Here is a 57,671-nt window from a genome sequence, read left to right as displayed (position 1 = left end):
TGACGAGGTTAAGAAATATCTAGTAAAACTTTCTAACCAGATCTTGGTACAAGAGAACGACTACGTTCGTGCTGGTATGCCACTTTCTGATGGTTCTATAACTCCTAAGGATATTCTTGCAATCAAAGGTCCTAGTGCTGTTCAACAGTACCTAGTAAATGAGGTACAAGAAGTATATAGATTACAAGGGGTTAAGATCAATGATAAGCACTTTGAAGTTGTTGTACGACAAATGCTTAGAAAAGTGAAGATTGTTGATCCAGGTGATGGAGTATTCCTAGAGAACCAATTGGTTCACAAAGAAGATTTTATCAAGGAGAACGACAACTTGTATGGAATGAAAGTAGTGGAAAATGCAGGAGATTCTGCAACTCTTAAAGAAGGGCAAGTAATCACGCCACGTCAATTGCGTGACGAGAACTCCATCTTGAAGAGAGAAGATAAAGCATTAGTAGAAGCACGTGATGTAGAGCCAGCAACGGCAGAGCCAGTACTGCAAGGTATTACTCGTGCATCGCTTCAAACTAAATCCTTTATCAGTGCAGCGTCCTTCCAGGAGACTACAAAAGTATTGAACGAGGCTGCAGTGAGCGGTAAGGTGGATACTCTAGAAGGTCTTAAGGAGAATGTAATTGTTGGTCACAGAATTCCAGCAGGAACAGGAATGCGTAATTACGACGATATCATCGTAGGCTCAAAAGAAGAGTTCGAAAAATTGTTACAGCGTCGTGATGAACCACAAGTGAACTATAACTAATGGCTGATAATAAAGATCATAAAATCAACATTGAAATAGATCCTGAAGTGGCTGAAGGTCAATATAGCAACCTTGCTATTATCAATCATTCGGTATCAGAATTTGTAGTAGATTTTGTGAACATCATGCCTGGGAATCCTAAATCAAAGGTGAAGTCACGGGTGATACTAACTCCACAACATGCTAAGAGACTGGCACAGGCTCTAGCAGATAATGTGAGAAAGTTTGAATCCATGCATGGCGATATCAAAGATTATGATAAGCCGCCGATACCTCTAAATTTTGGACCTACCGGTCAAGCCTAATAAGAAAAAAACCCGATGAATTTCATCGGGTTTTTTGTTTATGGTAATGAAGTCGTTGGTCAAGTTCGCTTTCGCGAAAGCGAGATTCCTAAATGTCTTAACCTGCATTATTCTTGAACATCTGTGAATAATAGCGCTGGTTCAAGCTATAAATCTATGTAGGAAAAACCATAAAGTATTGTTTATAACTTTTTAAAATGTTATTCGTCGATATATTGTAGTGAATACCTTAAAGATTTGCTAAAAATTATTTCGAAATTGTACCTTTACTAGTTCATTGAGCCTCAACGAGGTGAACTAATTGTATACGAATGGAAATCCCTACTCTTCCTACGGTTATTAGCCGTTACATTTCTAACATCGTTCTTTCCTTATCCTTCTTAATTGCGATAATAACACCTTCCACGGTTTTAAGTCAAGCGAGACCTACATTTAACCTGTCGCAAGGCCCTACTTTGCTACCCAATGGAGCAGCAGCCGAACAGATTGGAGCTAGGTATATTTATCAAAACGTAGAAGTTTCTCAAGATGGGTTTGTCGTAGACGCCATCGTTACCATTATTGATAAGGTTAATGTACAGGAGCCTACCGCAGATTCATTTATTGTTGATTCTGTAATTGGGCTTGACAACAGGTTTGAACCTACCATCAACACGGGTCCTGGTATTGGATACGTAGAATGGCAAGTTGAGTTTGTTATAGATGGTACGGTCGTAGACGCAAATGATGTAGGGATACTTGCGAGACTAGATTCGTTTACTGTAGAGGCCATTGACGTGGATGGTTTTGAATTCTTTGAGGCCATTGTCACAGATTCTTATACATTAGAAGGTGGAACTAATCCAGCTACGGAATTGGTAGTGTCACAGAATGGAGAGTTTACAAGATTTCAAAGCGATGTCGATTTTGCTGCGGGTATTAGTGAAAGTAATACAGAATTCGTCGTTCGTATCAATTATAATAACATCAGTTCTATCAGATTTCGTAATGGTAGTTCTAACGATAGTAATGATAGACAGAATTCTGTAAGCTTCTTAGGAGAGGTCACATTTAATGTGGCAAATACGACTCAAGTAAACAACCCACCTACGGTTCTCGATAATTTAGGTAATGTCATTTTCTCTAACGAGAGTTTTCAGGCCAACTTACTTGATGCTGCCTCAGATCCTGAAAACAATATTGATCCAACAACGGTTGTTCTGTTTGATCCCAACGACACTTCAAATAGAGGAAGTTTAAATAACCCGTTGATTATTCCAGGTGTTGGGACATATACGGTTGACGGGTCTGGTAACCTAACATTCATTCCAGCCCAAGATTATTTAGGTGATGCCTCCATATTATTTTCGGTTCAGGATGACTTAGGGGTCAACTCTGATCGAGCAACATTGGAAATCAACGTCGTTGATCAGTGTGACGCTGTAGCTTCAGGTAATCCAGATAATGATGGTGATGGGATATCAGATATATGTGATTTAGATGATGATAATGATGGTATTCTCGATACCATGGAATGTGAGGACCAACCACAATCAGTTACATTAAACCTTTCTCAAGCAAACGCTAATTTCAATCAAAACGGCGCTGGAAGTGATGGTGTTGGCGCTTTTACAACATATACAAATGCTACGACATTCAATGGTCAAAATGTGGACTTAAGATTGACTGTTTTACGCAACTCAAGCCCTGCAAATTTAACGGTGGATATTTCTGGATTTTCGTTTACTGATACAGCTACAAACATTACCTATTATTACCCAATCATTCTGGACGGAGCAAATGCAGATGGATTTGCAGAATTTGAAATAGAGTTTTTCCTATCGGGAACCAACACACTTATTGAGGTGCCAGTAGAAATTACATTTCTAGATATTGATAATTTAGGCGTTGGAGAAGGAATAGAATTTTCTCGAGAGGATATTTCTTCCTATACCCTTTCAGGCACACCTGCAACTTCCATTACTTTAAATAACTCCACTTCATCATACTTTTCTGATCCTGGATCGTTTGTAAGATTTTTAGGAAATGCAGACGGTTCTCCAGATGACGAAAATCTATGGGTTGCGGTTGACCTACTACAATCATCAAATATTGACTTTACAGTCAAGAAAAGAGGTGGTATCACGGGTTATGTATTTGATAATGTAAGCTTTGCTAATCCAGGCCCAACAGTATTGGTAAATGGAGCGATTTGCGATCTGGATACAGACGGTGATGGTCTTCCAGACTACTTGGATCTAGATAGTGATAATGATGGAATTTATGACGCAGTAGAAAATGGAACATCTGACTTTGACGTCAATAATGACGGTCAGATTGATGGACCGGTAGGTGCTAATGGTGTTCCGAATGCTGCCGAAATAGGTGGTGGAGAATCTGGAATTGTAAAGGATCCGGTGAATTCAGATGGAGTAGGTCAACCAGATTACCAGGTACTCGACTCTGATGGCGACGGTTGTAGTGATTCAAATGAAGCTTATGATCAAATAAATGCAGAAGGTAATGATGCGGGTCAATTCGGTACAGGAAACCCTGCACCTACTGATGCTGATGGTACGGTGACGGCCGCCAGTTACATTACTCCAGCTGATCGAAATAACAACTCCATTGCTGACTTCCAAGAATCAGGTCCAGACTTGGACAATGATGGTATTGCAGACGCTTGTTTGCCACCAGTAGATACAGATGGAGATTTAGTCTTTGACAATCTAGATATTGATGATGATAATGATGGGATCATAGATACCCGTGAAGACTTGAATCTGGATGGTGACAACAATCCAGCAACAAACCCTACTGATACTGACGGTGATGGTGTTCCAGACTATCTGGATCTAGATTCAGATAACGATGGTATTACAGACAATGTAGAGGCACAGACCACTTTGGGCTATGTGGCTCCTCAGGATAGTAACAATGACGGTATACCAGATGTGACCGCAAATGGATTGCCGGTTTCCTATGACAATGCTGGCCAGGAGCTAGGTATTCTACCGGTAAATACAGACCAGACAGATAATCCAGATTATCGTGATACAGATTCCGATAATGACGGTGAATCCGATAATATAGAAGCCTTTGACCTTAATGGTGACGGCGTTGTAGGCGCAGCTTTAACGGGTCTAGACGATGATGGTGATGGTTTTGATAACGCATATGATACTCGTAATGATGGTTATGCAGACCCTAATGGTACCATAGATGATCCTAGATTACTACCAGACTCTGACAACGATTTGAATCAAGGAGGTAATGTAGACTATCGTGACGCTTTTAACCCATTGGACTTTGACGGTGATGGAGTTGATAATATAGAAGATAGAGACGACGACAACGATGGTATTGATGACGTTTTAGAAGGTTACCAGTTTATTGCAGATAATGATCCTACCATCTGCACGGGCTCTAGCTATTCGTTTACCAACAGTGCGTTGATTGCTGGTACTGCTGGTCAAGTAGGCGCTCGATACAGGTTTACCAACGTAGCACCTGGATTGGATGCTATTGTAACAATTACAGCAAAATCAGCAGGGACTACACTTGTCAATATAAACGGACAGGCAGAAGGTGATGCAAGCGCATTTCAACCAGTAATTCGATACGATGCTAACGCAACTGGTGATCGACAAATAACATTCAATGTTCGATTTGTTAATGCTGGCGGCTTGACCAGTGCTGTAGTTCCTAGTGTTGGCGGTTTCTTTCAAGACGTAGATGGCGAAAGCTTCGATCGTGAGTTTTACCGTGTCAACAACATTGTAGGATTCACTATCGGTAACCCTTCAAACATCCTGGCTTCAGATCTTGGGTCTGGAGTGACACAATTTATTGCAGACGGTACAGGATCTGTCGTGGCAAGCCCCACAAATGCGATTTCAAAAGACAATGCGCATCGCGTTTTCTTTCAAAAACAAGACATCAACCAGCTCAATTTTACCGTCGGTATTAAAAAGAATACCAGTACCGCAATTACACGTTACTATTCGTTGTTGTTTGACGAGTGTGAGTTGGCAAACTACAATGACCCATCACACCAGTTTACAGATGCAAACGCACCAGATACAGACGGCGACGGCATCCCTGATTACAAAGACCTTGATTCAGATGGTGACGGCTGTAACGACAGTATAGAGGCAGGATTTATTGACGCTTTCGCGAAAGCAGATGAAGATGGACGCCTGGGTAACACCAGTCCAGTCACGGTAGATGTCAATGGCCTGGTAACATCTGGCGAAAACAGTCAAGGCTACACAGAACCAGTAGATTCTGATGCAAATGGCAATTACGACTTTTTGGAAAACTCCATAAGCGTAGCTTGTAACGACCGCGACTTGGACGGCATCACAGACAGTATTGACCTGGACGACGACAACGACGGTATATTGGACACTGTGGAGAATGGCGGTGTCGATCCCTTTGGTGATGCTGACGGTGATGGCATCCCCAACTTCAGCGATGTAGGAGCGACCAATGATGCCAATGGCGATGGCGTCGTTGACAGCTTTGATACGGATGGTGACGGTATCATCAACCAGTTCGACCAGGACTCAGATGGCGATGGTATCCCGGACAACGTGGAGGGCCAGCCTACTGTGGGCTATACGGCACCGGACGGTGTGGATGCCAACAACGACGGTTTGGACGATGCCTACCCGGCAGGCGGAATCACACCAGAGAACACGGATGGTTCGGACCAGCCGGACTACCTTGACACGGACAGCGACAACGATGGCATCACAGATGTAGTCGAGGCCTCGGACTTCAACAATGATGGAGTGGCAGATACCGCTTTCGCGAATGTGGATAGCGACCAGGACGGCCTGGACGACAACTTCGATGGCGATACCACGGGCTATGGAGACCCCAACGGTACCCCAACGACCACAAATCCAGCAGGCGAGCTGAACAACACCGACGGTGCCGACGAGCCCGACTACCGCGACACAGACGATGACAACGATGGCGTTGATACCGATGCTGAAGTCATTGACAACAACAACCCTGAAGATGCCGACCTGGACGGCACGCCGGACTATCTGGACGTGGACGATCTGGATGGTGATGGGGTACCGGACAGCGCCGACCTGGATGACGACAACGACGGTATCCTGGACAGCGTGGAGGACGCTAACCTTGATGGTGACGACAACCCATATACGGACCCTACGGACAGTGACGGTGATGGCATCCCGAACTTCCAGGATCAGGACGCCGATGGCGATGGGATCCCGGACAACGTGGAGGGCCAGACCACTTCGGGCTATACGGCGCCTGACGGCGTTGACGCTGACGGCAACGGGCTTGACGATGCGTATGAGAACACACCTGGATCCGGCGAGGGCATCAGCCCGGAGAACACGGATGGCGCGGACCAGCCGGACTACCTTGACACGGACAGTGACAACGACGGCGTACCGGATGCGACGGAAGGCTTCGACGTGAACAGTGACGGAGTGGCGGACACCCTACCGGCAGGCAGCGACCAGGACGGTGACGGGATCGACGACAACTTCGATACGGACCCGAACGCGGCCTACACGGACCCTAGCGGTAATGTAGTGGACGCGGCACCTGGCGTTGAGCTGAACAACACGGACGGCGCGGACGAGCCGGACTACCGTGATACGGACGATGATGGCGACAACGTACCTACCCTTGCGGAGGACGTGGATGCCGATGGAGACCCTACCAATGACGATACGGACGGCGATGGTACACCGGACTACCTGGACACCGATGATGATGGTGATGGCGTGGACACGGCCCTGGAGGACTACGATGGGGACACGGACCCTACCAACCAGGACACCGATGGAGACGGTACACCGGACTACCTGGATACCGATGACGACGGCGATGGGGTGGATACCCAATATGAGAACCCGAACCCGGACGGTGATGGGAACCCGGCTACGGGAGCTACCCAGGACACCGACACCGATACCGTTCCCGACTATCTGGACACGGACGATGACGGCGATGGTGTGGATACCGTATTCGAGAACCCGAACCCGGACGGTGACGGCAACCCCAACACGGGCGCTACCCAGGACACCGATGGAACGGAAGGACCGGACTATCTGGACACGGACGATGACGGCGATGGACTGGCCACGGCAGATGAGAACGCTGACCCCAATGGGGACAACGATCCGTCGGATGCACTGGATAGCGATTTGGACGGCACGCCGGACTATCTTGACGTGGATGATCTGGATGGTGATGGGGTACCGGACAGCGCCGACCTGGATGACGACAACGACGGTATCCTGGACAGCGTGGAGGACGCTAACCTTGATGGTGACGACAACCCATATACGGACCCTACGGACAGTGACGGTGATGGCATCCCGAACTTCCAGGATCAGGACGCCGATGGCGATGGGATCCCGGACAACGTGGAGGGCCAGACCACTTCGGGCTATACGGCGCCTGACGGCGTTGACGCTGACGGCAACGGGCTTGACGATGCGTATGAGAACACACCTGGATCCGGCGAGGGCATCAGCCCGGAGAACACGGATGGCGCGGACCAGCCGGACTACCTTGACACGGACAGTGACAACGACGGCGTACCGGATGCGACGGAAGGCTTCGACGTGAACAGTGACGGAGTGGCGGACACCCTACCGGCAGGCAGCGACCAGGACGGTGACGGGATCGATGACAACTTCGATACGGACCCGAACGCGGCCTACACGGACCCTAGCGGTAATGTAGTGGACGCGGCACCTGGCGTCGAGCTGAACAACACGGACGGCGCGGACGAGCCGGACTACCGTGATACGGACGATGATGGCGACAACGTACCTACCCTTGCGGAGGACGTGGATGCCGATGGAGACCCCACCAATGACGATACGGACGGCGATGGTACACCGGACTACCTGGACACCGATGATGACGGCGATGGCGTGGACACGGCCCTGGAGGACTACGATGGGGACACGGACCCTACCAACCAGGACACCGATGGAGACGGTACACCGGACTACCTGGATACCGATGACGACGGCGATGGGGTGGATACCCAATATGAGAACCCGAACCCGGACGGTGATGGGAACCCGGCTACGGGAGCTACCCAGGACACCGACACCGATACCGTTCCCGACTATCTGGACACGGACGATGACGGCGATGGTGTGGATACCGTATTCGAGAACCCGAACCCGGACGGTGACGGCAACCCCAACACGGGCGCTACCCAGGACACCGATGGAACGGAAGGACCGGACTATCTGGACACGGACGATGACGGCGATGGACTGGCCACGGCAGATGAGAACGCTGACCCCAATGGGGACAACGATCCGTCGGATGCACTGGATAGCGATTTGGACGGCACGCCGGACTATCTTGACGTGGATGATCTGGATGGTGATGGGGTACCGGACAGCGCCGACCTGGATGACGACAACGACGGTATCCTGGACAGCGTGGAGGACGCTAACCTTGATGGTGACGACAACCCATATACGGACCCTACGGACAGTGACGGTGATGGCATCCCGAACTTCCAGGATCAGGACGCCGATGGCGATGGGATCCCGGACAACGTGGAGGGCCAGACCACTTCGGGCTATACGGCGCCTGACGGCGTTGACGCTGACGGCAACGGGCTTGACGATGCGTATGAGAACACACCTGGATCCGGCGAGGGCATCAGCCCGGAGAACACGGATGGCGCGGACCAGCCGGACTACCTTGACACGGACAGTGACAACGACGGCGTACCGGATGCCACGGAAGGCTTCGACGTGAACAGTGACGGAGTGGCGGACACCCTACCGGCAGGCAGCGACCAGGACGGTGACGGGATCGATGACAACTTCGATACGGACCCGAACGCGGCCTACACGGACCCTAGCGGTAATGTAGTGGACGCGGCACCTGGCGTCGAGCTGAACAACACGGACGGCGCGGACGAGCCGGACTACCGTGATACGGACGATGATGGCGACAACGTACCTACCCTTGCGGAGGACGTGGATGCCGATGGAGACCCTACCAATGACGATACGGACGGCGATGGTACACCGGACTACCTGGACACCGATGATGATGGTGATGGCGTGGACACGGCCCTGGAGGACTACGATGGGGACACGGACCCTACCAACCAGGACACCGATGGAGACGGTACACCGGACTACCTGGATACCGATGACGACGGCGATGGGGTGGATACCCAATATGAGAACCCGAACCCGGACGGTGATGGGAACCCGGCTACGGGAGCTACCCAGGACACCGACACCGATACCGTTCCCGACTATCTGGACACGGACGATGACGGCGATGGTGTGGATACCGTATTCGAGAACCCGAACCCGGACGGTGACGGCAACCCCAACACGGGCGCTACCCAGGACACCGATGGAACGGAAGGACCGGACTATCTGGACACGGACGATGACGGCGATGGACTGGCCACGGCAGATGAGAACGCTGACCCCAATGGGGACAACGATCCGTCGGATGCACTGGATAGCGATTTGGACGGCACGCCGGACTATCTTGACGTGGACGATCTGGATGGTGATGGGGTACCGGACAGCGCCGACCTGGATGACGACAACGACGGTATCCTGGACAGCGTGGAGGACGCTAACCTTGATGGTGACGACAACCCATATACGGACCCTACGGACAGTGACGGTGATGGCATCCCGAACTTCCAGGATCAGGACGCCGATGGCGATGGGATCCCGGACAACGTGGAGGGCCAGACCACTTCGGGCTATACGGCGCCTGACGGCGTTGACGCTGACGGCAACGGGCTTGACGATGCGTATGAGAACACACCTGGATCCGGCGAGGGCATCAGCCCGGAGAACACGGATGGCGCGGACCAGCCGGACTACCTTGACACGGACAGTGACAACGACGGCGTACCGGATGCGACGGAAGGCTTCGACGTGAACAGTGACGGAGTGGCGGACACCCTACCGGCAGGCAGCGACCAGGACGGTGACGGGATCGATGACAACTTCGATACGGACCCGAACGCGGCCTACACGGACCCTAGCGGTAATGTAGTGGACGCGGCACCTGGCGTCGAGCTGAACAACACGGACGGCGCGGACGAGCCGGACTACCGTGATACGGACGATGATGGCGACAACGTACCTACCCTTGCGGAGGACGTGGATGCCGATGGAGACCCTACCAATGACGATACGGACGGCGATGGTACACCGGACTACCTGGACACCGATGATGACGGCGATGGCGTGGACACGGCCCTGGAGGACTACGATGGGGACACGGACCCTACCAACCAGGACACCGATGGAGACGGTACACCGGACTACCTGGACACCGATGACGACGGCGATGGGGTGGATACCCAATATGAGAACCCGAACCCGGACGGTGATGGGAACCCGGCTACGGGAGCTACCCAGGACACCGACACCGATACCGTTCCCGACTATCTGGACACGGACGATGACGGCGATGGTGTGGATACCGTATTCGAGAACCCGAACCCGGACGGTGACGGCAACCCCAACACGGGCGCTACCCAGGACACCGATGGAACGGAAGGACCGGACTATCTGGACACGGACGATGACGGCGATGGACTGGCCACGGCAGATGAGAACGCTGACCCCAATGGGGACAACGATCCGTCGGATGCACTGGATAGCGATTTGGACGGCACGCCGGACTATCTTGACGTGGATGATCTGGATGGTGATGGGGTACCGGACAGCGCCGACCTGGATGACGACAACGACGGTATCCTGGACAGCGTGGAGGACGCTAACCTTGATGGTGACGACAACCCATATACGGACCCTACGGACAGTGACGGTGATGGCATCCCGAACTTCCAGGATCAGGACGCCGATGGCGATGGGATCCCGGACAACGTGGAGGGCCAGACCACTTCGGGCTATACGGCGCCTGACGGCGTTGACGCTGACGGCAACGGGCTTGACGATGCGTATGAGAACACACCTGGATCCGGCGAGGGCATCAGCCCGGAGAACACGGATGGCGCGGACCAGCCGGACTACCTTGACACGGACAGTGACAACGACGGCGTACCGGATGCGACGGAAGGCTTCGACGTGAACAGTGACGGAGTGGCGGACACCCTACCGGCAGGCAGCGACCAGGACGGTGACGGGATCGATGACAACTTCGATACGGACCCGAACGCGGCCTACACGGACCCTAGCGGTAATGTAGTGGACGCGGCACCTGGCGTCGAGCTGAACAACACGGACGGTGCGGACGAGCCCGACTACCGCGACACGGACGATGACAACGATGGCGTTGATACCGATGCTGAAGTCATTGACAACAACAATCCTGAAGATGCCGACCTTGACGGCACACCGGACTATCTTGACGTGGACGATCTGGATGGTGATGGGGTACCGGACAGCGCCGACCTGGATGACGACAACGACGGTATCCTGGACAGCGTGGAGGACGCGAACCTTGATGGTGACGACAACCCATATACGGACCCAACGGACAGTGACGGTGATGGCATCCCGAACTTCCGGGATCAGGACTCCGATGGCGATGGTATCCCGGACAACGTGGAGGGCCAGCCTACTGTGGGCTATACGGCACCGGACGGTGTGGATGCCAACAACGACGGTTTGGACGATGCCTACCCGGCAGGCGGAATCACACCAGAGAACACGGATGGTTCGGACCAGCCGGACTACCTTGACACGGACAGCGACAACGATGGCATCACAGATGTAGTCGAGGCCTCGGACTTCAACAATGATGGAGTGGCAGATACCGCTTTCGCGAATGTGGATAGCGACCAGGACGGCCTGGACGACAACTTCGATGGCGATACCACGGGCTATGGAGACCCCAACGGTACCCCAACGACCACAAATCCAGCAGGCGAGCTGAACAACACCGACGGTGCCGACGAGCCCGACTACCGCGACACAGACGATGACAACGATGGCGTTGATACCGATGCTGAAGTCATTGACAACAACAACCCTGAAGATGCCGACCTGGACGGCACGCCGGACTATCTGGACGTGGACGATCTGGATGGTGATGGGGTACCGGACAGCGCCGACCTGGATGACGACAACGACGGTATCCTGGACAGCGTGGAGGACGCTAACCTTGATGGTGACGACAACCCATATACGGACCCTACGGACAGTGACGGTGATGGCATCCCGAACTTCCAGGATCAGGACGCCGATGGCGATGGGATCCCGGACAACGTGGAGGGCCAGACCACTTCGGGCTATACGGCGCCTGACGGCGTTGACGCTGACGGCAACGGGCTTGACGATGCGTATGAGAACACACCTGGATCCGGCGAGGGCATCAGCCCGGAGAACACGGATGGCGCGGACCAGCCGGACTACCTTGACACGGACAGTGACAACGACGGCGTACCGGATGCGACGGAAGGCTTCGACGTGAACAGTGACGGAGTGGCGGACACCCTACCGGCAGGCAGCGACCAGGACGGTGACGGGATCGACGACAACTTCGATACGGACCCGAACGCGGCCTACACGGACCCTAGCGGTAATGTAGTGGACGCGGCACCTGGCGTTGAGCTGAACAACACGGACGGCGCGGACGAGCCGGACTACCGTGATACGGACGATGATGGCGACAACGTACCTACCCTTGCGGAGGACGTGGATGCCGATGGAGACCCTACCAATGACGATACGGACGGCGATGGTACACCGGACTACCTGGACACCGATGATGACGGCGATGGCGTGGACACGGCCCTGGAGGACTACGATGGGGACACGGACCCTACCAACCAGGACACCGATGGAGACGGTACGCCGGACTACCTGGACACCGATGATGACGGCGATGGAGTGGATACCCAATATGAGAACCCGAACCCGGACGGTGATGGGAACCCGGCTACGGGAGCTACCCAGGACACCGACACCGATACCGTTCCCGACTATCTGGACACGGACGATGACGGCGATGGTGTGGATACCGTATTCGAGAACCCGAACCCGGACGGTGACGGCAACCCCAACACGGGCGCTACCCAGGACACCGATGGAACGGAAGGACCGGACTATCTGGACACGGACGATGACGGCGATGGACTGGCCACGGCAGATGAGAACGCTGACCCCAATGGGGACAACGATCCGTCGGATGCACTGGATAGCGATTTGGACGGCACGCCGGACTATCTGGACGTGGACGATCTGGATGGTGATGGGGTACCGGACAGCGCCGACCTGGATGACGACAACGACGGTATCCTGGACAGCGTGGAGGACGCTAACCTTGATGGTGACGACAACCCATATACGGACCCTACGGACAGTGACGGTGATGGCATCCCGAACTTCCAGGATCAGGACGCCGATGGCGATGGGATCCCGGACAACGTGGAGGGCCAGACCACTTCGGGCTATACGGCGCCTGACGGCGTTGACGCTGACGGCAACGGGCTTGACGATGCGTATGAGAACACACCTGGATCCGGCGAGGGCATCAGCCCGGAGAACACGGATGGCGCGGACCAGCCGGACTACCTTGACACGGACAGTGACAACGACGGCATCACAGATGTAGTCGAGGCCTCGGACTTCAACAATGATGGAGTGGCAGATACCGCTTTCGCGAATGTGGATAGCGACCAGGACGGCCTGGACGACAACTTCGATGGCGATACCACGGGCTATGGAGACCCCAATGGTACCCCAACGACAACAAATCCAGCAGGCGAGCTGAACAACACGGACGGCGCGGACGAGCCGGACTATAGGGATACGGACGATGACAACGATGGTGTTGATACCGATGCTGAAGTCATTGACAACAATGACCCTGAAGATGCCGATCTAGACGGTATACCCGATTATCTTGATAATGATGACAATGATGGGGACGGTATTCCAGATACTGTAGATGTGGATGATGACAACGATGGTCTATCTGATATTGTGGAAACTGGTGGTGATGACCCTTTCGCGGACAGCGATAACAATGGGATTCCTGATTTTAATGATGTCAGTATTCTGAATGACAGGAATAATGATGGGATTGTTGATAGATTTGATGCGGATCGAGATGGTATCATAAATCAATATGATATTGATGCAGATGGTGACGGTCTTACAGATGTTTACGAATCAGGTAACTCATCGCTAGACACTAATGGAGATGGTCGAATTGATGATCAAGACACAGGCTTTACAGATGTTGATAACAATGGCCAATCTGATAACACAGAGGCAACAGTTGCTACAGATTCTGAAGGTGATTCTGTTGCTGATTATCTTGATATAGATTCAGATAACGATGGTATTTTAGATAACATTGAGATTCAAGATTTCAATAATCCAAATTCAAGAACTCGAAATGACTCTGATGGTGACGGACTTGATGATGCTTATGATCCCGATAATGGAGGTACCTCAATTCTAGTACCTCAAAACTCTGATGCTGATCCATTCCCTAATTATTTGGATTTAGATTCAGATGATGATGGGATCATTGACAATATAGAATGGCAAACAACGGCTGATTATTTACTACCTGCAGCAGACACTGATGGTAATGGGTTGGCAGATAATTATGAAACAAATCCTGGTAGTGGAGTTCCCATAAATCAGCCGAATAATGCTGATAGTACCGATCTTCCTGATTATCTGGATACAGATTCCGACAATGATGGACTTACGGATAACGATGAAGTTTATAATTTACCGCCAGCAAACTCAGACTCGGACAATGATGGTTTGGATGATGCATACGATAGTGATGATGTAAGCGGTTTGAGTGGTCCTGATGCGGCTTCCAATTTAAACATGAATGGCCCTGCTATGAGCGGCGTTCAGGACTTTCCTAATGTACAAAACCCGTTAACCGCAGAAGTGGATTTCCGTGACAGTACGGATCCGAACAACCCAGTAGATACTGACTTGGATGGAGTTTTAGATAATGTTGACATAGACGATGATAATGATGGTATTCTAGATTCAGTTGAATCTCTAGGATTTGTTCCAACTAACAATGCTACAGATGATTGTGGTAGACCGTCTTCATCTTTTACCTCTCCTGTCTATGCTGGAGGTAATCCAGATGGTTCAATTGGTGCACTGTATAGGTTTGAAAATGTTGCTAATTATCCTTCAATTGGTGTGGTCGATGCAATTATCGAAATCACTGATATTACGGGTGGAGCTACTTTAATTACCATCGACAATGATGCTACAGGGGACGTTAATGCATGGCAACCAGAATTTAATGTTCCTGGCCCCACAGGCAGCTCATCGCAAATGGAATTTGAGGTGAGATTCGTGTTGGATGGAACAAACACACAGTTTAATGTTGGTAGATTTGGTGGTACCATCTATGATATAGATGGAGCAAATGCTCGTGAGTCAGTCATCTTAAGTCAACCTGGACTGTATGCTGTTGATAACGAGACATTATTATCTATAAATTCCGATGCCTCTTCTGGAGAGGTCACATTTACTGGTCCAGATGATACATATGTAGGTGTTGACCTTTCTCCTAGATTGGCGACCTACTTCAATTACTATAACTCTTCAGAGTTTTCAATAAGATTTTCAGCACAATTATTAAGTGCTACAGCAAATACTAATTTGGGTTCTGTTCTATTTGATGTTTGTTCTATCAATGGGTTATTCGAGGGTAATACCACATCTAACAACGCTAGTCAAACCGGCCCAGACGGTGTTAGCGAACCATCAGGACCTGGAACATTTGCTGTCTATACAGTAAATGATGGAATAGATAGCGATGGAGATAATATACCAGATGAATTGGACATTGATTCAGATAACGATGGTATTCCTGATAATTTAGAATCTCAACCTACCATCGGTTATGTACCACCAGGAAATTCTGATACAGATTCTGATGGGTTGCTAGATGCTTATGAAGGAGCTGGTAATGAAGGTATTATACCTATCGATACCGATGGTGATGGCACATTGGATTATTTAGACCTAGACACCGATAACGATGGTTTTAATGATGATTTAGAGTCGGGCATCCCTTTAGCAACAAATAATAATGATTCTGATGGAGATGGATTATTGGATCAATATGACTCAATCAATAATACAGGTGTAGCTTATACTGCTAATGATCAATACTCGGGAGGTAGCGCAGATCTCTCTAATCAAAATAATCCAGCAACTCCTGAAGTTGACTATCGAGAAGCAAGAGACCGCGACTTGGACGGTATCACTGACAGTATTGACCTGGACGACGACAACGATGGTATTTTAGACACTGTGGAGAATGGCGGTGTCGATCCCTTTGGTGATGCTGATGGTGATGGCATCCCCAACTTCAGCGATGTAGGAGCGACCAATGATGCCAATGGCGATGGCGTCGTGGACAGCTTTGATACGGATGGCGACGGTATCATCAACCAGTTCGACCAGGACTCCGATGGCGATGGTATCCCGGACAACGTGGAGGGCCAGCCTACTGTGGGCTATACGGCACCGGACGGTGTGGATGCCAACAACGACGGTTTGGACGATGCCTACCCGGCAGGCGGAATCACACCAGAGAACACGGATGGTTCGGACCAGCCGGACTACCTTGACACGGACAGCGACAACGATGGCATCACAGATGTAGTCGAGGCCTCGGACTTCAACAATGATGGAGTGGCAGATACCGCTTTCGCGAATGTGGATAGCGACCAGGACGGCCTGGACGACAACTTCGATGGCGATACCACGGGCTATGGAGACCCCAACGGTACCCCAACGACCACAAATCCAGCAGGCGAGCTGAACAACACCGACGGTGCCGACGAGCCCGACTACCGCGACACAGACGATGACAACGATGGCGTTGATACCGATGCTGAAGTCATTGACAACAACAACCCTGAAGATGCCGACCTGGACGGCACGCCGGACTATCTGGACGTGGACGATCTGGATGGTGATGGGGTACCGGACAGCGCCGACCTGGATGACGACAACGACGGTATCCTGGACAGCGTGGAGGACGCTAACCTTGATGGTGACGACAACCCATATACGGACCCTACGGACAGTGACGGTGATGGCATCCCGAACTTCCAGGATCAGGACGCCGATGGCGATGGGATCCCGGACAACGTGGAGGGCCAGACCACTTCGGGCTATACGGCGCCTGACGGCGTTGACGCTGACGGCAACGGGCTTGACGATGCGTATGAGAACACACCTGGATCCGGCGAGGGCATCAGCCCGGAGAACACGGATGGCGCGGACCAGCCGGACTACCTTGACACGGACAGTGACAACGACGGCGTACCGGATGCCACGGAAGGCTTCGACGTGAACAGTGACGGAGTGGCGGACACCCTACCGGCAGGCAGCGACCAGGACGGTGACGGGATCGACGACAACTTCGATACGGACCCGAACGCGGCCTACACGGACCCTAGCGGTAATGTAGTGGACGCGGCACCTGGCGTCGAGCTGAACAACACGGACGGCGCGGACGAGCCGGACTACCGTGATACGGACGATGATGGCGACAACGTACCTACCCTTGCGGAGGACGTGGATGCCGATGGAGACCCTACCAATGACGATACGGACGGCGATGGTACACCGGACTACCTGGACACCGATGATGATGGTGATGGCGTGGACACGGCCCTGGAGGACTACGATGGGGACACGGACCCTACCAACCAGGACACCGATGGAGACGGTACACCGGACTACCTGGATACCGATGACGACGGCGATGGGGTGGATACCCAATATGAGAACCCGAACCCGGACGGTGATGGGAACCCGGCTACGGGAGCTACCCAGGACACCGACACCGATACCGTTCCCGACTATCTGGACACGGACGATGACGGCGATGGGGTGGATACCGTATTCGAGAACCCGAACCCGGACGGTGACGGCAACCCCAACACGGGCGCTACCCAGGACACCGATGGAACGGAAGGACCGGACTATCTGGACACGGACGATGACGGCGATGGACTGGCCACGGCAGATGAGAACGCTGACCCCAATGGGGACAACGATCCGTCGGATGCACTGGATAGCGATTTGGACGGCACGCCGGACTATCTTGACGTGGACGATCTGGATGGTGATGGGGTACCGGACAGCGCCGACCTGGATGACGACAACGACGGTATCCTGGACAGCGTGGAGGACGCTAACCTTGATGGTGACGACAACCCATATACGGACCCTACGGACAGTGACGGTGATGGCATCCCGAACTTCCAGGATCAGGACGCCGATGGCGATGGGATCCCGGACAACGTGGAGGGCCAGACCACTTCGGGCTATACGGCGCCTGACGGCGTTGACGCTGACGGCAACGGGCTTGACGATGCGTATGAGAACACACCTGGATCCGGCGAGGGCATCAGCCCGGAGAACACGGATGGCGCGGACCAGCCGGACTACCTTGACACGGACAGTGACAACGACGGCGTACCGGATGCCACGGAAGGCTTCGACGTGAACAGTGACGGAGTGGCGGACACCCTACCGGCAGGCAGCGACCAGGACGGTGACGGGATCGATGACAACTTCGATACGGACCCGAACGCGGCCTACACGGACCCTAGCGGTAATGTAGTGGACGCGGCACCTGGCGTCGAGCTGAACAACACGGACGGCGCGGACGAGCCGGACTACCGTGATACGGACGATGATGGCGACAACGTACCTACCCTTGCGGAGGACGTGGATGCCGATGGAGACCCTACCAATGACGATACGGACGGCGATGGTACACCGGACTACCTGGACACCGATGATGATGGTGATGGCGTGGACACGGCCCTGGAGGACTACGATGGGGACACGGACCCTACCAACCAGGACACCGATGGAGACGGTACACCGGACTACCTGGATACCGATGACGACGGCGATGGGGTGGATACCCAATATGAGAACCCGAACCCGGACGGTGATGGGAACCCGGCTACGGGAGCTACCCAGGACACCGACACCGATACCGTTCCCGACTATCTGGACACGGACGATGACGGCGATGGGGTGGATACCGTATTCGAGAACCCGAACCCGGACGGTGACGGCAACCCCAACACGGGCGCTACCCAGGACACCGATGGAACGGAAGGACCGGACTATCTGGACACGGACGATGACGGCGATGGACTGGCCACGGCAGATGAGAACGCTGACCCCAATGGGGACAACGATCCGTCGGATGCACTGGATAGCGATTTGGACGGCACGCCGGACTATCTTGACGTGGATGATCTGGATGGTGATGGGGTACCGGACAGCGCCGACCTGGATGACGACAACGACGGTATCCTGGACAGCGTGGAGGACGCTAACCTTGATGGTGACGACAACCCATATACGGACCCTACGGACAGTGACGGTGATGGCATCCCGAACTTCCAGGATCAGGACGCCGATGGCGATGGGATCCCGGACAACGTGGAGGGCCAGACCACTTCGGGCTATACGGCGCCTGACGGCGTTGACGCTGACGGCAACGGGCTTGACGATGCGTATGAGAACACACCTGGATCCGGCGAGGGCATCAGCCCGGAGAACACGGATGGCGCGGACCAGCCGGACTACCTTGACACGGACAGTGACAACGACGGCGTACCGGATGCGACGGAAGGCTTCGACGTGAACAGTGACGGAGTGGCGGACACCCTACCGGCAGGCAGCGACCAGGACGGTGACGGGATCGACGACAACTTCGATACGGACCCGAACGCGGCCTACACGGACCCTAGCGGTAATGTAGTGGACGCGGCACCTGGCGTTGAGCTGAACAACACGGACGGCGCGGACGAGCCGGACTACCGTGATACGGACGATGATGGCGACAACGTACCTACCCTTGCGGAGGACGTGGATGCCGATGGAGACCCTACCAATGACGATACGGACGGCGATGGTACACCGGACTACCTGGACACCGATGATGATGGTGATGGCGTGGACACGGCCCTGGAGGACTACGATGGGGACACGGACCCTACCAACCAGGACACCGATGGAGACGGTACACCGGACTACCTGGATACCGATGACGACGGCGATGGGGTGGATACCCAATATGAGAACCCGAACCCGGACGGTGATGGGAACCCGGCTACGGGAGCTACCCAGGACACCGACACCGATACCGTTCCCGACTATCTGGACACGGACGATGACGGCGATGGTGTGGATACCGTATTCGAGAACCCGAACCCGGACGGTGACGGCAACCCCAACACGGGCGCTACCCAGGACACCGATGGAACGGAAGGACCGGACTATCTGGACACGGACGATGACGGCGATGGACTGGCCACGGCAGATGAGAACGCTGACCCCAATGGGGACAACGATCCGTCGGATGCACTGGATAGCGATTTGGACGGCACGCCGGACTATCTTGACGTGGATGATCTGGATGGTGATGGGGTACCGGACAGCGCCGACCTGGATGACGACAACGACGGTATCCTGGACAGCGTGGAGGACGCTAACCTTGATGGTGACGACAACCCATATACGGACCCTACGGACAGTGACGGTGATGGCATCCCGAACTTCCAGGATCAGGACGCCGATGGCGATGGGATCCCGGACAACGTGGAGGGCCAGACCACTTCGGGCTATACGGCGCCTGACGGCGTTGACGCTGACGGCAACGGGCTTGACGATGCGTATGAGAACACACCTGGATCCGGCGAGGGCATCAGCCCGGAGAACACGGATGGCGCGGACCAGCCGGACTACCTTGACACGGACAGTGACAACGACGGCGTACCGGATGCGACGGAAGGCTTCGACGTGAACAGTGACGGAGTGGCGGACACCCTACCGGCAGGCAGCGACCAGGACGGTGACGGGATCGATGACAACTTCGATACGGACCCGAACGCGGCCTACACGGACCCTAGCGGTAATGTAGTGGACGCGGCACCTGGCGTCGAGCTGAACAACACGGACGGCGCGGACGAGCCGGACTACCGTGATACGGACGATGATGGCGACAACGTACCTACCCTTGCGGAGGACGTGGATGCCGATGGAGACCCCACCAATGACGATACGGACGGCGATGGTACACCGGACTACCTGGACACCGATGATGACGGCGATGGCGTGGACACGGCCCTGGAGGACTACGATGGGGACACGGACCCTACCAACCAGGACACCGATGGAGACGGTACACCGGACTACCTGGATACCGATGACGACGGCGATGGGGTGGATACCCAATATGAGAACCCGAACCCGGACGGTGATGGGAACCCGGCTACGGGAGCTACCCAGGACACCGACACCGATACCGTTCCCGACTATCTGGACACGGACGATGACGGCGATGGTGTGGATACCGTATTCGAGAACCCGAACCCGGACGGTGACGGCAACCCCAACACGGGCGCTACCCAGGACACCGATGGAACGGAAGGACCGGACTATCTGGACACGGACGATGACGGCGATGGACTGGCCACGGCAGATGAGAACGCTGACCCCAATGGGGACAACGATCCGTCGGATGCACTGGATAGCGATTTGGACGGCACGCCGGACTATCTTGACGTGGATGATCTGGATGGTGATGGGGTACCGGACAGCGCCGACCTGGATGACGACAACGACGGTATCCTGGACAGCGTGGAGGACGCTAACCTTGATGGTGACGACAACCCATATACGGACCCTACGGACAGTGACGGTGATGGCATCCCGAACTTCCAGGATCAGGACGCCGATGGCGATGGGATCCCGGACAACGTGGAGGGCCAGACCACTTCGGGCTATACGGCGCCTGACGGCGTTGACGCTGACGGCAACGGGCTTGACGATGCGTATGAGAACACACCTGGATCCGGCGAGGGCATCAGCCCGGAGAACACGGATGGCGCGGACCAGCCGGACTACCTTGACACGGACAGTGACAACGACGGCGTACCGGATGCCACGGAAGGCTTCGACGTGAACAGTGACGGAGTGGCGGACACCCTACCGGCAGGCAGCGACCAGGACGGTGACGGGATCGATGACAACTTCGATACGGACCCGAACGCGGCCTACACGGACCCTAGCGGTAATGTAGTGGACGCGGCACCTGGCGTCGAGCTGAACAACACGGACGGCGCGGACGAGCCGGACTACCGTGATACGGACGATGATGGCGACAACGTACCTACCCTTGCGGAGGACGTGGATGCCGATGGAGACCCTACCAATGACGATACGGACGGCGATGGTACACCGGACTACCTGGACACCGATGATGATGGTGATGGCGTGGACACGGCCCTGGAGGACTACGATGGGGACACGGACCCTACCAACCAGGACACCGATGGAGACGGTACACCGGACTACCTGGATACCGATGACGACGGCGATGGGGTGGATACCCAATATGAGAACCCGAACCCGGACGGTGATGGGAACCCGGCTACGGGAGCTACCCAGGACACCGACACCGATACCGTTCCCGACTATCTGGACACGGACGATGACGGCGATGGTGTGGATACCGTATTCGAGAACCCGAACCCGGACGGTGACGGCAACCCCAACACGGGCGCTACCCAGGACACCGATGGAACGGAAGGACCGGACTATCTGGACACGGACGATGACGGCGATGGACTGGCCACGGCAGATGAGAACGCTGACCCCAATGGGGACAACGATCCGTCGGATGCACTGGATAGCGATTTGGACGGCACGCCGGACTATCTTGACGTGGACGATCTGGATGGTGATGGGGTACCGGACAGCGCCGACCTGGATGACGACAACGACGGTATCCTGGACAGCGTGGAGGACGCTAACCTTGATGGTGACGACAACCCATATACGGACCCTACGGACAGTGACGGTGATGGCATCCCGAACTTCCAGGATCAGGACGCCGATGGCGATGGGATCCCGGACAACGTGGAGGGCCAGACCACTTCGGGCTATACGGCGCCTGACGGCGTTGACGCTGACGGCAACGGGCTTGACGATGCGTATGAGAACACACCTGGATCCGGCGAGGGCATCAGCCCGGAGAACACGGATGGCGCGGACCAGCCGGACTACCTTGACACGGACAGTGACAACGACGGCGTACCGGATGCGACGGAAGGCTTCGACGTGAACAGTGACGGAGTGGCGGACACCCTACCGGCAGGCAGCGACCAGGACGGTGACGGGATCGATGACAACTTCGATACGGACCCGAACGCGGCCTACACGGACCCTAGCGGTAATGTAGTGGACGCGGCACCTGGCGTCGAGCTGAACAACACGGACGGCGCGGACGAGCCGGACTACCGTGATACGGACGATGATGGCGACAACGTACCTACCCTTGCGGAGGACGTGGATGCCGATGGAGACCCTACCAATGACGATACGGACGGCGATGGTACACCGGACTACCTGGACACCGATGATGACGGCGATGGCGTGGACACGGCCCTGGAGGACTACGATGGGGACACGGACCCTACCAACCAGGACACCGATGGAGACGGTACACCGGACTACCTGGACACCGATGACGACGGCGATGGGGTGGATACCCAATATGAGAACCCGAACCCGGACGGTGATGGGAACCCGGCTACGGGAGCTACCCAGGACACCGACACCGATACCGTTCCCGACTATCTGGACACGGACGATGACGGCGATGGTGTGGATACCGTATTCGAGAACCCGAACCCGGACGGTGACGGCAACCCCAACACGGGCGCTACCCAGGACACCGATGGAACGGAAGGACCGGACTATCTGGACACGGACGATGACGGCGATGGACTGGCCACGGCAGATGAGAACGCTGACCCCAATGGGGACAACGATCCGTCGGATGCACTGGATAGCGATTTGGACGGCACGCCGGACTATCTTGACGTGGATGATCTGGATGGTGATGGGGTACCGGACAGCGCCGACCTGGATGACGACAACGACGGTATCCTGGACAGCGTGGAGGACGCTAACCTTGATGGTGACGACAACCCATATACGGACCCTACGGACAGTGACGGTGATGGCATCCCGAACTTCCAGGATCAGGACGCCGATGGCGATGGGATCCCGGACAACGTGGAGGGCCAGACCACTTCGGGCTATACGGCGCCTGACGGCGTTGACGCTGACGGCAACGGGCTTGACGATGCGTATGAGAACACACCTGGATCCGGCGAGGGCATCAGCCCGGAGAACACGGATGGCGCGGACCAGCCGGACTACCTTGACACGGACAGTGACAACGACGGCGTACCGGATGCGACGGAAGGCTTCGACGTGAACAGTGACGGAGTGGCGGACACCCTACCGGCAGGCAGCGACCAGGACGGTGACGGGATCGATGACAACTTCGATACGGACCCGAACGCGGCCTACACGGACCCTAGCGGTAATGTAGTGGACGCGGCACCTGGCGTCGAGCTGAACAACACGGACGGCGCGGACGAGCCGGACTACCGTGATACGGACGATGATGGCGACAACGTACCTACCCTTGCGGAGGACGTGGATGCCGATGGAGACCCTACCAATGACGATACGGACGGCGATGGTACACCGGACTACCTGGACACCGATGATGACGGCGATGGCGTGGACACGGCCCTGGAGGACTACGATGGGGACACGGACCCTACCAACCAGGACACCGATGGAGACGGTACACCGGACTACCTGGACACCGATGACGACGGCGATGGATTCTTGACTGTCAATGAAGATGCAGATCCTAACGGTGATGGTAATCCTGATGATGCGATTGACAGCGATGCAAATGGAATACCTAACTATTTAGATCCTGATGTCGTTGACAGTGATGGCGATGGAATATTGGATAGCGTTGATATTGACGATGACAATGATGGTATTCTTGACGTTGTAGAAGGGACCGTGGACACGGATCTTGACGGAATCATTAATTCTTTGGATCAGGACTCCGATGGAGATGGAATTCCAGATAATGTTGAAGCACAATCGACAACAGGATACTTTGCTCCATTGGGAATTGATACTGATAACAATGGTCTTGACGATGCTTATGAAACTACACCAGGTTCTGGTGAAGGTTTGATGACGGTAGATACTGATATGGATCTCATTGCCGATTATATCGATATTGATAGTGATGTTGATGGTATTGTTGACGCTACTGAGGCATTTGATTTTGATTCTAATGGTATACCAGACATCGTTCCTTCCGGTAGTGATGTGGATCAAGATGGACTTGACGATTCCTTTGATGGTGATAACACTGGATATGGAGATCCTAACGGAAGTCAAGTGGTATCTAATCCATTGGATGATTTAGTAAATACCGATGGTGCAGATGATTTAGATTTTAGGGATACAGATGATGATAACGACGGCATCGCATCCATTGATGAATCCAACGACCCTAACGGTGATGGATTAGCAAATGATGCAAATGACGCTGACGGTGATGGAATACCAGATTATCTAGATCCAGACAATGCAGATAATGACGGCGATGGTATACCAGACAATCTTGATCTTGATGATGATAATGATGGAATCCTTGATAGTGTTGAAGGTGATGGTGACTTTGATAATGATGGCATCATCGATCGATTTGATCAGGACTCTGACAATGATGGGATACCAGACAATATTGAGGCACAGACCACAACTGGATATATTTTCCCGATAGGTATTGACTCAGACAGTAATGGACTTGACGATGTTTATGAGAGTACACCTGGCGCTGGTGAAGGCATTACACCGGTTAATACTGACGGTGACGGTAATCCCGATTATCTCGACGTGGATTCAGACAATGACAACGTGGACGATTTCATAGAAGCATTTGATTACAACAATGATGGTCTTCCTGATATCGCTTTCGCGGAAGCGGATATAGACAACGACGGTATTGACGATGCATTTGATGGTGACACCACAGGTTACTTCGATCCTAATGGTATCGTTGTTGAAAATGATCCTTTACTTGATCTGAATAATTCTGACGGTACTGATGATCTAGATTATCGTGATACAGATGATGACAATGACGGTTTACTGACATTTGATGAGAATCCAGATCTTGATGGCGATCCTAACACTGTCGATCCAGGAGATGCAGATGGTGATGGTGTACCAGACTATCTTGACTTCAACGACAATGATCAGGATGGTATAGGTGATGGTATTGACATCGATGATGATAACGATGGTATTCTGGATATCGTTGAAGGTACCGGTGACTTTGACAACGATGGTATTATCGATGCATTTGACCAAGACACCGATGGTGACGGTATCCCAGATAATGTAGAGGCTCAATCTACAACGGGATACATCGCACCTAGTGGTAACGATGCAGATGGAAACGGTCTAGATGATAATTATGAGTCGGCACCTGGAAATGGTGAAGGACTCACACCTAATAATGAAGATGGTGACGGTAATCCAGACTATACAGATATCGATTCTGACAACGATGGTGTGTTTGACTTTATAGAAGCCTTTGACTTCAATAGCGATGGTGTTAGTGATATCGCTTTCGCGGAAGCGGACATAGATCAAGATGGATTGGACGATTCATTTGACGGCGATACCAATGGATATGGTGATCCTAATGGATTACAAGTGGTTACAAATCCAGTGAATGACCTCAATGATAATGATCGTGACGCAGCCACTGGTGGACCATTGAATAATCTTGATTTTAGAGATGTGGATGACGACAATGACGGCATACCTACCGTGGATGAAGATTTGAACAACAACAATGATTATGCTGATGATGATTCTGATAATGATGGTATTCCTGATTATCTGGACCTTCCAGACAATGATCGTGATGGTATTCCAGATGTTGACGATCTAGATGATGACAATGACGGTATACTGGATAGTGTTGAAGGTACTTTAGACACAGATAACGATGGTATAATCGATTCATTTGATCTTGATTCTGATAATGACGGTATCTCAGATAACGTAGAAGCACAATCGACTGATGATTACAATGCACCATCAGGAATAGATGCAGACAACAATGGGTTGGACGATGTATACCAGTCTGGGCTAGGAGCTGAAGAAGGAATTACACCAATAAATTCAGATGGGTTAGATGTGCCTGATTATCTAGATAATGATTCTGATAATGATGGAGATTCCGACAATGATGAGGCGTTTGATGGACAAGTAGCCTTAGGAGATTCAAATAATAATGGACTTGATGATGCCTACGAAACTGTTGATGCGACTGATCCTTACGGCGATCCTAATGGTAACTTGGACAATGGAGCTGCAGATACCAATAATGATGATTTCCCTGCAACGGTTGAAGTTGATTACAGAGAAGCATTAGGTACAATCACAGGATTCGTCTTTGAAGATGTAGATGGTGATGGATCTTATGACGCTTCTGTCGATAATTTGTTCCCAATAGGAACTCAAGTAAATGTGACAGATAACGATGGAATCGTAACTACTGTAGATGTCAATGCCGACGGTAATTGGGCAGTAGTTGTTGCCATTGGAAATTACACAGTTGATCTTGATGAAACTACCTTACCAAATGCAGGAGTAGGTTACGTTTTAACTACCACAGGATCTGATCCTGAAACAGTAATTTCTGAATTCGGTAGGGTTAATTCAACCACGGCAGATGGTTACCAGGCCACTGGAACGATCACCGGCTTCGTCTTCAATGATGTGGATGGTGACGGCACCTATGATGCGTCGATCGACACCTTGTTCCCAGCGGGAACCGTAGTGAACCTGACGGACGCCAACGGAACGGTGACACCGGTAACGGTAGGCGCTGACGGCAACTGGACGGCAGATGTAGCTGCAGGCGACTATACGGTAGACGTGGACGAGACCACACTTCCGAACGGTGGTGCAGGCTTCAACCTGAGCACTACTGGATCAGACCCTGAATCGATCACGGTAGCTGCTGGAGCGACGGTGGAGACTACGGCAGATGGTTACCAGGCCACTGGAACAATCACCGGCTTCGTCTTCAATGATGTGGATGGTGACGGCACCTATGATGCGGCAATCGACACCTTGTTCCCTGCGGGAACCGTGGTGAACCTGACGGATGCCAACGGAACGGAGATACCGGTAACGGTAGGCGCTGACGGCAACTGGACGGCAGATGTGGCTGCAGGCGACTATACGGTCGATGTGGACGAGACCACGCTTCCGAACGGTGGTGCAGGCTTCAACCTGAGCACTACTGGATCGGATCCTGAATCGATCACGGTAGCTGCCGGAGCGACAGTGGATACGACGGCAGATGGTTACCAGGCCACTGGAACGATCACCGGCTTCGTCTTCAACGATGTGGATGGTGACGGCACCTATGATGCGGCGATCGACACCTTGTTCCCAGCGGGGACCGTGGTGAACCTGACGGATGCGAACGGAACGGTGACACCGGTAACGGTAGGCGCTGACGGCAACTGGACGGCAGATGTAGCTGCAGGCGACTATACGGTGGATGTGGACGAGACCACGCTTCCGAACGGTGGCGCAGGCTTCAACCTGAGCACTACTGGATCGGATCCTGAATCGATCACGGTAGCTGCCGGAGCGACAGTGGATACGACGGCAGATGGTTACCAGGCCACTGGAACGATCACCGGCTTCGTCTTCAACGATGTGGATGGTGACGGCACCTATGATGCGGCGATCGACACCTTGTTCCCAGCGGGAACCGTGGTGAACCTGACGGATGCGAACGGAACGGTGACACCGGTAACGGTAGGCGCTGACGGCAACTGGACGGCAGATGTAGCTGCAGGCGACTATACGGTCGATGTGGACGAGACCACGCTTCCGAACGGTGGTGCAGGCTTCAACCTGAGCACTACTGGATCAGACCCTGAATCGATCACGGTAGCTGCCGGAGTGACAGTGCAGACATTATCTGATGGTTATTTGATTGCAAATGATAATGACAACGATGGAATCCCTGATGATGTAGACCTAGATGATGATAATGATGGAATACTGGATACGGATGAGCCGGCAGGAGACAGTGATGGTGATGGTATTCCAGACAGTCTAGACATCGACAGTGATGGTGATGGTATTCCAGATAACGTAGAGGCACAGCCAACGGATGACTATGTAGCCCCAAGTGGTGTAGACGCCGATGGTAATGGAGTTGATGATGTGTACGACGCTGCCCCACTAGGCGCAGGAGTTGATACGGACAACGACGGTACTCCAGATGCGAGCGATCTAGATAGTGATGGTGATGGTACTCCAGATAATGAGGAAGCTTATGATACCCCACCAAGTGGATTAGACAGCGATGGCAACGGATTGGATGACCAGTACGAGACTCCAGACCCAACCGATCCTTATGGAGACACGAATGGTAACTTGGATGGAGGAGCGTCAGATACGAACAATGATGATGAGCCAACAACCCCAGAGGTAGACTATCGTGAGAGCCCTATCGACACAGATGGCGATGGTGTTCCAGATACAGCAGACCTAGATGATGATAATGATGGAATACTGGATACGGATGAGCCAGCAGGAGACAGTGATGGCGATGGTATTCCAGACAGTCTAGACATCGACAGTGATGGTGATGGTATTCCAGATAACGTAGAGGCACAGCCAACGGATGACTATGTAGCCCCAAGTGGTGTAGACGCCGATGGTAATGGAGTTGATGATGTGTACGACGCTGCCCCACTAGGCGCAGGAGTTGATACGGACAACGACGGTACTCCAGATGCGAGCGATCTAGATAGTGATAACGATGGTACTCCAGATAATGAGGAAGCTTATGATACCCCACCAAGTGGATTAGACAGCGATGGCAACGGATTGGATGACCAGTACGAGACTCCAGACCCAACCGATCCTTATGGAGACACGAATGGTGACTTGGATGGAGGTGCGTCAGATACGAACAATGATGATGAGCCAACAACCCCAGAGGTAGACTATCGTGAGAGCCCTATCGACACAGATGGCGATGGTATTCCAGATACAGCAGACCTAGATGATGATAATGACGGTATACTGGACTCGATTGAAGGTGATGTAGATTCTGATATGGACGGTATTATTGATTCTTTTGATCAGGATAGTGATAATGATGGAATTCCAGATAATGTAGAGGGACAATCAACAGGTGATTATATTGCTCCGTCTGGCGTTGATAGTGACGGCAATGGACTTGACGATGCCTATGAAGAAACTCCAGGTAGCGGCGAAGGAATCGATCCGGTTGACTTTGACGACGATGGATTGCCAGATTATTTAGATGATGATTCTGATGATGATGGTATTCCAGATTTCATTGAAGGATTTGATTTTGATAACGATGGTGTAGCAGATATCCTTCCATCTGGAAACGACGTAGACGGCGATGGTCTTGATGACGCATTTGATGGTGATAACAGTGGTTATGGAGATCCTAATGGTTCTGTTGTAGTTGACTCACCTGAAGATGATCTGAATAATACAGATGGTGATGACGAGCCAGACTATCGTGATATCGATGATGATGGTGATGGAATACTAACAGCTATTGAGGATGGAAATGGCAATGGAAACTTCCTTGACGATGACAATGATGCAGATGGCACACCAGATTATCTAGATGCAGACTTAAGGGATATTGAAATTTTCAATGTGTTGACGCCTAATGATGATGGTGACAATGACTTCTTATTCATAAGAGGTATTGAAAACTTTGAGAACAATGTCAAAATCTATAACCGTTGGGGAGTTGAAGTGTTTAATGTGGACGGCTATGACAACCGTAACAATGTCTTCAGAGGTATTTCAGAAGGTAGGGCTAACGTCGCACAAGGTGATTTACTTCCAGTAGGAACCTATTACTATGTGATTAGTTATGTCAATGACAATAACCAGACGATTGACCTAGCAGGCTACTTATACATAAATAGATAAATGAATCGGGCGCAAATCCCAAAGCGCCCGATTAATTTTAAAACATACAAGATGAAGAAATTGTTAATAGGTTTGATTGTTTTCGCTTTCGCGAAAGCGGTAACAGCTCAACAAGATCCACAATACAGTCAGTACATGTATAATCCGCTTGTTGTGAATCCAGCTTATGCCGGTAACCGTGGTGTTACCAGTATCGTGGGATTACACCGCAGTCAATGGGTAGGCCTGGATGGAGCGCCCAGGACACAAAGCATATCCATCCATTCACCTATACAGAATAGCCGCGTAGGTTTAGGGCTAAGTGTTGTAAATGATGCTTTGGGACCTACAGATGAGACTTATTTTGCAGCAGATTTTAGCTACACGATACCAGTGAGCTATGACGGTAATTTGAGTCTAGGTTTAAAAGGTGGAGCACATGTCCTCAATGTGGATTTTCAAAGATTGAATGCGTTGGATCCTGATATCTTGTTGCAAAACAATATCGACAATAGGTTATCGCCTACGGTAGGTGTTGGTGCTTATTATCATACGGATAAGTTTTATGTGGGATTAAGTACACCTAACTTGTTAAAGACCGAACATTTTGACCCGTCCAACAATAATAACAGTTCAACTGCTATTGCTACCGAACGAATTCACTATTTTGCAACCGCTGGATACGTCTTTGATCTTAATGACAACATTAAGTTCAAACCTACAACACTTGTCAAAGCTGTTGCGGGTTCACCCCTACAAGTTGATGTCACGGCGAACTTTTTAATCAATGAGAAATTAACGTTGGGAGCAGCTTATAGATGGAGTGCTGCCGTCACAGGTCTTGTTGGGTTTCAAATAAGTGATCAAACTATGATAGGCTTTGCGTATGATAGGGAAACTACTGAATTGGGAAATTCAACATATAACGATGGTAGTTACGAACTCTTTATTAGATTTGAACTGTTCAACCGTTACAGCAAATTGATCACACCACGATTCTTCTAATAATAGTATGTAGAAACTATGATGAAAAAATTATTTATTGTTTTACTAGCGCTAGTCGCTACCACTGGTGTAGCTCAAGAACGCAAAGTAGAGAAGGCAAGTAAGGACTTTGCAAACCTCGCTTTTATAGATGCTCAGGAATTGTACTTGAGAATTGTAAAAAACGGTTACTCAAGTCCAGAGATTCTGGCTAAGCTAGGAGATACTTACTATTTCAATGATGACTTGCAGGAAAGCTATAACTGGTACAACCAGCTTTTTGAAAATTACAGCGATAACATAAAGCCAGAATATTACTTTAGATATGCACAGGCGCTCAAGTCAGTGAGAAGGTATGATGAGGCAGATGTCTTGATGGCTAAGTTCAATACCTTCAAGGGTTATGATAGTAGAGCAGATAATTATTCCAAGCAACCAGATTACCTTCAAATCATAGATTTTCAATCTGGCAGATTTGAAGTTCAAAACGCTAGAGAGATCAATTCTTTTACGGCAGACTTTGGACCTTCATTTTATGATGATCAAAACCAAGTAGCTTTTGCAACCGCAAGAGATACTGGATCTTTCATTAAAAGAGTACATGAATGGAATGAGCAAGCATTTCTTCAACTCTACACTGCAGATGCTGATAGTGATGGAAAGTTGGATAACGCCCGTAGTTTAAGCTCTACATTAAACACAAAGTGGCACGAGAGTACTCCAGGATTTACAACTGATGGTGAGACCGTATATTTTACCAGGAACAATTCTGAAAAAGGAAGACTAAGACAAGATGTAGACGGTCTAACTAAGCTTAAGATTTTCAAATCTACCCGCAAAGGAAATAACTGGACAACACCAGTCGAGGTTAGCTTCAACAGTGATGAATATAGTACAGCACATCCAGCATTAACGCCTGATGGGAAGAAATTATTCTTTGTTAGTGATATGCCAGGAAGTATAGGTTATGATCCAGATGAAGAATTTACAAGATCTGATATTTGGGTCGCAGATGTAGCTTTAGACGGATCCTTAAGCGAACCTAGAAACGTTGAAGGTATCAATACTAATGGTAGAGAAACCTTTCCTTTTGTAAGCAAGAACAATGTCTTGTATTTTGCGAGTACAGGTCATCAAGGTCTTGGAGGACTAGATGTTTTTGCAAGTACCATCAACGCAGACGGTACAATGAGCGAAGTCATTAATATAGGTAAGCCTATCAATACACCATATGACGATTTTAGCTTTATCGTAGATGACGATACCAACTTAGGTTATTTTAGTTCAAATCGTCCAGGTGGAATGGGAGATGATGATATTTACCGCTTCAAGCAAACAGAGCAGCTGCGTAACATGTGCGAGATTTTGCTAACAGGTACGGTAACAGATGCTCAAACGGATGAACCTATAGAAGGAGCCGTGGTAAGTATCATGGATTCCAATAACAATCAAATAGACCAAATTACCACAAGAGCTAATGGTAAATATGTATTTAAACTGGAATGTGATAAACAATACTTTGTTAGAGGTGCTAAGGAAGACTACACTCCAGATGAAGAGCTATTTACAACTCCAGCGACAAGTGACTTTATAGACATACCGTTAGAGCTTTCTAATTCTAAGATTCCAGTACTGGAGTGTGATGATCTTGCTAAGATTCTTGATATCGAACAAATCTATTTTGACTTTGACAAATCAAACATTAGAAGTGATGCTGCGGCAGAGCTTGCAAAAATTCAAGCTTTCCTAGAATTGTATCCACAAACCAAAATCGAGATTCGTTCACACACAGATAGCCGTGCAAACGATGCCTACAATGATGCCTTATCAGAGCGTAGAGCTCAAAGCACCAGAAGCTGGTTAATAGAAAAAGGAATTGATGCCAACAGAATCACAGCCAAAGGTTTTGGAGAACGACAGCTGGTAAACAGATGTTCTAATGGTGTTAAATGTACTCCAGCCGAGCACCAATTAAACCGTAGATCTGAATTCATAGTTTCTGGATTGGAAAACTATACAGAATGTGAATAGTGATCTTCAAGATGTTTATTAAATAGAAAAGGCTTCCATTTGGAGCCTTTTTTACTTATTCTACAAGTTACTATTCTGCAATACTATCGAACTCTGATACAAAGTGGAATTTAATGCTTGGGTATTTTTGTTGCGTCATTTGCAACGAGAAAGCAGAATCTGCAAAAAACACGAGTTGACCACGTTTGTCATGAGCTAAGAACTTAGCCTTCACTCTCTTGAAATCCTTGAATTCAGCTGAGTTTTTATCTGCAGTGTCCACCCAACACGCCTTGTGGACATTCAAATTCTCATAGGAACACGTGGCGCCATATTCATGTTCCAAACGGTACTGAATGACCTCAAACTGTAGTGCACCTACGGTTCCTATAACTTTGCGACCATTCAGTTCTAGAGTAAACAATTGGGCAACGCCTTCATCCATAAGCTGGTCCACACCTTTGGCCAGTTGTTTGGACTTCATAGGGTCTGCATTGTTGATGTATCTAAAATGTTCAGGAGAAAAGGATGGGATTCCTTTATAATGCAGATCCTCGCCAGCCGTGAGCGTGTCACCTATTTTAAAATTACCGGTGTCGTGCAAACCAACGATATCACCAGGAAAGGACTCATCAACAATTTCCTTTTTTTCAGCAAAAAAGGCGTTAGGGCTGGAGAACTTCAAATTTTTATCGAGCCGTACATGTTTGTAGGCAGTATTACGTTCAAAAACTCCACTTACAACTTTTACAAAGGCAAGTCGGTCTCTGTGTCTAGGATCCATGTTAGCATGAATCTTAAAAACAAATCCGCTGAACTCTTTCTCGTCTGGCTGTACGATTCTTTCTTCTGCTTTTTTAGGCCTTGGTGAAGGCGCAATATCTATAAACCCATCAAGCAATTCTTTCACGCCAAAATTATGCAACGCACTTCCAAAAAAGATAGGTTGTAATTTACCATCAAGATATTCCTGACGATCGTAGTCAGGATAGATTCCTTCTACAAGTTCAATTTCTTCCCGCAAGGTTTCGGCGGCTCTACTGCCTACGAGTTCATCCAGTTTAGGATCTGTAAGATCATTGATGGAAATAAGGTTTTTGCGTTGTTTGACAGAATCTCCCGTGAATAGGTTGACATTTTTCTTACCAATGTTGTAAATCCCTTTCAAGTCATAACCCATCCCTATCGGGAAACTCAAAGGTGTTACTCTCAAATGAAGCTTTTGCTCAATCTCATCCATGAGATCAAACGCATCCTTACCTTCACGATCCATTTTATTGATAAAAACAATAATGGGAATGTTGCGCATGCGACAAACTTCCACTAGTTTTTCTGTTTGTTCCTCAACACCTTTTGCCACATCGATAACGACAATTACACTATCCACAGCTGTCAAGGTTCTAAAGGTATCTTCAGCAAAGTCTTTGTGACCTGGCGTGTCTAGAATATTGATTTTTTTGTTGTCGTATTCAAAGGCAAGGACCGATGTAGCAACAGAAATCCCACGCTGTCTCTCAATCTCCATAAAGTCACTGGCAGCACCTTTTTTAATTTTGTTGGACTTTACGGCTCCAGCTTCTTGAATGGCGCCACCGTATAGAAGTAGCTTTTCAGTAAGCGTGGTCTTTCCCGCATCTGGGTGAGATATGATACCGAAGGTCCTTCTTCGGGCAATTTGATCTTTGAATTTCATAGATAATTTAATCGTCTGCAAAAATACGTTTAAAGCACGATCTTGTAAAGAGCAATCAAAATTTCGACAACATGGTAGGAAAGTGATACATATTGGTAGTTGATCCTTTCGTATTTTTGAGACTGAAAGAAAAACATTGGAAGAAAAAGTTATACTCGTTAATGAAAAGGATGAGCAAATAGGGCTCATGGAAAAGATAGAGGCGCATGAAAAGGCTTTATTGCATAGGGCATTTTCTGTTTTTGTCGTGAATGACCACAACGAAATCATGCTCCAGCAGCGAGCACATGAAAAGTATCACTCACCAGGATTGTGGACCAACACATGTTGTAGTCACCAGCGTGAAGGAGAATCAAACATTGCTGCTGGTAAACGTCGCTTGATGGAAGAAATGGGCTTTACTACAGAGCTCAAGGAGCTTTTCCATTTTATCTACATTGCACCCTTTGATAATGGATTGACAGAACATGAACTTGATCATGTCATGGTAGGTACATTTAATGATGAACCCAATCTAAACCCACATGAAGTGGCTGACTGGAAATGGATGACTGCTAGTGACATTAAGGCTGATATGGAGCAACAACCTGAGATCTATACCGAGTGGTTCAAGATCATCTTTGATCAATATTATAATCACATCTCATGAGAATTACCGCCTATAGAAAAGCACATTTCAATGCCGCGCACCGCTTATACCGCAAGGATTGGGATGATCAGAAAAACCTAGAGGTTTTTGGTAAATGCAGCAACCCACATTATCACGGTCATAACTACGATCTTGAAGTTGGTGTGAGCGGAACTGTAGATCCTGAAACTGGTTTTTTGATAGATTTAAAAATTCTCAAGGACATCATTAAGGAACACGTAGAGGATGCTCTAGATCACAAAAATCTCAACGAGCAAGTTGCAGAGTTCAAAAATTTGAATCCTACGGCAGAAAATATCGCGTACGTTATCTACAACAAAATAAAAGAGCAGTTGGATCCTAAGTACGATCTAGAAGTAAAATTGTATGAGACACCACGCAATTTTGTGGTTTACAAAGGTGAATGATGGAATGGTACCCGCTTATATTTGAGCCCATCTATAAGGAAAAAATATGGGGCGGCAGTAAGCTTAATGAGCTCAAATCCATTGATCCTGCTATTTCAAACCTAGGCGAAAGCTGGGAAATAAGCGATGTAGACAATACTATTTCCATCGTTAAGAATGGAGTACTTGCCGGCACTTCAATCAAAGAATTACTTGGGCGTCATGGAAGCGAACTTTTAGGTAAACCTGTTTTTGAAAGATTCGGCTCTAGGTTTCCTTTATTGATCAAATACATCGATACCGCGCAGGACCTATCCATCCAGCTGCATCCAGATGATCAACTGGCACAAAATAAACACGACAGCTTTGGCAAGACAGAGATGTGGTACATCATGGATGCCAGTCCAGAGGCACAACTTACGTTGGGTTTTAAAGAAGCTAGTGATGAGTTCGCTTTCGCGAAAGCGATAACATCCAACCAACTGCCCAATTTATTGAACAAGCATCACGTCACACCAGGCGAGTCTTTTGTAATCAAACCAGGTTTTGTACATGCCATAGGCGCAGGAATCACGCTAGCCGAAATACAGCAAAGCAGCGACATCACTTACCGCGTCCACGATTATGGTCGTGAAGACGCCCATGGTAACCAGCGCGAGTTGCATGTTCAAGAAGCGATCGCCGCTGCAGATTATAGTAAGGCCAGCGACTATCAATTGCACTATGACGAGGATCAATACGACCGTCAACAGTTAGTCAAAACAATATATTTTAAAACGGATATCCTTCGATTTAAAGAAGCGTGTCTCATTGAGCTGTCGACAGGTTCCAGCTTCACGATTCTTATGAATGTAGGTGCGTCCTGCGAGCTGGTTCATGCTGGAAAAACCTATGGATTTGAATTTGCACAAACTTATTTGATACCTGCTGCTGTAGAAGACATTAGCGTTGTTCCACATGGCGAGGGCAAATTATTGGTAGTGTCTGTATAGCGCAATAATTGCGTATTTTTGCATCAAATTTGAAAACCCATGGCAAGTATAAGAGACCTCAAGCAGGACATCAATTATGTTCTAGGAGATATTATTGAAGCGGCGCTTATTTCACAGGCAGTAAATCCTGAAAAGAATGAAGCTGAAGCTGAAAAGATCGTTGACGACAGCATCGAGACATTTGACGAATTGATCGCGAGAGTCAATGACAAGAAAGTAGAAAACAGAGCTGCACATTTGAAGCAAGTACGTGCAGACTTAGAAACTGAAGGTAAAAAGCTTATTGAACGAGTGAATAAACTCTAATTAAGCTTTGCTTTCTGAATCATTTCAGACAGGTCTTTTCCATAAAGACTTGTCTGAATTTTTTTTGGCATCATCATATAGATGCTGTCCAGCAATTTAGGGTTGGCATCAAAGCCTTCTTGCAATAAAATAAAGGGTGCCACTTCATTTTCCTTGTGAACGCTGGCATAGTTAAGCGCATATAAAATACGTTTTCTAAGATACTTGTCGTATTCTGTGTTCAATGCCTCAATGTCTGCGGTTGCAGGATCTTCTACTTTGCTCAACTCCATGCTACGTCTCATCAAATCTGTATAGACCAGATCCAGTTTTGAGGTGTTTGCCTTAAAGGCTTCCAGCAATTCCTGATTTTTGGATCCTGAAATGACAGCATCCTTTTCATAGTTCTTGAGATTGGAATTGATAGTCATGATGGTGTCCTCTGCAAAAAAGGCGATGCGGTCGTCGTATTTGGAACCGTCCTTTACATCAAGATATAAGTATAAAAGCTCTGGTTCTTCAAGATTGTAGGTAAGCCTATAATCGCTTTGGCCATCTAGAACAACGCTGTCTAAGGTAATTAATGTAGAATCTTGAACCTTTTGCAGTGCTATGGTGCCTACCTTCAAACCTTTAATGGTTCCTTGAACGGCAAAGTTATTTTGGGTTTCTGGCTCACATGAGCTCAACATCAAAATGGAAACAAATAGAATTAGGGTAGATCTCATGCTTTTCAATTAGGGCTGCAAATATGCAGCAAACTTTTAAAATTTATGCAGGTGCGGCTATTTGCATTAAAATAGTACAAAGTATGGCGCCAACGGTTCCCACCACATAACCAAAAACCGCCAGCAATACACCTACGGTGGTGAGCGATGGATGAAATTCTGCAGCGACGACCGGTGCGCTCGCAGCGCCACCAACATTGGCCTGGCTACCTACGGCCATAAAGAAGTACGGTGATTTGGTCAGTTTTGCGACAAGTATGAGCAATCCCGCATGGATGGAAATCCATATCAAGCCTACCAAGATCAACCAAGGGTTTTCCAAAATCTGCCTTAGATCCATTTTGACACCGATGGTGGCAACCAATATGTAGATAAAAATGCTACCTATTCTGGATGCGCCCGTACCTTCATATTTCTTTACGGGTGTATAGGATAAAATGATACCGATGATCGTCGCAATGGAAATCAACCAAAAGAATTGGCTCGTTAAAAAGCTTAAATAAATATTCTTACTTATGGAACCGATGCCTTCCATCCAGGCCGATAAATAATTGCCTCCAAAATGTGCCAAACTCACAGCTCCGAAACTTAGACCCAACATCACCATTATGTCGGTTAGAGTTGCCTCGCGTTTGACGCTTAACGAATAGTCCGTGATTTTTTTCTTGAGTGTTTCAATGGATTTCACGTCAGCGCCAGTCCATTTATCAAATTTTGCAGCATAGCCTATTCCTAATAAAAGAACCGCCATCCAGATGTTAGCGACTACAATATCAACGAGCACCATGCCGCCATAAAGATCATCGTTGAATTGATAGACTTCCAGCATCGCAGCTTGATTAGCGCCACCACCTATCCAGCTACCAGCAATGGTGCTCAATCCACGCCAGACGGCATCTGGTCCAGCACCGCCAACTGTTTCTGGGCTAAAGGTAGATACGATCAATATGGCGATAGGACCACCTATGATGATCCCAACAGTTCCTGTCAGAAACATGATCAACGCTTTGGGACCTAAATTGAAAACCGCTTTTAGGTCAATACTTAGGGTCATCAACACCAGTGCTGCGGGCAACAGATAACGAGAAGCCATGAAATACAATGAGGAACTGTTTTCAGCCAGCTGGCCGTCCTCAATGGTTTTCCATTCTGAGGCAATCAAACCAGTAGAACTCAATATGGACGGTATCAAATAACACATCAATAGGGCAGGAACTACCTTGTAGAACTTTTGCCAAAATCCGGTTGTTTTTGATGAGGTGTAGAATACAAAACCCAGCGCCGCCATCAATAATCCAAACACGATCGTGTCTTGTGTAATGATGGGTGATGTGTCCACTAATGCTTCCTGAAAATTCATAAAAATCTGCTTAAACCGGAAAAATACGATTTTAGCCAGCTATAAGTAGGTAGAAATTGTAATGGGGCACGCTTTCGCGCCTGCCTGTCGGCAGACAGGAAAGCGAACTCTTTAAAACATTATTGCTTGACAAAAGCTAAGATCTCCTCAACCAGTTCTGGGTGCAATGGGAAACTGGGATCTGTATAGCTCTTGGCGGCCTCAATATCATCGTCACCTACCTTTTTAAAAAGATGGTCCATTCCTTCAATAATAACCAGTTTAGAATTTGGTAAAGCATTATGAAGTTTTTCAGCTTGATCGATGCTAACTTGACGATCTCTAGTTCCATTTAGGATCAAGGTTGGTACGGTAAGATCTTTGATGAGCTCAGTAGGATGATAGGCCATCCAGGATTTCATAAAAGGTTGTATGCCAGGACCAACTACAGACATGAGGTACGGATTGACTTTAGTGACCACGCTGTCTTGGGTTTTCATCTGAGCAAAAACAGCTGCTGCTTCTTTGTCCAGTCCAGGCGCTTGGGCCGCAATTTGCTGGACTATGATTTGATCAATAGGATCTGCCGCACCAGCAAGCGATATAAAGCCATCTACATTTTTATCTATGGATAGTAAGGCTATTAGAGATCCTTGACTGTGGCCGGCCAGAATGATCTTAGAAAATCTCTCGTCATTAGCAAAATGAGTCACGACTGTTTGAGCGTCAGTTACAAAATCGTCAAAGCTGATGTCGTCTGTAGGTTTTCTTTCTTTAACTAGTGTAAAGCTACGCTTGTCATAGCGATAAGTAGCGATTCCATTTTCTAATAGGACTTTAGCCAATTGCTTGTGAGAATCATTGCGGGTCATCATGCTGTTCCCGTTGCGATCATTGGGACCACTACCCGTAAATAGGATGACTAATGGAACTTGATCTGCACCTTCAGGAGTCCAGAGTGTACCTTTTATGAATTCATTGATGTCAACGACAGATGGATCGGTGGTCGTTTCCTGCTTGTCCATTTTAAAGGCATTTTGCGCCAAGGCAAAAAATGGAAATAACAACAGTAGAATTAATTTATTCATTGGTAAGTATTTAAAAAACAGATGACGATGCATCACTTAAAGCAATGCCTATGCCAATGTATAAATGTAATGTGAATAGAAAGATAAAAGAGGACAAGCTATAGAAAACTACCTACCTCTTAGAAATCTTATTATGTGTAATATGGCGCTGGCGGCTACATTTAAATCGGTCCATTTCTGGATCGCGCAGTGCTACATGTTTAGTAGGTCTGTCCTGAACTCTGGCGCGCCACATTCTAAAGCTACTGGGCTTCATCTGGTCGCGCATGATCTTAATCACTTCTGCTTCAGTGACGCCAAATTGGAATTCTATCGCGCTAAAAGGTGTGCGGTCTTCCCACGCCATCTCAATGATACGGTCGATGGAACGTTCGTCTAGGTCTGCTATAAGTTCTTTTGCTCTGGCCATAATGTTGTAGTCGTGGCAGCTGCCGTTGGATTACACTACAAATTTAAACACTAGGATCTACGACTTTTCTAAAGGTCAGGTTAATACGTGGTTGGATTTCGCGTTTGGTTTTCGCAATCTGGTGTTTGTAAGTGTGTTGGGTCGCACTGGCCATGAGTAGCAGGCTACCATTTTTGAGCGGGAATTTGTACCTCCATTCTTTATTCTCATTGTGGCGCAGGTGAAAGAAGCGTTCCTGTCCTAAACTTACAGATGCGATCACCGGATTCTTGCCCAGTTCTGGTTCATTATCGGCATGCCAGCCGTTGGAATCTGCACCGGTTCTGTATAGGTTGACCAGGCAAATATTGAATTTATGACCGGTTGCAGCTTCAACATCTTCTTTGATTGATTGCAGTAATGGCGACCATTCCAGCGCTTTGAAGGTAATGCCGCTATAACTATATTCCATTTGATCGTCACCATAGAGTTGCGTGAGTCGTGGCTCGTCATAGGTCTTGCCAAAAACGGTAATCTTATTTTGTCGCCATGGCGTTTGTTCTTGCAAGTTGTGGAACAGTTGTTTCGCTTTCGCGAAAGCGAAAAATCCTTCATCATAGAACACTTGAGCATCTGGAATCTCGAGTTCAATAAGTGAGCTGGACTTGTTATGCATGCATACTAAAATAAAGTGGTTTTCTAGGGCAATGATGGGTCTAGGCGTATCTTGCCAGACATTCAAAAATACAATATGTACACTTCAAGAATTGCCGGAATGGGCAAGTATGTTCCAGAAAATGTCGTCACTAACGATGATCTAGCGAGCATAATGGATACCAACGACGCGTGGATTCAAGAGCGCACCGGTATCAAGGAACGTCGCTATATCCAGAAAGGTGACGACAACAGTACGGCAACCATGGGCGTGAAAGCGGCCAAAATTGCCCTGGAAAGAGCTGGTATTTCTAAGGATGATGTAGACCTGATTGTTTTTGCCACACTTTCTCCAGATTATTACTTTCCTGGTTGTGGTGTTCAAGTACAAGAATTGTTGGATATCCACACGTGTCCAGCGCTGGACGTGCGTAACCAGTGTAGTGGTTTTATCTACGGGCTATCTGTTGCAGATCAATTCATCAAGACTGGAATGTACAAGAATGTTCTAGTAATAGGATCAGAGAACCATAGTGGTGGTCTGGACTTTACCACACGTGGTAGAAGTGTGAGTGTAATTTTTGGTGATGGTGCTGGAGCAGCGATCTTGACCAGATCAGACAAAGGAGGCCATGGTATTCTATCCACGCACCTTCATAGTGAAGGAAAGCATGCGTTGGAACTTTCACTAAAAGGCCCATCAACAGAATACTGGGTGCCTCAAATTATTGAAGACGATCCGCAAGAGGATATTCCATATTATCCATACATGAACGGACAGTTTGTTTTTAAAAATGCCGTGGTACGTTTTAGTGAAGTGATCATGGAAGGTTTAAAAACAAACAACCTTCAAGTGAGCGACATTGATATGCTGATACCGCACCAGGCGAATTTGCGCATCTCTCAATTTATCCAGAAGAAATTCGAATTGAGCGACGACCAGGTATATAACAACATCCAGAAATACGGTAATACCACGGCAGCATCTATTCCTATCGCGCTTACTGAAGCCTGGGAAGAAGGTAAAATTAAAGAAGGTGATACGGTTGTATTGGCCGCCTTTGGTAGTGGATTTACTTGGGGTAGTGCCGTTATAAAGTGGTAAAATACTCCACGAGCATTACGTTTAAAAAACAAAATCCCGAGCCTGCAAGCTCGGGATTTCTAGTAACCAAATAATAACACTAACCATTAATTATGAGTTATTTGGTTATTAACATGAGGTAAGGTTAATCAGACGCATGCCTACTTACTTATCAAATAAATCAATAAAGGATAATCACTACCTTCACATAATAGACGAGTCATAAACGCAATTGTTACAGTAAGATCATTAAAATTATGTCAAAGAAAACACTGGTGTTGGGAGCATCGCTTAAGGAACAACGTTATTCAAATGTTGCCATTTACCGGTTGAGAAAATTCAATAATGATACGGTAGCTATAGGCTTACGGTCTGGAATTGTAGATGACGTCAAAATCCATACAGAGCTGGTGCCTTTTACAGACATCGATACAGTAACCCTTTATTTGAATCCGCAGCGTCAGGTGCCTTACTACGATTATATTTTAAGCTTGAAACCCAGCCGTGTCATTTTTAATCCTGGCACCGAAAATCCAGAGTTTTACCAGATGCTAGAGAACAACGACATTGAAGTTGAGGTCGCTTGTACGCTGGTGATGTTGAGTACCAAGCAATATTAGAATTAAAATCAAAAAGCAAAATAAAAACAGAGAGCAACGCAAGACACTCTACTTTACTGTAATTGCTTTAGTGGCTGCAGGGCTAGCCTATTTTGGCAACTTATCTCTAGGTGTTGAATTTGTCAACGGTTGGACTTTGAATTTCCTTTACTTACCGCTGATCCTTTGTGTGCCTCTTTATCTGTTTTGGGGTTTTGAAATCCTTCTAGATTTTGCTGATTCTAAATTGAAGAAGAAGTGATGGAAAAGAAAAAAATTACCAATTCTAAATTTGCTCGAGTGTGGCAAGCTACCTATACTAAGACGGGAAATCTAGCATAAAGGCTGGATACGAGTGAATTTATTTTAGCAATCGGCTTTTATCTTGTCGTGTGAAATTTCATGGGTAATTATAATTTTTGAAATTTACCTCATACCTCATACCTCATACCTCATACCTCATACCTCATACCTTAAGAATGAGCAGCAAGTGGCTCAGCGTTAGTGTGAGAACGAAACAAACTAGCCACCATCAAGCCTATAAAGGTTACGGCACCATTCAACAGCAACACAAAGAAACCAAACTCAAAGCCACCATACGTGGATGATAGATAACTGATAAGGTAGGTGAGAAATGGCGATGCAATCGCAATAAACGGAATGATTTTGTGGTAAACATTTCTTTTGGTCAATATCCCAAACCCAAATAATCCCAACAGCGGTCCATAGGTATATCCTGCAAACACAAACAATTTGTTGATCACACTCGCGTCCTTGATGACATATTCAAAACTCACGATCACCAATATCAAAATGACAGAAAACCCGATGTGAAACAATTTGCGCAGCAATTGCTGGCGCTGCTCTGTGAATCTACTTTCGATTTTTACGATATCTACCGAAAATGATGTGGTGAGCGAGGTCAGTGCGCTGTCTGCACTGGAATAAGCCGCGGCGATCAGTCCCAGTAGAAATACCAATCCCATACCTATTCCCAGGCCACCGTTAATGGCAATCGCAGGAAATAAATCGTCCTTTGTGGCTGTTATGGATTCCGCTTTCGCGAAAGCGGTAAGCAGCACGCCTAGTGCCAGAAAAACAAAGTTGACTGCTGTCAAAACAAGTGTGAACCAGAAAATGTTCTTTTGAGCATCCTTAAGGCTGCGACAGGTTAGGTTTTTTTGCATCATGTCTTGGTCCAGCCCAGTCATCACGATAGCTATAAACGCACCTGCAAGGAATTGCTTGACAAAATACTGATCGCTTTTCCAATCGTCCCAAAAGAAGATTTGAGACAGGTCGCTGTCATTGACAAAATTCACGACACCACTAAAACCGCCCAAATCCAAACTATCAGATATAAAATATATCGCGGCTCCCAAAGCAATGAGCATAAAAAGGGTTTGCAACGTATCTGTCCAGACAATGGTCTTGATTCCTGATTTAAAAGTGTATAGCCAAATCAATAAAACGGTAAAGGTCACGGTCTGCCAGAATGCTATGTCCATCTGGTCAAATACGAAAGTTTGCAAAACACCAGCCACTAGATACAATCTAAAGCTGGCACCTACAATGCGCGACAAGAGGAAAAAGCTACTGCCTGTGTATTGCGCGGCACTTCCATAACGATCACCTAGGTAACTGTATATGGAGGTGAGATTCATGCGATAGTACAATGGCATTAAAATCAGGCCAATCACTGCATAGCCCACGATATACCCGAGGACGACCTGAAAATAATTCATCGCGCCAGCTTCAACGGCACCAGGTACAGAGATAAAGGTCACGCCGCTCAATGAGGCACCTATCATTCCAAATGCTACGATGTACCAGGGCGAGCTACGATTACCTCTAAAAAAAGTGGCGCTGTCGCTCTTGCGGCCCACGATAAATGAAATCCCAACGAGAACCGCAAAATAAACGGCGATAGTGATTAAAATTTGGGTAGAAGTCAATGTTTTGGTTTTGTGGCTAAATTAATATTATTCTAGCGTCTATTGGTAATCGCCTTCTATTAGAAACTTGCGCGAGTGTGTATATTTGTAGGACATGAATTTCTCCTCAAAAATCCTGGAAGAAGCCGTAAATCAGGTTTCTCAGTTACCTGGAATAGGCAAGCGTACCGCATTAAGACTAGTATTACATCTTATGCGACAACCAGAGCAAAATACAGACTTGTTGTCAGATGCCTTACTTAAGATGCGCCATGATCTACAGTTTTGTAAAAAATGCCACAATGTAAGTGATACAGATCTTTGTGAGATTTGCGCCAGCAACAGCCGTGACGAGACCATTGTTTGTGTGGTAGAAGATATTCGTGACGTGATGGCGATTGAAAACACCAGCCAGTATCGTGGATTGTATCATGTTTTGGGTGGTAAAATCAGCCCGATGGATGGTGTTGGGCCGCAGGATTTGAAAGTTGGCTCATTGGTAAGACGCGTTAAAGAAGATGGCGTGAAAGAAATTATTTTTGCCCTAAGTCCTACGATAGAAGGCGATACCACAAACTTCTACATATTTAAACAACTGGACGGTTTACAGATCAATACGTCAACGATTGCTCGTGGTATTGCGGTAGGAGATGAGTTGGAATTTGCAGACGAGGTCACGTTGGGACGCAGTATCCTGCATAGAGTTCCATATGAGAATTCATTGAAAAATTAGAATGGACCTTTCTGTCATCATATTGAATTACAATGCACGGGTTTTTCTGGAACTATGCGTTGCTAGTGTCCTGCGAGCGACAGAAAATCTCCATGCAGAGGTCATTGTTGCAGACAATGACTCTACAGATGATAGTGTAGAGCGACTTCTCAAGGCATTTCCTCAGGTAAAGGTGATTCGGTTGGATGATAATTATGGATTTGCTAAAGGGAACAATGTCGCAGTAGAACAAGCAAGAGGCACGCACATATGTCTCGTCAACCCAGATGCGATTGTTGGTGAAAAGGTATTTGCAAATTGCCTGAACTTCTTTCAAAGTAAGGCGCTGGAGGTTGATGGGGAAACCGCTTTCCTTGAGCAAAGCGATGAAGAAGTTCATACCGAGCGTATCCGAGGTACGAAAGCGAACTCTCAAATAGGCTTTCTAGGAATCCAACTTATTGATGGAAAAGGAACCTATTTACCAGAAAGTAAGCGTCGCGTTCCTACCCGAAGTGGAATTTTAAAAAAGATCCTAGGTTTTTCTGGGAGCTACTACGATCAGCGACTGGAACAGAATCAAGACGGCCCGACTGAAGTGCTTGTAGGCGCTTTCCTGATGGGGAAACGAGAAGTTTACAATCGTTTGGGAGGTCTGGATGAGCGCTATTTTATGTATGGAGAAGATATCGACCTAAGTTTTACCGCGATTAAAGATGGGCTTCAAAATTATTATTTGGGATCACAGACGGCTATACATTTCAAAGGAGAAAGCACGATAAAGGATGCTAAGTATTTTGAGCGATTTTATGGAGCCATGCATCTTTACTATGAAAAACACTATCCTAAGGGAAAATGGTTGACCGGCCTTTTGCGGTATATGACCAGATTCTTTAAAAGTCATGATACAGATGTAGAATTTATCGCAAAGAAATTACCTACTGTTTGTGTTACCAATGATGCTGCGTATCAACCAGATTGGGCCTCACGATCCATTTCCTTCAAAGAATTTATTCAAGAAGGCACAAGCAACTCTAAATATGTCTTCGATTTAGGCTCATTAGAACTAGACAAGCTGGTAGAAACATTAGCCTCAACCTCAAATAATCAAGGTCAATATCGATTCTTGACTTGGAATAGAACCGCTTATGCGGGCAGTGATACCAGTACAGAACGTGGTGAGGTGAGAATACTTTAAGGATTAAGGAAGATTTTTGAGGTATTACGATTGATATCTTAAATATTTCCTATCACAATGCGATATTCATAATCAGTTGGGTATTATTAGTACTTTTGCAAAATATTAAAGCAACCAAGTTTTCAAGATATGGCTCGATTTGAATTGAAATTGCCCAAAATGGGAGAATCCGTAGCAGAAGCTACCATTACCTCATGGCTCAAGAATGTAGGAGATGCCATTGAAATGGACGAACCTGTTCTGGAAATCGCCACAGATAAAGTGGACAGTGAAGTTCCCAGTGAAGTGGATGGTAAACTGGTTGAAATTCTTTTTGAAGTCGATGACGTGGTTCAAGTAGGACAAACTATCGCCATCATTGAAACAGATGGAGAAGAATCAGAGGCTAGCGATGAAAGTAGCGAGATAGACGAGGTTACAGTAGAAAATGGCGCTCCAGCAGGATACGCTCAAGAGGCCACAAAAACTGCCAAAGCCCAAGTCGATAAAGGAATGGAAACCGCTGGTAAGAATGATTACTCTTCAAGTGAATCCTTCTACTCACCACTTGTAAAAAACATTGCGAAAGAAGAAAATATTTCCATGGAAGAGCTTGAATCCATTGCCGGCACCGGTAAAGATGGACGAGTGACGAAAAATGACATTCTCAAATTTGTTGATGATAGAAAAAGTGGTAAAATCAAGCAAACTTCTACTGCTCCTAAAAGTCCAGCCGCACCAGCAAGTCACAGTGCAGCACCTAAACAAGCTCCTAAGGCTGCGCCTATATCCGTCAATGGTGAAGACGAGATCATCGAGATGAGCCGCATGGGTAAAATGATTTCTCATCACATGGTAGCGTCTGTGCAAACTAGCGCCCATGTGCAAAGTTTCATTGAGTGTGATGTCACAAACATCTGGAACTGGAGAAAGAAACATAAAGAAGCGTTCCAAAAGCGCGAAGGTGAGAACCTTACGTTTACACCTATTTTTATGGAAGCCGTGGCGCAGGCCATCAAGGAATTCCCAATGATCAACATTTCTCTGGATGGAGATAAGATCATCAAGCGCAAAAACATCAATCTAGGTATGGCTGCGGCATTGCCAGACGGCAATTTGATCGTACCAGTCATCAAGAATGCAGACCAGCTGAATCTTGTTGGAATGGCCAAAGCCGTAAACGATCTCGCAACAAGAGCTCGTGATGGGAAATTGAAACCAGACGATACTCAAGGAGGTACTTATACGGTTACCAACGTGGGAACCTTTGGATCGATTATGGGAACTCCTATTATCAATCAGCCACAGGTCGCGATCCTCGCGTTGGGTGCCATTAGGAAAGTACCTGCAGTAGTAGAGACACCATCAGGTGATTTTATCGGGATACGTATGAAGATGTTCTTATCGCACAGTTATGACCATCGTGTTGTAAATGGCGCCTTGGGCGGTCAGTTCGTGCAACGAGTGGCTCAACTGTTGGAAGGATTTGATCCAGATAGATCCATTTAAAATTTTAATGATGATTTGTTTCGCTTTCGCGAAAGCGAAACAATGACCTATAAAGTATCACAAGCCAGTCACACTCGACTGGCTTTATCTTTATTAAACGCTTAAAACGTATTTTTGCAACATGGCAGATCAATTATATCTAGAGGATTTCGACTATTTCAAAGGCGCAAAAGTCCTGCATTACTTTGAGTTTCTAGAACCCCAAAAAGTCAAGGATGAATATTTTGTAGAGCATGACGTTCATGCGTTGACCATATGCGATTATGATGGAGAAGAAACCATGCTGTTCTATTTTGACGATGATCTTGAAGTTATTATGGAATTTGAATTCATGATTCCCAGCCAGGCTAAGGAAAAAGCGGCCGAGGATTTTCATGGTATCGACATCCAGTGGAAGAATAAATAAAAGCAAAAGGCACAAGGATGCAGCCTTTGCTTATTCCTGATAGTATTGCAAATAGCGCTCTGCAATCATGACGCTTTCATGATGTTGTAATACATGATTGCGAGCAGCACGACCTATTTCAAGAATGGAAATAGGATGGTCAATGAGTTCAGATAATTTTCCTACTAGATAATCTACATCTGGTTGTGCGTCTATCACTGGTACACTGGTAAGTTGATGCGCGCTTAGATAAACTTCTCCAGCACCGCTAAAAACTACTTTTCCCTGCAACATCGCCTCCAGAGCATTGTAACCTTGATCATAGCAAAGCACTTGATCCAGTAAGATATGCGCCTTCTTGTAAATCTTTACATACTCGGTATATGGCAGATTTTCTGCTGTCATGACTTCTACCTTAGAGCCGTATTTTTTCTCTATAATTTCTAGAGCTTCTTCAAAATAATTGATTCCTTTTTTCCAGTAGTTGGACCTATTGATTCCCATAAAGATTTTGATCACGCTTAGGTCTGCATTTTGATCCAGGTGTAATGCACCGCAGTTGATCGCCGCTGGTACGATAGCAGTAGCCTTGGGGTTATGAGTTAGCGCCATGGCATAATCCACATTGCTAGGTATCACATGTGTAGCCACATCAACTAGGCGGTAATAGTTGTCTCGATAGGCAGGTTCCAGGTATTTATAGGTGTATTGAAAATCTTCTTGTTGTTGGTTGCCGTGCTTGACGGCGTCAAGAATGCTGTAGCCTTGGTGCGCTTCTGTGAGGTATTTTACATATTCGTGATCGTCACCGCAGGCGGCAAGAAAAAACCTTTTGTTGTGAGCGATAATCGATTCCAACATTTTACGCTCTGTACGTGCACCACAATTAAATGGATTGGAATTGATGAACTGTACGATATCGTAATGTTTGAGAAGAGGTTCGCTTTCGCGAAAGCGAGATAACTTCAAATAATCTGCTAGGTTGTAGCCTGTGATTTTCCATAATCCAACCTTGAGCTTGCGCGTGAGCCAAGAGCGTTCCAAGAAATCGTTCCCGATATTAATATCTACGGGAAACCGCTTGAAACCATCGCCATCGCCTATGATGGTGACCTCATGGCCTAAAAATTCCAGCCCATATTTGAGTGAGTTGTGGAAATTACTGTACTCGCCTACCAGCAAGATGCGCATAAAAAGTACCTTTGGGTTAAAGATAAGGCCTTGGCGAGTTACACCACAGACGATATTGAAATTCTCATCGCGACTATGGATCGTGAGGATCTATCTTTTTTGGAGCGGATCTTTTCGCTGCCGGTGAATCAGATCAGGCAACCTATACTTATCGTGAATCAAAGTAAAACACGGCAACTGTCGAGCAACATCGATTTCATCAGAGTAATTAATGACGCGAATTATGGATTATCCAGAAGTAGAAACATTGCATTAGAAAATGCCTCACGCAAATACGTCTGGATACTGGACGATGATGTGCAAGTATTACCGACTGCAATGACTCATATCCTTCAAGCGATCTATAAACATCCCAATGCCGCTGCCTTGACTTTCAAAATGCAATTACCTGATGGTAATCCCAAAAGGTCATATGCCGCAGAAGAATTTGAATACCGCAAAACACATCTCTCGCATGGACCAGCATCCATTGAAATCGTTCTTAACGTGGAGCGACTACAAACGTCAGGTGTGCATTTCAATCAACGATTCGGTTTAGGAGCACAATTTCCACTAGGTGAAGAGCAGGTTTTGTTTACAGATTTGCTTCATGCTGGAGAGCAGGCACGATTTATCCCTGAATTTATCGTGCAACATGATGAAGTAAGTAGCGGAATAGATCCAACCAGTAAGAAAACCATTTATGCCCGTGGCGCAGTCGCCGCGCATAGCAATCAAATTAAAGCCATCTTTCTCAATTTTAAATACGTCTTTTTTTTATGGCGTAAGGGTTATGTCAAAAACTGGAGCAAACTTATTGAGGCATACTGGCTTTTTGATCATGGAGTAGAAGATTATGCTACCGGTTTTGAGGGACACCGCAATCTCCATCTAGATCTATAGTATATTTGAGATATGAACTATCAAATCATCGATATACCTAAAATCACAGACCCACGCGGAAATCTAGCGGTGGTGGAAGGTGATACCATACCTTTTGAGATCAAGCGCATCTATTATCTTTTTGATGTACCCAGCAATAGCCATCGCGGCGGACATGCGCATAAGGTCTGTCAATCTGTATTGATACCGTTGAGCGGTAGTTTTACCGTCAAGCTTTACGATGGCAACAAATGGAAAAGTATATTACTGAATAAACCAGATAAAGGTTTGCTTATTCCCACCATGCTATGGAGAGAATTAGAAGATTTTTCCAGCGGTGCCGTTTGCTTATCCATCGCATCGCACGATTTTGATGAATCAGATTATATCAGGGAATTGGAGGAATTTGAACTAGCGACCAGTTCTTAGTCTAAACCCTAGATTTCCTAAAATACGTTGTGTGCGTTTGAGCGCTTTCAACTGCCTGCTGCTCATGGTCAACAAATTTTGCTGTTTTCCCGTGAGATTGTTGGTGTCTATTTTGTGTTGATACAACGCAGCATTTTTGATATCGTTTTGAAGTCGGTAACCTATAGCAATAGAAAAGCGATTGATGTCCAGAAACTTTTTCAAACCAGGAACTTCAGGATATTTTTCCTCGTATTGATCGTAATCGGTAATAGTTCTTTGCTGTAGCGGTACGTTTCCAGATCTGTTTTTTGCTGTTTTATCTATGATTACGGTGGTTGTTGGGTTAAATACAATCTTCTTTTCAAGCCCAGCTCTAATCATAAAGTCTGTATCCTCAGTATGCGTGAGGCTCTCGTCGTAAAATAAAGGATCTTCATTTTGAACAGACATCGCAAAACTAGAGGAGCTGAGTATCGAGTTGAGTCCATTATAATCAAAAAAGGATTCTAGAAGCTTGGGTTCGTCGGCAGTCCAGTTGGAAAACTTTGTTTTTGAAAATTTCTTGGGGCTAAACTTGAGCTTATAGTTGTTTGCTATAATTTGAGCGCTGGGAAAAGCGGCGATGCAAGAAGAAATCTCGGTCAAATGATCCGGCATCCAGTAATCGTCAGCATCGAGAAAGGCTACAAAATCATACTCATTTTCTTTAGCATTTTTGATCCCAATATTGCGAGCATGACTCACGCCATGATTTGATTGCTGAATTACAGTAATTCTATCATTCTTAATTTCTGATAGATGGGCTAGACTTGCATCTGTCGAGCCATCATCGACGACCAGAATGTCGCATGCCACCGTTTGACCTAATGCAGACTCTACTGCTCTTTTAATCGTATCAGCTTTATTATATAGTGGAATTACAATGAGTATGTTCATAAATTTATCTGGTAAGTCTAGAGAATAAACCTCTTAATATTAACGAGAGAGTACCGATAATACTGTGACGAGATCTTGCCAAAAGATAATACATTGTTATCATCTCTACTCTAAAAGAATTGTCAACTTTTCTCGAGCTCAAGCCACCTGGCGCAAAGAAGGCTATCGACCTATCAAAATAATGATGTGAGACCGTTGGATCAAAAAACCACTTGAGATTCAATGCCCAGTCGGCATGTACTTTGAATTGTAAAGGATAGTTTCCAACTTTTTCAAATACGGTCTTTTTGTAAAATATAGCTTGATGAGCGATGTTTTTATGAAAGATTTTAGCGTCGCTAAAAATGCCATCATACTGGTGTCCTAGAACAGGACTGTTGACGTTACCATAAAGAATAGATATGTTTGATTGATCTAGAGTTCTTCTTACATCTGCGAAGACTTCTGGGTCCACAAAATAATCATCAGCTCCCATGAAGTATAGAAATAAACCTTTACTGATGGCAATTCCTTTATTCATGGCGTCATAAACGCCTGTATCATGTTCTGAATGAATGCGAATTCTAGCGTCTTTGGATTGAAATTCCTTGACAATTTCAATAGTACCGTCAGTAGATTTACCATCTAGGATCAGTATTTCAAAATCCTTAAATGATTGATCTAGAATGCTTTTTATAGCAACTTCTATAGTTGATTTGACATTGTAGGTTGGGATAATTATACTGAAAAATGGAGGCGATTGGATCATTTTTCAGTAATCGATCAAACCGTTTTTTGAACCACCTCAAACACCTCACCATCGTCACACTTGAGTGTTTTGGAAGGGTACTTTAGGATCAAGGCATAATCATGTGTCGCCATAAGAATGGTATTGCCATTCTTGTTGATTGTCTGGAGCACTTCCATGATTTCCACACTGGTTTGTGGGTCCAGGTTTCCAGTGGGCTCATCTGCTATGATGAGTTCTGGGTCGTTCAATAGAGCTCTTGCAATCGCTACACGCTGTTGCTCACCACCAGAAAGCTCGTGCGGGAATTTAAAGCCTTTGGTCTTCATGCCTACCTTATCAAGAACTGCATCGATACGGTCCTGCATTTCGGTTTTGTTTTTCCAGCCGGTGGCTTTCAAAACAAACTTTAAATTGTCTTGAATCGTTCTGTCCGTAAGCAATTTGAAGTCTTGAAAGACGACGCCTAGTTTGCGACGCAGGTAGGGAATTTCGCTTTCGCGTAAGCGAGATAAATCAAAATCCACAATGCTACCTTTTCCCTTTTTAAGCGGTATGTCACCGTACAGGGTCTTCATTAGGGAACTTTTACCGCTACCGGTTTTTCCGATGAGGTAGACAAACTCACCTTTATCAATTTTGAGGTTCACATCTTTAAGGATCAAGTTGTCCCGTTGGAAGATATCGACCTCTGATAGTGAAAGCACGTGGTTTGACATAGTATTCATTTGATGGGTAAAAATACACAAAGCTGTGGATAACCTCGCGCATAATTAAATCGTAAAAGCGGCGTTAACATTGTGTAGGATTTTAATTTTACCAACTTAGACTAACGATAACTCACATGAGGAAATTTGCACTCGCAACCCTAGCAATGGGATTCTTTACCGCTGGATTTGCCCAGCAATCCAAAATTTTTACTGACCAGTTGCGCAACTATAACACGGCAGTAGACCTTTATCAAGAGGATCAATATGTTGCGGCGCAACGTCTTTTTGAGCAGGTCATTGACCAGTCTGCAGACGAGACGATCAAAAGCAATGCGGCCTATTATGCGGCTAATTGTGCCGTGAGATTGAACCAGCGCAATGCAGATGAAATGGTGGAGAGTTTTGTAGAACAATATCCAACTTCCACAAAACGCAATAGCGCTTTTATAGACGTGGCAGATTACTATTTTGAAAACGGTGATTACCGCAAGTCTGCGCAATGGTATGAAAAGGTAGATGAGAGAAACCTTTCTCGTGAGCAAAAAACAAAATTCTACTTCAACAACGGGTACACCTTGGTACAAAGCAAGAAGTTTGATGAAGCAAAGCCATTTTTAAACAGAGTTAGTGACGATCCAACCTATGGATCGCAGGCCAAATATTACCTGGGTTACATTGCCTACGAAGGCGACGATCTGGAAACAGCAGATGAACTCTTTAGCGAGGTAGAACAAGCGCCAGAGACAGACGATAAGCTGTCCTATTATCAAGCAGATTTAAATTATAAATTGGGACGTTTTGATGAGGCTATTGCTTTGGCACAAAAGCAAATGTCCAGTTCCAACCGTCAGGAACAATCCCAACTCAACCGTATTATAGGACAATCACTTTTCAATCAGGAAAAGTATGCGGAAGCTCTGCCGTACCTGCAAGCCTATGAAGGTACTCGCGGTAAGTGGAACAACAATGACTACTATCAGTTGGGTTATACCTATTACAAACTCAACGATTTTGAAAATGCAGTTGCCACATTCAATAAAATTATTGATGGCGAGAACAAAACGGCACAGAACGCCTACTACCATTTAGGTCAAAGCTATATCAAACTCAACCGTAGCGAGGACGCACTCAACGCCTTCAAAAAAGCAAGTGAGATTGCACTTGACGAAGAAATTACCAAGGATGCCATGTACAACTATGCAAAGCTTAGTTATGAGAACGGCAATCCTTATGAAAGCGTGCCACAGGTGATCCTTAATTACATGGAAGCTTATCCAGATGCTGACAATAAGGACGAGATGAACACCTATCTCATCGACTCGTACTTTACCTCAAAGAATTATGCTGAGGCACTGGAACTTCTGGAAGATGGTCGCATAAGAGGTAATGAAAATGTATATGGTAAAGTAGCGTTATATCACGGTCTCAACCAATTCACGGCTGGCGATTATAAAGAAGCCCAAACCAGTTTAGATAAGGCGATCAAGTATTTAGAAGAAAACGACCTCAAGAAAAAGGCAAGATTTTGGAGAGCCGAAAGTTTGTATCAACTAAATGATTTCAAAGGCGCGATTGCAGAGTTTGACCGTGTCAAAAGCAGTAATGCCCGTATAGAAGAGGATGATCTGTTGGATTATGACATGGGTTACACCTATTTTAAATTACAGGATTATGATGCCAGCATCAATGCCATGCAACGATTTGTTGCCAGTGCCGATGATCCTGTAAGAAAGAATGATGCCTACATGCGCATAGGTGATGCAAATTTTGTTTCCAAAAAATACTGGCCGGCTATCGAGTCTTACAATGAAGCCATTAAAGCTGGCGGTTCTAGCGCAGATTATGCCAGCTTCCAGAAAGGAATGTCTTACGGTTTTATCCAGCGCGTGGAGAGCAAGATTGAAGAACTCAATAAATTCCTGAGCAATTACAAAACCTCGCAGTATCGCGACGATGTGATGTATGAATTGGGGAATACCTACATCAACAACGGTCAGGTCAATAACGGTATCAAGACCTACGATCGATTGATTTCAGAGTTTCCTAATAGCCGTTACACGGCGCCAGCCATGATGCGTAAAGGCCTTCAGTTCTACAATGATAACAGGCTGGACGAGGCATTGAGCGTATTCAAACAAGTGGCCTCTAAATATACCGGTACGCCACAAGCTGTAGAGGCCGTGAGCAGTGCCAGATTGGTGTACATCGATCAGGGCAAAACTGCGGAATATGCCAACTGGGTGCGCGGTCTCGATTTCATTGACGTGAGCGACAGTGAGCTGGACGACACGGCTTATGAGAGTGCAGAGCGTCCGTTTTTACAGGGAAATATGAGCAGTGCGATACGTGAGCTCAACAAATATTTGGAGCAATTCCCCAACGGGAAATATGCATTGCAGGCGCATTTCAACCTGGCTCAAGCCTATTTTTCTGAAGGCAATAAAAAAGCCAGCATACCGCATTATGAGTATGTGGCAAACCGCGAGCGCAGCGAGTATTCCGAGCAGGCACTGGCGCGATTGAGTGAGTTGTTCCTCAATGATGCGGTGAGCGATGGTGTGGATAGAAAGTCCGCTTTCGCGAAAGCGATACCCGTATTAATCAAACTGGAAGCCACGGCAGATTTCCCACAAAACAAGGCCTATGCACAATCCAACCTGATGAAAGCCTACTATGAAACCGAACAATATGACAAGGCTGAAAGTTATGCCAACAAGGTGTTGCGTGACAGCGGTACCGACAGTACCGTGCGCAGTGACGCAGAGGTGATCATTGCACGATCTGCTTTCAAAAACGGTAACATGAGCGCGGCAAAAAGTGGATATGCCCAGGTGTTGAAAAGCGCGAGTGGCGCCATAGCTGCAGAGGCTACCTATTACAAAGCCTATTTTGAGAATCAGGAAGGCAAGCATGAGCAGGCGATCAATACCGTTCAAGGCTTATCCAAAAACTACGGTAGCTACAAATTATGGAGTGCCAAAGGTCTGGTCGTGATGGCAAAAAGCTATGATGCGACCAACCAGACGTTGAATGCGGTGACCCTACTGCAAGGCGTGATCGATAATTTCTCTCAATATCCAGAGGTAGTTGCCAACGCAAAAACCGAACTGAACCGTATCAAAGCGATACAAGCCAAAACTAATTCTTCCATAGCTCCATCAAATAATTAATATGTTCCAGAACTTGAAATATATAACGACAGCAGTGGCTGTTGCCCTGATTGCCAACATCGCAAGCGCTCAAACAACTGAAGAGGACAAGCTCAATGGTGGTACGATCA

At 47.7% G+C, this 57,671-nt stretch carries 30 protein-coding genes (2 of these 30 cut by a window edge); 19 read left to right on the top strand and 11 right to left on the bottom strand.

Going from position 1 to position 57,671, the window contains the following annotated elements; all coding sequences use genetic code 11:
• The 5 genes from rpoC to AAU57_RS14435 form a co-directional block, all read left to right on the top strand.
• On the top strand, window positions 1-757 hold the 3' portion of the coding sequence (gene rpoC, locus AAU57_RS14455) for a DNA-directed RNA polymerase subunit beta' (RefSeq protein WP_055413596.1). It extends 3,551 nt beyond the left edge of the window; only the last 757 of its 4,308 coding nucleotides appear in the window; the start codon falls outside the window, past its left edge; its stop codon occupies window positions 755-757.
• On the top strand, window positions 757-1,062 hold the full coding sequence (locus AAU57_RS14450; RefSeq protein WP_055413595.1) for a DUF3467 domain-containing protein: 306 nt from the start codon (window positions 757-759) through the stop codon (window positions 1,060-1,062). Before rpoC ends, AAU57_RS14450 begins: the two co-directional genes overlap by 1 nt.
• Window positions 1,063-1,373: 311 nt before the next feature.
• Window positions 1,374-30,980: a gliding motility-associated C-terminal domain-containing protein gene (locus AAU57_RS14445; RefSeq protein WP_156340236.1), complete on the top strand. Its 29,607-nt coding sequence runs from the start codon at window positions 1,374-1,376 to the stop codon at window positions 30,978-30,980.
• Between the two features lie 51 nt (window positions 30,981-31,031).
• Complete coding sequence (locus AAU57_RS14440) at window positions 31,032-31,964, top strand: type IX secretion system membrane protein PorP/SprF (RefSeq protein ID WP_082438646.1); 933 nt, start codon at window positions 31,032-31,034, stop codon at window positions 31,962-31,964.
• Between the two features lie 18 nt (window positions 31,965-31,982).
• Complete coding sequence (locus AAU57_RS14435; protein ID WP_055413592.1) at window positions 31,983-33,974, top strand: OmpA family protein; 1,992 nt, start codon at window positions 31,983-31,985, stop codon at window positions 33,972-33,974.
• A 70-nt stretch (window positions 33,975-34,044) separates the two neighbouring features.
• Here the strand turns inward: AAU57_RS14435 and AAU57_RS14430 are convergent, their stop codons facing one another.
• Window positions 34,045-35,646, bottom strand: coding sequence for a peptide chain release factor 3 (locus AAU57_RS14430; protein ID WP_055413591.1), 1,602 nt, complete (start codon window positions 35,644-35,646; stop codon window positions 34,045-34,047).
• Window positions 35,647-35,782: 136 nt separating this feature from the next.
• Here AAU57_RS14430 and idi point away from each other — a divergent pair, with 136 nt between their 5' ends.
• The 4 genes from idi to AAU57_RS14410 are packed head-to-tail and all read left to right on the top strand — an operon-like array spanning window position 35,783 to window position 37,979.
• Window positions 35,783-36,295, top strand: coding sequence for an isopentenyl-diphosphate Delta-isomerase (gene idi / locus AAU57_RS14425; protein WP_082438645.1), 513 nt, complete (start codon window positions 35,783-35,785; stop codon window positions 36,293-36,295).
• On the top strand, window positions 36,292-36,702 hold the full coding sequence (locus AAU57_RS14420; protein WP_055413590.1) for a 6-pyruvoyl trahydropterin synthase family protein: 411 nt from the start codon (window positions 36,292-36,294) through the stop codon (window positions 36,700-36,702). The genes idi and AAU57_RS14420 overlap by 4 nt, the downstream gene beginning before the upstream one ends.
• Window positions 36,699-37,673 carry a type I phosphomannose isomerase catalytic subunit gene (locus AAU57_RS14415; protein ID WP_082438644.1) on the top strand — a complete coding sequence of 325 codons (975 nt, stop codon included), beginning with the start codon at window positions 36,699-36,701 and terminating at the stop codon, window positions 37,671-37,673. Before AAU57_RS14420 ends, AAU57_RS14415 begins: the two co-directional genes overlap by 4 nt.
• Before the next feature lie 39 nt (window positions 37,674-37,712).
• Window positions 37,713-37,979 carry a hypothetical protein gene (locus tag AAU57_RS14410; protein WP_055413588.1) on the top strand — a complete coding sequence of 89 codons (267 nt, stop codon included), beginning with the start codon at window positions 37,713-37,715 and terminating at the stop codon, window positions 37,977-37,979.
• On the opposite strand, the gene AAU57_RS14405 is transcribed toward AAU57_RS14410, so the two are convergent.
• From AAU57_RS14405 to AAU57_RS14385, 5 genes are all read right to left on the bottom strand, one after another.
• Window positions 37,976-38,686, bottom strand: coding sequence for a DUF4369 domain-containing protein (locus tag AAU57_RS14405; RefSeq protein WP_055413587.1), 711 nt, complete (start codon window positions 38,684-38,686; stop codon window positions 37,976-37,978). The genes AAU57_RS14410 and AAU57_RS14405 overlap by 4 nt on opposite strands.
• A gap of 43 nt (window positions 38,687-38,729) precedes the next feature.
• Window positions 38,730-40,046: a DUF819 domain-containing protein gene (locus tag AAU57_RS14400; RefSeq protein WP_055413586.1), complete on the bottom strand. Its 1,317-nt coding sequence runs from the start codon at window positions 40,044-40,046 to the stop codon at window positions 38,730-38,732.
• Window positions 40,047-40,165: 119 nt separating this feature from the next.
• Window positions 40,166-41,113 (bottom strand): alpha/beta hydrolase, encoded by a 948-nt coding sequence (locus AAU57_RS14395; RefSeq protein ID WP_055413585.1) that lies wholly within the window; start codon window positions 41,111-41,113, stop codon window positions 40,166-40,168.
• A gap of 112 nt (window positions 41,114-41,225) precedes the next feature.
• Window positions 41,226-41,522 carry a TIGR03643 family protein gene (locus AAU57_RS14390; protein WP_055413584.1) on the bottom strand — a complete coding sequence of 99 codons (297 nt, stop codon included), beginning with the start codon at window positions 41,520-41,522 and terminating at the stop codon, window positions 41,226-41,228.
• Between the two features lie 43 nt (window positions 41,523-41,565).
• Window positions 41,566-42,243: an alpha-ketoglutarate-dependent dioxygenase AlkB family protein gene (locus AAU57_RS14385; RefSeq protein ID WP_231717832.1), complete on the bottom strand. Its 678-nt coding sequence runs from the start codon at window positions 42,241-42,243 to the stop codon at window positions 41,566-41,568.
• A 9-nt stretch (window positions 42,244-42,252) separates the two neighbouring features.
• On the opposite strand from AAU57_RS14385, the gene AAU57_RS14380 reads away from it, so the two are divergent.
• Both AAU57_RS14380 and AAU57_RS14375 read left to right on the top strand, forming a co-directional pair.
• A complete protein-coding gene (locus AAU57_RS14380) occupies window positions 42,253-43,260 on the top strand; it encodes a 3-oxoacyl-ACP synthase III family protein (RefSeq protein WP_055413582.1) in 1,008 nt (335 codons plus the stop codon).
• A 236-nt stretch (window positions 43,261-43,496) separates the two neighbouring features.
• Window positions 43,497-43,859 (top strand): CoA-binding protein, encoded by a 363-nt coding sequence (locus AAU57_RS14375; RefSeq protein WP_055413581.1) that lies wholly within the window; start codon window positions 43,497-43,499, stop codon window positions 43,857-43,859.
• 452 nt (window positions 43,860-44,311) lie between these two features.
• On the opposite strand, the gene AAU57_RS14370 is transcribed toward AAU57_RS14375, so the two are convergent.
• Entirely contained in the window at window positions 44,312-45,793 is a 1,482-nt protein-coding gene (locus AAU57_RS14370) for a sodium:solute symporter (protein ID WP_055413580.1), read from the bottom strand.
• A gap of 94 nt (window positions 45,794-45,887) precedes the next feature.
• Here AAU57_RS14370 and recR point away from each other — a divergent pair, with 94 nt between their 5' ends.
• The 4 genes from recR to AAU57_RS14350 all read left to right on the top strand — a co-directional run bounded on the left by recR (window position 45,888) and on the right by AAU57_RS14350 (window position 49,576).
• Window positions 45,888-46,505: a recombination mediator RecR gene (recR, locus tag AAU57_RS14365; protein ID WP_055413579.1), complete on the top strand. Its 618-nt coding sequence runs from the start codon at window positions 45,888-45,890 to the stop codon at window positions 46,503-46,505.
• 1 nt (window position 46,506) lies between these two features.
• On the top strand, window positions 46,507-47,682 hold the full coding sequence (locus AAU57_RS14360; RefSeq protein ID WP_055413578.1) for a glycosyltransferase family 2 protein: 1,176 nt from the start codon (window positions 46,507-46,509) through the stop codon (window positions 47,680-47,682).
• Window positions 47,683-47,811: 129 nt separating this feature from the next.
• The gene (locus AAU57_RS14355; protein ID WP_055413577.1) at window positions 47,812-49,170 is read left to right on the top strand and encodes a dihydrolipoamide acetyltransferase family protein; all 1,359 of its coding nucleotides are present in this window, start codon (window positions 47,812-47,814) and stop codon (window positions 49,168-49,170) included.
• Between the two features lie 121 nt (window positions 49,171-49,291).
• Window positions 49,292-49,576, top strand: coding sequence for a hypothetical protein (locus AAU57_RS14350; protein ID WP_055413576.1), 285 nt, complete (start codon window positions 49,292-49,294; stop codon window positions 49,574-49,576).
• Window positions 49,577-49,606: 30 nt separating this feature from the next.
• On the opposite strand, the gene AAU57_RS14345 is transcribed toward AAU57_RS14350, so the two are convergent.
• Window positions 49,607-50,746, bottom strand: coding sequence for a glycosyltransferase (locus AAU57_RS14345; RefSeq protein WP_055413575.1), 1,140 nt, complete (start codon window positions 50,744-50,746; stop codon window positions 49,607-49,609).
• On the opposite strand from AAU57_RS14345, the gene AAU57_RS14340 reads away from it, so the two are divergent.
• Both AAU57_RS14340 and AAU57_RS14335 read left to right on the top strand, forming a co-directional pair.
• Window positions 50,708-51,628, top strand: a complete 921-nt coding sequence (locus AAU57_RS14340; RefSeq protein WP_156340233.1) for a glycosyltransferase — start codon at window positions 50,708-50,710, stop codon at window positions 51,626-51,628. The two genes, AAU57_RS14345 and AAU57_RS14340, sit on opposite strands and share 39 nt — an antisense overlap.
• A gap of 12 nt (window positions 51,629-51,640) precedes the next feature.
• The gene (locus AAU57_RS14335; RefSeq protein ID WP_055413573.1) at window positions 51,641-52,036 is read left to right on the top strand and encodes a sugar 3,4-ketoisomerase; all 396 of its coding nucleotides are present in this window, start codon (window positions 51,641-51,643) and stop codon (window positions 52,034-52,036) included.
• Here the strand turns inward: AAU57_RS14335 and AAU57_RS14330 are convergent.
• Genes AAU57_RS14330 through AAU57_RS14320 form a run of 3 tightly spaced genes read right to left on the bottom strand, consistent with a single transcriptional unit; the run spans window position 52,019 to window position 54,400 of the window.
• Complete coding sequence (locus tag AAU57_RS14330; protein ID WP_055413572.1) at window positions 52,019-52,954, bottom strand: glycosyltransferase family 2 protein; 936 nt, start codon at window positions 52,952-52,954, stop codon at window positions 52,019-52,021. The two genes, AAU57_RS14335 and AAU57_RS14330, sit on opposite strands and share 18 nt — an antisense overlap.
• A 4-nt stretch (window positions 52,955-52,958) precedes the next feature.
• Window positions 52,959-53,702, bottom strand: coding sequence for a glycosyltransferase family 2 protein (locus tag AAU57_RS14325; RefSeq protein WP_055413571.1), 744 nt, complete (start codon window positions 53,700-53,702; stop codon window positions 52,959-52,961).
• A 14-nt stretch (window positions 53,703-53,716) separates the two neighbouring features.
• On the bottom strand, window positions 53,717-54,400 hold the full coding sequence (locus AAU57_RS14320; RefSeq protein WP_055413570.1) for a cell division ATP-binding protein FtsE: 684 nt from the start codon (window positions 54,398-54,400) through the stop codon (window positions 53,717-53,719).
• Between the two features lie 125 nt (window positions 54,401-54,525).
• Here AAU57_RS14320 and AAU57_RS14315 point away from each other — a divergent pair, with 125 nt between their 5' ends.
• Together AAU57_RS14315 and AAU57_RS14310 are read left to right on the top strand one after the other, a co-directional pair.
• Complete coding sequence (locus tag AAU57_RS14315; protein ID WP_055413569.1) at window positions 54,526-57,561, top strand: tetratricopeptide repeat protein; 3,036 nt, start codon at window positions 54,526-54,528, stop codon at window positions 57,559-57,561.
• Between the two features lies 1 nt (window position 57,562).
• Window positions 57,563-57,671 carry the 5' portion of a hypothetical protein gene (locus AAU57_RS14310; protein WP_231717831.1) on the top strand. 1,628 nt of this gene lie beyond the right edge of the window, so the window shows 109 of its 1,737 coding nt (coding positions 1-109); the start codon lies at window positions 57,563-57,565; the stop codon falls past the right edge of the window.

This window comes from Nonlabens sp. YIK11 (assembly GCF_001413925.1).
Taxonomy (GTDB): domain Bacteria; phylum Bacteroidota; class Bacteroidia; order Flavobacteriales; family Flavobacteriaceae; genus Nonlabens.
The sequence above is the reverse complement of the archived record's forward strand: the minus strand, read 5'-3'. Positions and strand labels throughout refer to the sequence as shown.

Excerpts from the sequence above, each read along its gene's own strand:
- AAU57_RS14405 (WP_055413587.1), bottom strand. The coding sequence starts at position 38,686 with ATGAGATCTACCCTAATTCTATTTGTTTCCATTTTGATGTTGAGCTCA.
- AAU57_RS14420 (WP_055413590.1), top strand. The coding sequence starts at position 36,292 with ATGAGAATTACCGCCTATAGAAAAGCACATTTCAATGCCGCGCACCGC.
- AAU57_RS14350 (WP_055413576.1), top strand. The coding sequence starts at position 49,292 with ATGGCAGATCAATTATATCTAGAGGATTTCGACTATTTCAAAGGCGCA.
- AAU57_RS14345 (WP_055413575.1), bottom strand. The coding sequence starts at position 50,746 with ATGCGCATCTTGCTGGTAGGCGAGTACAGTAATTTCCACAACTCACTC.
- AAU57_RS14440 (WP_082438646.1), top strand. The coding sequence starts at position 31,032 with ATGAAGAAATTGTTAATAGGTTTGATTGTTTTCGCTTTCGCGAAAGCG.
- AAU57_RS14330 (WP_055413572.1), bottom strand. The coding sequence starts at position 52,954 with ATGAACATACTCATTGTAATTCCACTATATAATAAAGCTGATACGATT.
- AAU57_RS14325 (WP_055413571.1), bottom strand. The coding sequence starts at position 53,702 with ATGATCCAATCGCCTCCATTTTTCAGTATAATTATCCCAACCTACAAT.
- recR (WP_055413579.1), top strand. The coding sequence starts at position 45,888 with ATGAATTTCTCCTCAAAAATCCTGGAAGAAGCCGTAAATCAGGTTTCT.
- AAU57_RS14315 (WP_055413569.1), top strand. The coding sequence starts at position 54,526 with ATGAGGAAATTTGCACTCGCAACCCTAGCAATGGGATTCTTTACCGCT.
- AAU57_RS14355 (WP_055413577.1), top strand. The coding sequence starts at position 47,812 with ATGGCTCGATTTGAATTGAAATTGCCCAAAATGGGAGAATCCGTAGCA.
- AAU57_RS14320 (WP_055413570.1), bottom strand. The coding sequence starts at position 54,400 with ATGTCAAACCACGTGCTTTCACTATCAGAGGTCGATATCTTCCAACGG.
- AAU57_RS14400 (WP_055413586.1), bottom strand. The coding sequence starts at position 40,046 with ATGAATTTTCAGGAAGCATTAGTGGACACATCACCCATCATTACACAA.
- AAU57_RS14375 (WP_055413581.1), top strand. The coding sequence starts at position 43,497 with ATGTCAAAGAAAACACTGGTGTTGGGAGCATCGCTTAAGGAACAACGT.
- AAU57_RS14435 (WP_055413592.1), top strand. The coding sequence starts at position 31,983 with ATGATGAAAAAATTATTTATTGTTTTACTAGCGCTAGTCGCTACCACT.
- AAU57_RS14410 (WP_055413588.1), top strand. The coding sequence starts at position 37,713 with ATGGCAAGTATAAGAGACCTCAAGCAGGACATCAATTATGTTCTAGGA.
- AAU57_RS14430 (WP_055413591.1), bottom strand. The coding sequence starts at position 35,646 with ATGAAATTCAAAGATCAAATTGCCCGAAGAAGGACCTTCGGTATCATA.
- AAU57_RS14445 (WP_156340236.1), top strand. The coding sequence starts at position 1,374 with ATGGAAATCCCTACTCTTCCTACGGTTATTAGCCGTTACATTTCTAAC.
- AAU57_RS14360 (WP_055413578.1), top strand. The coding sequence starts at position 46,507 with ATGGACCTTTCTGTCATCATATTGAATTACAATGCACGGGTTTTTCTG.
- AAU57_RS14395 (WP_055413585.1), bottom strand. The coding sequence starts at position 41,113 with ATGAATAAATTAATTCTACTGTTGTTATTTCCATTTTTTGCCTTGGCG.
- AAU57_RS14335 (WP_055413573.1), top strand. The coding sequence starts at position 51,641 with ATGAACTATCAAATCATCGATATACCTAAAATCACAGACCCACGCGGA.
- AAU57_RS14380 (WP_055413582.1), top strand. The coding sequence starts at position 42,253 with ATGTACACTTCAAGAATTGCCGGAATGGGCAAGTATGTTCCAGAAAAT.
- AAU57_RS14415 (WP_082438644.1), top strand. The coding sequence starts at position 36,699 with ATGATGGAATGGTACCCGCTTATATTTGAGCCCATCTATAAGGAAAAA.
- AAU57_RS14450 (WP_055413595.1), top strand. The coding sequence starts at position 757 with ATGGCTGATAATAAAGATCATAAAATCAACATTGAAATAGATCCTGAA.
- AAU57_RS14390 (WP_055413584.1), bottom strand. The coding sequence starts at position 41,522 with ATGGCCAGAGCAAAAGAACTTATAGCAGACCTAGACGAACGTTCCATC.